The organism is Phocaeicola sp. RTP21198st1_B8_RTP21198_201120, from assembly GCF_040929485.1.
GTDB lineage: Bacteria > Bacteroidota > Bacteroidia > Bacteroidales > Bacteroidaceae > Phocaeicola > Phocaeicola dorei.
This window is the reverse complement of sequence record NZ_JBCOCI010000027.1, coordinates 1-54278: the sequence shown is the minus strand read 5'-3', so window position 1 is coordinate 54278 and position 54278 is coordinate 1. Positions and strand designations below refer to the sequence as shown.

40 protein-coding genes and 1 tRNA gene are annotated in these 54278 nt (G+C 41.8%); 25 read left to right on the top strand and 16 right to left on the bottom strand.

Going from position 1 to position 54278, the window contains the following annotated elements; translation table 11 throughout:
• Positions 1–77 precede the first annotated feature (77 nt).
• Positions 78–2432 carry a family 43 glycosylhydrolase gene (locus tag AB5935_RS11965; protein ID WP_038610886.1) on the bottom strand — a complete coding sequence of 785 codons (2355 nt, stop codon included), beginning with the start codon at positions 2430–2432 and terminating at the stop codon, positions 78–80.
• 211 nt (positions 2433–2643) lie between these two features.
• On the opposite strand from AB5935_RS11965, the gene AB5935_RS11960 reads away from it, so the two are divergent.
• Genes AB5935_RS11960 through AB5935_RS11930 form a run of 7 tightly spaced genes read left to right on the top strand, consistent with a single transcriptional unit; the run spans position 2644 to position 14000 of the window.
• Complete coding sequence (locus AB5935_RS11960) at positions 2644–5511, top strand: sugar-binding domain-containing protein (protein WP_007831522.1); 2868 nt, start codon at positions 2644–2646, stop codon at positions 5509–5511.
• A gap of 18 nt (positions 5512–5529) precedes the next feature.
• Positions 5530–6804 carry a rhamnogalacturonan acetylesterase gene (locus AB5935_RS11955; protein WP_007831521.1) on the top strand — a complete coding sequence of 425 codons (1275 nt, stop codon included), beginning with the start codon at positions 5530–5532 and terminating at the stop codon, positions 6802–6804.
• 17 nt (positions 6805–6821) lie between these two features.
• Positions 6822–8306, top strand: coding sequence for a glycoside hydrolase family 28 protein (locus tag AB5935_RS11950; RefSeq protein WP_007831520.1), 1485 nt, complete (start codon positions 6822–6824; stop codon positions 8304–8306).
• Positions 8284–8982, top strand: coding sequence for a DUF4450 domain-containing protein (locus AB5935_RS11945; RefSeq protein ID WP_007831519.1), 699 nt, complete (start codon positions 8284–8286; stop codon positions 8980–8982). The genes AB5935_RS11950 and AB5935_RS11945 overlap by 23 nt, the downstream gene beginning before the upstream one ends.
• Positions 8979–9782 (top strand): hypothetical protein, encoded by an 804-nt coding sequence (locus AB5935_RS11940; RefSeq protein WP_007831518.1) that lies wholly within the window; start codon positions 8979–8981, stop codon positions 9780–9782. The genes AB5935_RS11945 and AB5935_RS11940 overlap by 4 nt, the downstream gene beginning before the upstream one ends.
• A gap of 15 nt (positions 9783–9797) precedes the next feature.
• A complete protein-coding gene (locus AB5935_RS11935) occupies positions 9798–11225 on the top strand; it encodes a glycoside hydrolase family 28 protein (protein WP_038610889.1) in 1428 nt (475 codons plus the stop codon).
• Positions 11226–11237: 12 nt separating this feature from the next.
• Positions 11238–14000 (top strand): glycosyl hydrolase, encoded by a 2763-nt coding sequence (locus AB5935_RS11930; protein WP_038610892.1) that lies wholly within the window; start codon positions 11238–11240, stop codon positions 13998–14000.
• A gap of 954 nt (positions 14001–14954) precedes the next feature.
• On the opposite strand, the gene AB5935_RS11925 is transcribed toward AB5935_RS11930, so the two are convergent.
• Positions 14955–15941 carry an isoaspartyl peptidase/L-asparaginase family protein gene (locus tag AB5935_RS11925; protein ID WP_007839446.1) on the bottom strand — a complete coding sequence of 329 codons (987 nt, stop codon included), beginning with the start codon at positions 15939–15941 and terminating at the stop codon, positions 14955–14957.
• Positions 15942–16414: 473 nt separating this feature from the next.
• Between AB5935_RS11925 and AB5935_RS11920 the strand changes: the two genes are divergently transcribed.
• The gene (locus tag AB5935_RS11920; RefSeq protein WP_005843640.1) at positions 16415–16549 is read left to right on the top strand and encodes a hypothetical protein; all 135 of its coding nucleotides are present in this window, start codon (positions 16415–16417) and stop codon (positions 16547–16549) included.
• Between the two features lie 99 nt (positions 16550–16648).
• Here the strand turns inward: AB5935_RS11920 and AB5935_RS11915 are convergent, their stop codons facing one another.
• Both AB5935_RS11915 and AB5935_RS11910 read right to left on the bottom strand, forming a co-directional pair.
• Positions 16649–17038: an L-rhamnose mutarotase gene (locus tag AB5935_RS11915; protein WP_005843638.1), complete on the bottom strand. Its 390-nt coding sequence runs from the start codon at positions 17036–17038 to the stop codon at positions 16649–16651.
• Entirely contained in the window at positions 17038–18009 is a 972-nt protein-coding gene (locus AB5935_RS11910; RefSeq protein WP_005853709.1) for an ROK family protein, read from the bottom strand. Before AB5935_RS11910 ends, AB5935_RS11915 begins: the two co-directional genes overlap by 1 nt.
• Before the next feature lie 152 nt (positions 18010–18161).
• On the opposite strand from AB5935_RS11910, the gene AB5935_RS11905 reads away from it, so the two are divergent.
• The 5 genes from AB5935_RS11905 to AB5935_RS11885 all read left to right on the top strand — a co-directional run bounded on the left by AB5935_RS11905 (position 18162) and on the right by AB5935_RS11885 (position 23890).
• Positions 18162–18881, top strand: a complete 720-nt coding sequence (locus tag AB5935_RS11905; RefSeq protein ID WP_005843634.1) for an ABC transporter ATP-binding protein — start codon at positions 18162–18164, stop codon at positions 18879–18881.
• Between the two features lie 9 nt (positions 18882–18890).
• Positions 18891–20147, top strand: coding sequence for an ABC transporter permease (locus AB5935_RS11900; protein WP_007831494.1), 1257 nt, complete (start codon positions 18891–18893; stop codon positions 20145–20147).
• 4 nt (positions 20148–20151) lie between these two features.
• Positions 20152–21393 carry an ABC transporter permease gene (locus tag AB5935_RS11895; RefSeq protein WP_038610895.1) on the top strand — a complete coding sequence of 414 codons (1242 nt, stop codon included), beginning with the start codon at positions 20152–20154 and terminating at the stop codon, positions 21391–21393.
• Between the two features lie 73 nt (positions 21394–21466).
• A complete protein-coding gene (locus AB5935_RS11890) occupies positions 21467–22561 on the top strand; it encodes an efflux RND transporter periplasmic adaptor subunit (RefSeq protein ID WP_007839430.1) in 1095 nt (364 codons plus the stop codon).
• Between the two features lie 12 nt (positions 22562–22573).
• Positions 22574–23890 (top strand): TolC family protein, encoded by a 1317-nt coding sequence (locus AB5935_RS11885; RefSeq protein ID WP_007839428.1) that lies wholly within the window; start codon positions 22574–22576, stop codon positions 23888–23890.
• Between the two features lie 156 nt (positions 23891–24046).
• On the opposite strand, the gene AB5935_RS11880 is transcribed toward AB5935_RS11885, so the two are convergent.
• Together AB5935_RS11880 and AB5935_RS11875 are read right to left on the bottom strand one after the other, a co-directional pair.
• Positions 24047–25000, bottom strand: a complete 954-nt coding sequence (locus AB5935_RS11880) for a hypothetical protein (protein WP_038610898.1) — start codon at positions 24998–25000, stop codon at positions 24047–24049.
• A gap of 123 nt (positions 25001–25123) precedes the next feature.
• Positions 25124–25957, bottom strand: coding sequence for a S1 RNA-binding domain-containing protein (locus AB5935_RS11875; RefSeq protein WP_038610901.1), 834 nt, complete (start codon positions 25955–25957; stop codon positions 25124–25126).
• Between the two features lie 76 nt (positions 25958–26033).
• Here AB5935_RS11875 and AB5935_RS11870 point away from each other — a divergent pair, with 76 nt between their 5' ends.
• A complete protein-coding gene (locus AB5935_RS11870) occupies positions 26034–27428 on the top strand; it encodes an iron-containing alcohol dehydrogenase (RefSeq protein ID WP_007831481.1) in 1395 nt (464 codons plus the stop codon).
• A gap of 82 nt (positions 27429–27510) precedes the next feature.
• Positions 27511–28461 (top strand): FimB/Mfa2 family fimbrial subunit, encoded by a 951-nt coding sequence (locus tag AB5935_RS11865; protein WP_007845945.1) that lies wholly within the window; start codon positions 27511–27513, stop codon positions 28459–28461.
• 11 nt (positions 28462–28472) lie between these two features.
• Here the strand turns inward: AB5935_RS11865 and AB5935_RS11860 are convergent, their stop codons facing one another.
• From AB5935_RS11860 to AB5935_RS11850, 3 genes are read right to left on the bottom strand one after another with little or no spacing between them, the layout of a single operon-like run.
• Positions 28473–29132 carry an ABC transporter ATP-binding protein gene (locus tag AB5935_RS11860; RefSeq protein WP_007831477.1) on the bottom strand — a complete coding sequence of 220 codons (660 nt, stop codon included), beginning with the start codon at positions 29130–29132 and terminating at the stop codon, positions 28473–28475.
• Between the two features lie 2 nt (positions 29133–29134).
• The gene (locus AB5935_RS11855; RefSeq protein ID WP_007831475.1) at positions 29135–29857 is read right to left on the bottom strand and encodes a ThiF family adenylyltransferase; all 723 of its coding nucleotides are present in this window, start codon (positions 29855–29857) and stop codon (positions 29135–29137) included.
• On the bottom strand, positions 29844–31991 hold the full coding sequence (locus AB5935_RS11850; protein WP_007831473.1) for a cation:proton antiporter: 2148 nt from the start codon (positions 31989–31991) through the stop codon (positions 29844–29846). Before AB5935_RS11850 ends, AB5935_RS11855 begins: the two co-directional genes overlap by 14 nt.
• A gap of 165 nt (positions 31992–32156) precedes the next feature.
• Here AB5935_RS11850 and AB5935_RS11845 point away from each other — a divergent pair, with 165 nt between their 5' ends.
• Entirely contained in the window at positions 32157–33167 is a 1011-nt protein-coding gene (locus AB5935_RS11845; RefSeq protein ID WP_005853694.1) for an aspartate-semialdehyde dehydrogenase, read from the top strand.
• A 504-nt stretch (positions 33168–33671) separates the two neighbouring features.
• Here AB5935_RS11845 and AB5935_RS11840 read toward each other — a convergent pair.
• Positions 33672–34310, bottom strand: a complete 639-nt coding sequence (locus AB5935_RS11840; RefSeq protein WP_038610904.1) for an FKBP-type peptidyl-prolyl cis-trans isomerase — start codon at positions 34308–34310, stop codon at positions 33672–33674.
• 13 nt (positions 34311–34323) lie between these two features.
• Positions 34324–35865, bottom strand: coding sequence for a glycine--tRNA ligase (locus AB5935_RS11835; protein ID WP_007831467.1), 1542 nt, complete (start codon positions 35863–35865; stop codon positions 34324–34326).
• A 151-nt stretch (positions 35866–36016) separates the two neighbouring features.
• On the opposite strand from AB5935_RS11835, the gene AB5935_RS11830 reads away from it, so the two are divergent.
• From AB5935_RS11830 to AB5935_RS11815, 4 genes are all read left to right on the top strand, one after another.
• Positions 36017–38710, top strand: coding sequence for a DNA gyrase/topoisomerase IV subunit A (locus AB5935_RS11830; RefSeq protein WP_007831466.1), 2694 nt, complete (start codon positions 36017–36019; stop codon positions 38708–38710).
• A 3-nt stretch (positions 38711–38713) separates the two neighbouring features.
• Positions 38714–39559, top strand: coding sequence for a DUF3316 domain-containing protein (locus AB5935_RS11825; protein WP_007831465.1), 846 nt, complete (start codon positions 38714–38716; stop codon positions 39557–39559).
• An 8-nt stretch (positions 39560–39567) separates the two neighbouring features.
• Positions 39568–40596: a S41 family peptidase gene (locus tag AB5935_RS11820; RefSeq protein WP_007845936.1), complete on the top strand. Its 1029-nt coding sequence runs from the start codon at positions 39568–39570 to the stop codon at positions 40594–40596.
• Between the two features lie 68 nt (positions 40597–40664).
• A tRNA-Leu gene (locus AB5935_RS11815) sits at positions 40665–40746 on the top strand.
• Between the two features lie 294 nt (positions 40747–41040).
• Here AB5935_RS11815 and AB5935_RS11810 read toward each other — a convergent pair.
• From AB5935_RS11810 to AB5935_RS11795, 4 genes are all read right to left on the bottom strand, one after another.
• Positions 41041–41424 carry an L-rhamnose mutarotase gene (locus AB5935_RS11810; RefSeq protein WP_007831461.1) on the bottom strand — a complete coding sequence of 128 codons (384 nt, stop codon included), beginning with the start codon at positions 41422–41424 and terminating at the stop codon, positions 41041–41043.
• Between the two features lie 22 nt (positions 41425–41446).
• Positions 41447–43135, bottom strand: a complete 1689-nt coding sequence (locus tag AB5935_RS11805) for a RagB/SusD family nutrient uptake outer membrane protein (protein WP_007831458.1) — start codon at positions 43133–43135, stop codon at positions 41447–41449.
• A gap of 25 nt (positions 43136–43160) precedes the next feature.
• Entirely contained in the window at positions 43161–46232 is a 3072-nt protein-coding gene (locus tag AB5935_RS11800) for a SusC/RagA family TonB-linked outer membrane protein (RefSeq protein ID WP_038610907.1), read from the bottom strand.
• A gap of 90 nt (positions 46233–46322) precedes the next feature.
• Entirely contained in the window at positions 46323–47969 is a 1647-nt protein-coding gene (locus AB5935_RS11795; RefSeq protein ID WP_007845929.1) for an alpha-L-fucosidase, read from the bottom strand.
• Between the two features lie 241 nt (positions 47970–48210).
• On the opposite strand from AB5935_RS11795, the gene AB5935_RS11790 reads away from it, so the two are divergent.
• The 5 genes from AB5935_RS11790 (at position 48211) to AB5935_RS11770 (ending at position 53391) form a co-directional block, all read left to right on the top strand.
• A complete protein-coding gene (locus tag AB5935_RS11790; RefSeq protein WP_368327434.1) occupies positions 48211–49071 on the top strand; it encodes a helix-turn-helix domain-containing protein in 861 nt (286 codons plus the stop codon).
• A 117-nt stretch (positions 49072–49188) separates the two neighbouring features.
• The gene (locus AB5935_RS11785) at positions 49189–50121 is read left to right on the top strand and encodes an aldo/keto reductase (protein WP_007831447.1); all 933 of its coding nucleotides are present in this window, start codon (positions 49189–49191) and stop codon (positions 50119–50121) included.
• A 17-nt stretch (positions 50122–50138) separates the two neighbouring features.
• Positions 50139–51062, top strand: coding sequence for an L-galacto-1,5-lactonase LgaB (gene lgaB, locus AB5935_RS11780; RefSeq protein WP_032942803.1), 924 nt, complete (start codon positions 50139–50141; stop codon positions 51060–51062).
• 26 nt (positions 51063–51088) lie between these two features.
• Positions 51089–52348 (top strand): L-fucose:H+ symporter permease, encoded by a 1260-nt coding sequence (fucP, locus tag AB5935_RS11775; protein WP_007831438.1) that lies wholly within the window; start codon positions 51089–51091, stop codon positions 52346–52348.
• A 23-nt stretch (positions 52349–52371) separates the two neighbouring features.
• Entirely contained in the window at positions 52372–53391 is a 1020-nt protein-coding gene (locus tag AB5935_RS11770) for a zinc-binding alcohol dehydrogenase family protein (RefSeq protein ID WP_007853374.1), read from the top strand.
• Between the two features lie 80 nt (positions 53392–53471).
• Here the strand turns inward: AB5935_RS11770 and AB5935_RS11765 are convergent, their stop codons facing one another.
• Entirely contained in the window at positions 53472–54116 is a 645-nt protein-coding gene (locus AB5935_RS11765) for a MarC family protein (protein ID WP_007839407.1), read from the bottom strand.
• Between the last annotated feature and the right edge of the window lie 162 nt (positions 54117–54278).

Here is a 54278-nt window from a genome sequence, read left to right as displayed (position 1 = left end):
TTATCTGCAAATTCAGTAATGAGAGGACGTGTAAACGCAATAAGGACGTTCAAGGGCTTAGTTGCGGATTTGAGGATTTAATAGATTTTCCATTCCCATAATCCGGCTGCACCTTTATCTATGTGCAAACGCAAATAACGTACTTTATCTCCCACCGTTGCCACATGAGGTGAACATGCCTTCACCTCTTTTACTTCGGCACAAGGTTGCCAATTAGTGCCATCATTGGATTTTTCGAGATGCCAGGCATGACCTTCAGCAGGGTGTACAAAGGCAAATTGACACTCCGTTACTTGCATGGCTTCACCCAAATCCACCATCAGCCAAGGATGATCATCATTTGTTTCTGCCATCCAGCGTGTTCCATTAGACTGGTCGCCTGCATTTCCAGGGTGATATATATGTGTGCGTTCCACCTTGACAAGCGAAGTTTTATCAGCCAAAGGACAATTAGGCTGAGTTTCTATTTCAACCTTAGAAGTACGGGGAGAACGTACGCTGGATGCACTGAAAGAAGCTTTCAGCGCCTTATTTTCGCGCTGTTCCTGGCTGACAGCCAAGTAACCAACTCCCTTTTCATCAGGAACAAGTGTCTTTATAGTGCCATCCTCATTAAATTCCATCCGATTAGCATATACTTGGCGGGTAGTTCCTCCGTCACCGTACTCCAAATATACGAAAATATAATCGTCTGTTTCTTCATTATAAAATACATTTCCATGTCCCGGCCCCCAAACATTATTGGCAATGGATGAAAAAAGAAAAATATCATTGCCTTCGGGCTTTTCAAAGCCCGACAAAGGGGACTGCCGGCTCATCATGTAAGCATTTACATAATTCTGATTCCCTCTCAAAGTATAAATGTAATAATAAATACCTTTACGTTTAAACATAACCGGCCCTTCCGAATACCCTTGACGAGCTGTACTCATCACAATAGTATCACCGGTTAAATGCTGCCAATCGTCAGTCATACGGGCAGCCATCCGGCGGCGCCAGAATAAATAAGCAGTTCCATCATCATCCACAAAAGGTTCCCCATCTATATCCGGAGCAATACAAGATTGATCAAACCCATCCAAAGAATGAGAAGATATAGAATTACGTCCAGCAAAAAGGAAAGGACCTTCGGGACGGTCGGACTTCAGCACATAGGTACGTGCATTCTCATCCGGTTTTACAAAAGTGGTATAAAGATAATATTCACCATTCTTCTCCACTACTCTACCGGGTGCCCAATAACGAAAATATCCCGTCTTTTTCTCTCCTTTAGCATTGACATATTCATGTCCTTTATGCCAATCGAATCCCACAATATGTGACCCGTCAAAACTCCAGTTTACAAAATCTTTAGATTTCCATACCACAGGAGTACCTGCTTGTGACAACCCTTTATCAATATCAGTAGTACCATAAAGATAATAAGTATCACCAAATTTGGATAAAGAAGGATCAGCAATATTATCCGGAACAAGAGGATTAAAGTTATGGATACGAAGCAATTTATCAAGTACAGCCTTCTCTACGGTAAAAGCGGTTCCGTGACGGATTCCTTTTGGAAAAGATACACGATCAGACACATCTTCCCACGTCTTTCCATGATCACGACTGCAAACTGCTCCATATTGATGATTACGGTATTTATCAAAATAGACATAAAGAACATCATCTACAAAAAGTGGCGCAGGTCCCTCGCACCAATAATCTCCTGTAATAGAAGGAGAAACAGTAGTAGGAAATCCATCCTCTATTCGTGTTGTCCGTGTTATTCTCAAATTCTTCTCTGCCGGCAACGAGTTTTCATTCTTCACCACCATAATCAAGTCTTTCATCACCGGATCGCGTACAATAGCTGCATCAATCACACTAAAATCAGGATTAAAGAACAGTTTGGTTTCAGAAAATGTATTAAAATCCTTCGTCGTAACATAGTAAATACGATGGTTCAACCCTTTCTCACTCTCAATGACCGGCACTTCCTTGTGACGTCTGGGAATGGTCGTTGCCCAAAAAATATAATAAGTTTGCGAAGGTTCATCATAAAACAATTCAGGTGCCCAGCAATTATGTGCAGCAGGCTCATGCATCATTACCGGAATAGAACGCTGCTCACTCCAATGGATTAAATCGGGAGAAGAAGCGTAACCTATAATCCGGTCTGTCCAACTGGAAGTCCACACCATGTGAAAGGTTCCGTCCGGCGCCTGACAAATACTAGGGTCACGCATCAGACGGTTCTTCCCGACCGTGGGTATCAAGAATGATTTTCCATGATTCAGGGGAGTCCATGTCAGCCCATCCAAACTATAAGCCAAATGAAGACCGTCCCGACTGTCATTAATGAAATAAGAGAACAAATAAGCCGTATCACCGGCAAATAATCCGGAAACTGCCCCTAACAAGCAGAGCAAACTGAATAATCGTTTTTTCATGTATACAATGATTTAATTGTGAGCATACAAAGATAAAAAGAGATTTGGACTTTTTTCTGCACATACAAGGCATATCCATGTAAAATCGTACAAATATATCGCACATTACCCTTATTTTATACGAATTTCCATCTATATGTACTTCTTTCTATTTACATGCAAATGAAAAGACCTTAATTTAGCAACATCAAATTCAAAGTAAAAAGATACTATGAAAAAAACGTTATTGACAATCTGCCTAACATGGATGTGCTTCTCGTTAAGTGCACAAAAAATTATTGACTTATCCGGAAAATGGTCATTCAGTATAGACCGTCAGGATAATGGAGAAAAAGAAAAATGGTTCAGCCACACATTGAATGACTGCATCAACCTGCCCGGCTCCATGCCCGAGAAACTGAAAGGTGATGAGGTCACCGCAAAGACCCAATGGACAGGCAGTCTCTATGACAGTTCTTACTATTATAATCCATACATGGAAAAATACCGTAAAGAAGGTAATATTAAATTTCCATTCTTTCTGACTCCTGACAAACATTATGTAGGAGCTGCTTGGTATCAGAAAGAGGTGAATATACCTGCCGACTGGAAAGGTGAACGTATTTTGTTGTTTCTGGAACGTCCCCATATAGAAACAACTGTATGGGTAAACGGACAAAAGACAGGAATGCAGAATAGTCTTTGCGTTCCCCATCAATATGATATAACCCGTTATGTCCGTCCCGGAAAATGTACTATCACCATCCGAGTGGATAATCGTATCAAAGAAATCAATGTTGGACCGGATTCACACAGCATAACCGACCAAACTCAAGGAAACTGGAACGGTATTGTAGGACGCATCTGTCTGCAAACGACTCCGAAAACATATTTCGATGATATTCAAATATATCCGGAACCGGAACAAAAACTGGCACGTGTCAAAGTCGTCATCAAAGGTGCAGGCATTACAAAAATAAAATTATCAGCGGAGAGTTTCAATACGGATAAAAAGCATATAGTTCCCGCCATACAACAAGAAATCAAACTTAACAAAGGAGTAACGGAAACAGAAATGGTATTACCTATGGGGAATGATATGCTGCTATGGGATGAATTTCATCCGGCCCTGTACAAACTGAAAGCAGAAGTCACCAATGGGAAAAAAACTGAGATAAAAGAAATACAATTCGGTATGCGCCGATTTGAAATCAAAGGTAAATGGTTTTATGTAAACGGGCGTAAAACTCAGCTTCGCGGAACAGTTGAGAACTGTGACTTCCCGTTGACCGGTTACGCCCCGATGGATGTAGAAAGTTGGGAACGAGTATTCCGTATCTGTCGCAGTTATGGACTGAATCACATGCGTTTCCATTCATTCTGTCCTCCCGAAGCCGCTTTTATAGCTGCCGACCGGGTAGGATTCTATCTGCAACCCGAAGGTCCGAGCTGGCCCAATCATGGTCCTAAATTAGGTTTGGGACAACCTATTGACACCTATTTGATGAACGAAACCATCGCATTAACCAAAGAATATGGCAACTATGCCTCTTATTGCATGTTGGCATGCGGAAACGAACCTAGCGGACGCTGGGTAGAATGGGTGACCAAGTTCGTAGAATATTGGGAAAAGAAGGATCCCAGACATGTATATACCGGAGCATCGGTAGGCAACGGATGGCAATGGCAACCCCGCAACCAATATCATGTAAAGGCAGGGGCACGTGGCCTGACCTGGTCTAGAAGACAGCCATCCACCCAAGACGATTATCGTTTCCAGAATCATCTTGACACAGTGAAACAACCTTATGTATCCCATGAAACAGGTCAATGGTGTGCTTTCCCTAATTTCAATGAAATACGTAAATATACAGGTGTTAATAAAGCTAAGAACTTCGAAATTTTCAAAGACATTCTGGCTGATAACCACATGAGCGACCAAGCCCATCTATTTATGATGGCCAGCGGAAAGTTGCAAGCCCTTTGTTATAAATATGAAATAGAAAAGACACTCCGCACGCCTGATTATGCCGGTTTCCAATTATTGGCACTGAACGATTATTCGGGTCAGGGAACTGCACTAGTAGGTGTTCTTGATGTTTTCTTTGAAGAAAAAGGATATATCAACTCTGCAGAATGGAGACGTTTTTGCTCACCTACTGTTCCACTGATGCGTACAGATAAATTTGTATATAATAACAATGAGATTTTAAAGGCGGATATTGAAGTTGCTCATTTTGGTGCCAAGACATTAAAACAAGCAGAAATTGTATATACGTTAAAAGACGAATATGGCAAAGTATATGCGCAAGGCACATTGGCAACACAAGACATCCCTATCGGAAATTTAAATCACACTGGTAGCCTTGAGTTTCCGCTTACTGATATCCAAGAGGCTAAAAAGCTGAATCTGGAAATACGCATTACAGGAACAGAAGCTGTAAATGACTGGAATTTCTGGGTTTATCCCGCTCAAGTGACAATAGCCGAAGGAAAAGTATACACTACCGATACCTTGGATTCGAAAGCCTTGGAAATTCTTCAGCATGGTGGAAATGTGCTTATTACAGCTGCGGGCAAAGTGAGTTATGGTAAAGAAGTGGTTCAGCAATTCACTCCTGTATTCTGGAACACCTCCTGGTTCAAAATGCGTCCTCCTCATACCACAGGTATCTTAGTGAACCCCAAACACCCGTTATTCCGTCAGTTTCCGACAGAATATCACAGCAATCTGCAATGGTGGGAACTGCTGAATCATGCTCAAGTGATGCAATTCACCCACTTTCCACCCGCTTTCCAACCTACGGTTCAAAGCATTGACACTTGGTTCATAAGCCGCAAGATAGGTATGTTATTCGAAGCCAATGTATTAAATGGGAAAGTGCTCATGACAAGCATGGACATTACCTCCCAGCCAGAGAAACGCATTGTAGCTCGTCAGATGCATAAAGCCATTTTGGATTATATGAATTCGGACCAGTTCCGTCCGCAATTTACTGTAACACCTCAACAAATCAGTGAGTTGTTCACAAAAACAGCCGGTGACATAAAATCTTATACCAATGACTCTCCGGATGAACTAAAACCGAAAATCAATTAATAACAATCTATATCAATCATGAAACAGATAGCCCTATTAGCTCTTGGACTTTTAGCGACATTAGGAGTCGAAGCACAAACTTACAAATTCGATTTTACCACAGGTAAAAAAACTAAAGACGGTTATACCAAAATAACTCCCGCCGACAGATACTCGGAGGAAAAGGGATACGGATATGACAGACAGCCCTCTCCGGAAGGTAAAAGTACAGCCCCATTCTTTTTCTCTATTACGGTACCCGATGGCAACTACCACGTCACAGTCGTGATAGGAAACAAACGCGCTGCCGGAGAAACAACAGTGCGAGGAGAATCACGCCGCCTTTTCTTCGAAAATGTGAAGACAAAAAAAGGGGAGTTAAAACCTTGTACATTTGTGATCAACAAGCGCAACACACATATTTCGGAAAAAGAAAATGTACGCATCAAACCGCGTGAACGCCAAAAATTGAACTGGGATGACAAACTAACTTTGGAATTCAACGGGGATGCCCCCCAATTGTCCGAACTGATTATTGAGAAAGTAAATAATGTACCCACAGTATTCCTATGCGGTAACTCTACCGTAGTAGACCAGGACAATGAACCTTGGGCAAGCTGGGGACAAATGATTCCCCGCTTCTTCAATGACAGCATTTGTTTTGCCAATTATGCAGAATCCGGCGAAAGCGCCAATACTTTTATCGGTGCAGGACGACTGAAAAAGGCATTGACACAAATGAAACCCGGAGATTATATTTTTATGGAATTCGGTCATAACGACCAAAAGCAAAAAGGTCCCGGTAAAGGAGCTTATTATTCATTTATGACCAGCTTGAAAACATTCATTGATGAGGCAAGGGCACGAGGAGCTTATCCTGTACTGGTAACCCCGACACAACGCCGCAGTTTCGATGAAAACGGGAAAATCAGAGATACTCACGAAGATTATCCCGAAGCAATGCGTTGGCTAGCTGCCAAAGAAAACGTTCCTTTGATCGATCTCAACGAAATGACCCGTACCCTCTATGAAGCAATGGGAGTGGAACCTTCCAAAAAGGCATTCGTACATTATCCTGCCGGAACCTATCCGGGACAAAACAGGGTATTGGCAGATAATACTCATTTCAATCCTTACGGAGCTTATCAAATCTCCAAATGTATCATTGAAGGGATAAAGAAAGCGGGATTACCTATCTCTAACTATTTGCGCAGCGACTATTCCGGTTACAATCCTGCACATCCGGATGCTTTGGACAGTTTCAAATGGAATGACAGCCCGTTTACAGAAATTGAAAAGCCGGACGGCAATTAATTTAAAAGTAAGAACAAATGAATAACAAAACATTATTATTAACCCTATCATTTACCTTAGGTACCCTCTTTACCAATGCCCAATCCCTCTCCGGATTCCAATGGGGAGAAGGGATGGGAACTCCTGACCTTTCGTGGACTGCCCAAGTAGGAGCCAAAACCTATCCTGAGGGAAAAATATTCCAAGCAGCCGATTACGGATTGAAAAATGACAGTACCCAGTTAAGCACTGCCGCCCTGCAGAAAGCTATTGACGAATGCCACCGTTCCGGAGGAGGAACAGTGGAAGTAGCCCCAGGATACTACCGGATTGGTGCCATCTACCTGAAAAGTAATGTAAACCTCCACCTCAACCAAGGTACGACGCTGATAGCCAGCGAGGATATAGATTTATACCCCGAAATGCGCTCCCGCGTGGCAGGTATCGAAATGGTATGGCCCTCGGCAGTCATCAATATTCTGGATGCAGAAAACGCAGCTATCAGCGGAGCAGGTACGTTGGATTGTCGTGGAAAAATATTTTGGGATAAATATTGGACCATGCGGAAGGATTACGAGAAACGCAAACTGCGGTGGATCGTGGACTACGACTGCAAACGAGTAAGAGGAATGCTCATCTCGAACAGCCGCCATATAACACTAAAAGACTTTACCTTGATGCGTACCGGATTTTGGGGTTGCCAAGTGCTGTATTCCGACCAATGTACCTTGAACGGACTGAAAATCAATAATAACGTAGGGGGGCATGGTCCCAGTACGGATGGTATTGACATTGATTCCAGCACCAATATCCTGATTGAAAACTGTGAAGTAGATTGCAACGATGACAATATCTGCCTGAAAGCCGGACGGGATGCCGACGGCCTGCGTGTAAACCGTCCCACCGAAAATATCATTGTTCGTGGATGCATTGCACGTAAAGGTGCGGGACTTATTACCTGCGGCAGCGAAACTTCAGGCTGCATCCGAAATGTCTTGGGATATAACCTTCAAGCATACGGAACCTCTTCCACCCTCCGTCTGAAATCTGCCATGAACCGCGGTGGAACCGTAGAAAATATCTACATGACCCAAGTGACAGCAGACAATGTCCGCCATGTACTGGCAGCGGACCTTAACTGGAACCCCAGCTATAGTTATTCTACCTTACCGGCTGAATATGAAGGAAAAGAGATTCCCGAACATTGGAAGGTTATGCTGACTCCTGTCACACCTAAAGAAAAAGGGTATCCGCATTTCCGTAATGTATGGCTCAGCGATGTAAAAGCTACTAATGTGCAAACCTTTATCACCGCTGCAGGCTGGAATGAGGAACTGCCTTTGCAGAATTTCCATATTTCCGGCATAAAAGCCAAGGTAAATAAAGCAGGAAGCATTATCTTTACCGAAGACTTCCACTTGGAAGATGTCCGGTTACAAGTAGAAGACGGCAGCCGTGTGGAAGAAAAAAACAATAAGAACGCACAAATCAATATCAGCTATGAAAACAACATGGAATTATAGCCGGTGGCTACTTCCGTTCTTTCTCTGTATGCTGTTGTCTGTCTTTAGCAACAACGCCCAGACCCTTCCCTTCCGCTTATCCAAAGGTGCGGGAACTTTCCGTCTGGGAGTGGTTTGCGGCAATGAAAGTTGCTGGCTGGACCAATGCAGTGTCAAGAAAAAGGGACAGGCTTATACCATTAAAGATAAATTATGGAAAGAAGGTGAAATAAAGCTGATTGTATGTCCATTGACGGATAGTAATGGTTTTATCATGGAGATTTCCGGTGAGCGATTACCCGAAGAGCTCAAACTTTGCTGGGCTTTCGGTGCATGCGACGGTGCAGACGACCCTGCCGTAACAGACAACAGTATTCCGGCAGCCTCCTGCTTCCATAATGTATTCAGTATAGAAGGAAACGCTTTTACTACCTATTATGGTGAAAGCATGAAACTGAGAACGGTTCATGGGGTATCTCCCATCGGTTCCGATATTCGTCTGTCCGACGGACATAAACAAGCATCCCCGCTTGCTTTATTCAACTCCGGTAAAAAGACAGATGCCCCTGTCATCTCTGCCCTATACCCGTGGAAACCGCAAGAAAAGCTCTACTTTTGTTTCTACCAACGAGCAGATTATAATTATTTCATGCTACCCGGATTATTCGAGAAAGAACATAAAACCCGATCAAAATGAAACGATTGTATCTATACCTGTTCTTCCTTTTCCTATGCCTGTCTGCCCAGGCACAGGAATTCAAGGTGTACCAATTTCCGGCAGATAAGGTTCCTGCCATAGATGGCAATACCCACGACTGGGATTGCGTTCCGGCTGATTATAAGATAACGGAAACAGCTTTAAAGGAAGACGAGGGAAAACATGCACAGCCAGATACCACCACCTTGAAAGTCAGTGTCAAAGTAGGTTGGTGTGCAGAAACTCAGAAGTTGTATTTTCTATATGAAGCATACGATAATTATTGGCGGTTCAGTGAGAACTCCTTGAACACGGATATTTTTGAAGTAGTGGTGGATGGCGATTGTTCAGGGGGACCGTTCATCGACCGTTTTCATCCCACAGCTCCCAAAGACGTATGGCAGGCTTGGTTCAAATTTCACGGATGCCATGCCCAGAACTATCACATCTTCACCCCGGCTCACGGCAATGACTGGTGTATGTTATGGGGTCCTCAAGTATGGCTGAAACAAAAGCCATACGCTGATTATGCCTATCAGTACTCTTTCAAGGAGGGTGAACCGGGTAAGCTGACATTGGAATTTTATATCACTCCCTTTGACCATGCGGATGCCGATGGTCCCGAACTATCTTGCCCTACTTTATTAAAAGAAGGAAATGAAATCGGATTATGCTGGGCAGTGATTGACTGGGATGCCCACCCTACCTCCAAAGACGGATTCTGGAATTTATCCGATGAACATACCATGTATGGCAATGCATCTTATTTACACAAATTCAAACTAATGCCCATTCAGTAAAAGCAAAGACAGACCATGAAACAACTCATACTCTTCCTTTTATGCCTCAGCACATGGACAGCACAGGCAAAGATATACAATGTAAAAGATTACGGAGCGAAAGCCGATGGTACTACCATTGACACCCCTGCCATAAATCGAGCTATTGAGGAAGCTGCCTCTCAGGGTGGAGGAACCATTTACTTCCCCGCCGGAGAATACGCGTGCTATTCCATACGTCTGGCCAGTCATATACATTTGTACATAGAACAAGGAGCACAAATTGTAGGCGCCTTCCCATCAGCAACGGAAGGTTATGACCTGGCAGAACCGAATGAACACACCCAATTCCAGGATTTCGGGCACAGTCATTGGAAGAACTCACTTATTTGGGGAATCGGTCTGGAAGACATCACCATCAGCGGACCGGGACTGATTTATGGCAAAGGACTCACCCGTGAGGAAAGCCGCCTGCCCGGTGTAGGCAACAAAGCCATCAGCTTGAAACTCTGCAAGAACGTGACACTGAAAGACTTCTCTTTGTTGCATTGCGGTCATTTTGGTCTGCTGGCTACAGGAGTAGATAATCTCAGCATTCTGAACGTGAAAGTAGATACCAACCGGGACGGTTTTGACATAGACTGCTGCAAAAATGTCCGCATCAGTCATTGTACAGTCAACGCTCCCTGGGATGATGCTATCGTGCTTAAAGCGTCCTACGGATTAGGCTATTTCAAGGATACGGAAAATGTAACCATCTCCGATTGTTTTGTCAGCGGATACGACCGTGGCAGTGTATTGGATTGTACCTGGCAACGAGACGAACCCCAAGCACCGGATCACGGGTTTGTAACCGGACGTATCAAACTAGGAACAGAATCCAGTGGCGATTTTAAAAACATAGCCATTACCAATTGCATATTCGAACGTTGCCGAGGTCTTGCCCTGGAAACGGTAGACGGGGGAAAACTGGAAGATATCGTCATCAGCAACATCACGATGCGCGATATTGTCAACGCCCCTATCTTCCTGCGGTTAGGAGCCCGGATGCGCAGCCCGCAAGGAACGCCCGTGGGCACAATGAAACGCATCCTCATCAGCCACGTCAATGTATTTAATGCCGACTCGCGCTACTCTTCCATTATCAGCGGAATACCGGGAGCCCTTATTGAAAATGTGACACTGAGCGATATTCATATCTATCACCAAGGAGGATATACAGAAGCCGACGGACTTCTGACTCCTCCCGAACAAGAGAAAGTATATCCTGAACCGTGGATGTTCGGAACGATTCCCGCCAAAGGTTTCTACATCCGCCATGCACGCAACATCACCTTGGACAATGTAAATTTCCATTACGAGAAAGCGGACGGACGTCCCTTGTTTGTCACAGAGGATGCCAATGATATCAGATACAGGAACATCACAGTGGATGGAAAAGAATTCAATGCAGCAAACTTATAAAAAACAAATAGAATGAAGAGAAAATATTTATTGTTCAGCCTATTACTGACCGGAAGCAGCCTTTATGCACAAGAATGGCCGGCAGTACACCCCGAAACCCGTCCGGCTACCCGCTGGTGGTGGCTGGGAAGTGCTGTCGATGCAACCAATCTGACCTACAATCTGGAGGAATATGCCAAAGCCGGACTGGGAGGTGTTGAAATCACTCCTATTTATGGTGTTCAAGGCAACGATAAGAATAACCTCCCTTTCCTCAGCCCGCAATGGATGAATATGTTGCAACATACTGAAACTGAAGGAAAACGCATCGGTATTGAAGTAGATATGAACACCGGTACCGGATGGCCCTTCGGCGGTCCTCACGTGAGTATGACAGATGCTGCTACCAAAGCTATTTTTCAATCTTATCAAGTAGAGGGTGGAAAAGAAATTACGCTAGATTTGAAAGTAGAAGAAGAAAAACAACGCCCTGTAGCCACTTTAAGCCGGGTTATGGCCTATAATGCGGACAATAAGCAATGTCTTAATCTCACTTCCAAAGCGAAGAACGGACAATTACAATGGAAAGCTCCGGCAGGTCATTGGCATATTATTACCTTATATATAGGTAAAACATTCCAAAAAGTGAAACGTGCCGCTCCCGGTGGAGAAGGCTATGTGATGAACCACTTGGATAAAGGAGCCGTAAAACGTTATTTTACCAACTTTGACAAAGCTTTTAAAGAAAACGAGACCAATTTTCCACATACTTTTTTCAATGACTCTTACGAAGTATATGGTGCTGACTGGACTCCTGATTTCCTGGAACAATTCGCCCGTCGTCGTGGCTATAAACTGGAAGAACACTTCCCTGAATTTATAGCTCAGGATCGTAATGAAACCACCGCCCGCATAGTCAGTGACTATCGCGAAACAATCTCCGATTTATTGATTGAGAATTTCAGTACCCAATGGACTAACTGGGCACACGGTCATGGCAGCATCACCCGTAACCAAGCACATGGTTCCCCTGCCAATCTGATAGATACCTATGCCTCTGTGGATATTCCCGAATGCGAAGGATTCGGCCTGTCGCAATTCCATATTAAAGGATTGCGCCAAGATTCCCTGACCCGTAAGAATGACTCCGACCTTTCCATGCTGAAGTATGCTTCTTCCGCTGCCCATATCGCCGGAAAGCCCTACACGTCTTCAGAAACATTCACCTGGCTGACAGAACATTTCCGTACCTCACTTTCCCAGTGCAAACCGGATATGGATTTGATGTTCGTATCAGGTGTAAACCACATGTTTTTCCATGGAACCCCCTACAGTCCTAAAGAAGCCAAATGGCCGGGATGGAAGTTTTATGCCTCTATTGATATGTCTCCTACCAATAACATTTGGCAGGATGCTCCTGCTTTCTTTGAATATATCACCCGTTGCCAGTCTTTCCTGCAAATGGGGAAACCGGACAATGATTTTCTTGTTTATCTGCCTGTATATGATATGTGGCAGGAACAGCCGGGCCGTCTTTTGCTGTTCAGCATCCATGATATGGCAAAACGTGCTCCCAAGTTTATAGAGACCGTTCATACCATCAGCAATTGCGGCTATGACATGGATTATATCTCTGACAACTTTGTGAAAAGTACCCGTTGCGTAAATGGCAAATTACTGACCAAAGGAGGAACTTCCTATAAAGCCATCATCATTCCTGCTGTAAAATTAATGCCGTCCGAGGTACTCGACCATTTACTAAAGCTGGCACAAGCCGGAGCTACTATCATCTTTACCGAAAACTATCCGCAGGATGTACCCGGTTATGGAAAACTGGAAGCACGCCGGAAAAGCTTTGCACAATTACAAAAGCAACTTCCGGAAGTTTCTTCTTTCGATAAAACGGTGGCAACTCCTTATCAGAAAGGAATCATCATTACAGGAAACAACTATCAATCTGCCTTGGAAAAAAGCGGTGTTATTCCCGAAGAGATGAAAACGCGATATGGCTTACAATGTATCCGCCGCTCCCATGCCGATGGACATCATTATTTCATCTCCTCATTGCAGGAAAAAGGAGTGAACGACTGGATAACCTTAGCCGTTCCCGCAGAAAGTGTCATGCTGTTCAATCCGATGACGGGAGAAAAAGGGAAAGCACAAACCCGCAAGCAAGAAGGCAAAACCCAAGTACGCCTCCAGCTACATTCCGGCGAAAGTGTCATCCTGCAAACTTTCAACCATGCCCTGACAGACGTTGCCGAATGGAAATACGTTCAAGAACAACCTGTCAGCCTCAGCCTTGATCACGGCTGGAAACTTCATTTTGCCAAAAGTACTCCCCAGATAGAAGGTACATTTGATATCGATACTCCGTCTTCGTGGACTGAAATTGCTCACCCCAACGCTCCGATTACCATGGCGACGGGAGTATATACTAATATCATCACTGTTCCCCATATTCCCGCCGATGACTGGATACTGGATTTGGGTGATGTGCGGGAAAGTGCCCGTGTGCGCATCAACGGACAAGATGCCGGAACAGCATGGGCCGTACCTTTTCAGTTGAAAGTAGGCAAATGGCTGAAACCGGGAGATAACAAGATAGAAATAGAAGTGACCAATCTGCCTGCCAACCGCATTGCGGATATGGATCGTCGGGGTGAGAAATGGCGTATCTTCAATGAAATCAATGTGGTAAATCTGCAATACAAACCGGTACCTTATACTGATTGGCAGCCATTGCCATCGGGATTGAATGGTAGTGTAAGGTTGATACCGGTTACTTATAAATAAGATATCCGATAGTGGTAGCCTATTGGCGGAGTTAATCCAGACTGTATTTGAAAGACTGAATTAATTCCGCCAATGTTTTTTACCTCATGCTCAGTGAGTGCACCTGCAACCGATCAAGCCGCAGCGAGACAGCATTTTATAGCAAAGCGGCCTATTTACGGATAGTATCCAAACGTTCCTAAGCGTCTGATCATTACCAGCCTGCTGCATATTATATTCCGGTTACAGCCGCATCAGCGAACCGGCAGGATATCCAGCATCGCTTCAAACATCATGGCTGTAGGAGTAGTCAAGCCTCAATTGAATGTATATCACTCCCTACCCTATAGCATAAGCCTTTTCTTTCTTCAGGTTAAGCCTTTTTATACGGATATGTTCTATCTCCATAGCCTTTGGAGTTATCTCCATAAGCTTTGGAGTTATCTCCCAAGGTTATGGAGTTAACTCCAAAGGCTTGCGGAGATAAGACAAACAGGTAGAAAAGCCTTAACCATACGTCAGGAAAGGGTTAGGGATACGGATGAGATCCTTTAAGGACGAATCTGATGCCAAAGTCTTTTGCGGATGCCTTTTTCTTACGGATGAAAGCCCCGCTAAAATTCTACTGCTCCAAAACTTCTCCGTCAGTGAATAGTCAAGATATCATCCGTACCGGTTCCCGATAAGCATACCAACTGTCCGTATCGTTACATACAACCTATAGCTTTCAAACGGTTTTGTCTATTCCAAGGGGTAACGAAGCTAAGACAAAATGTGACAGGAATTCTCAAACTATCAGAGGAAAGGGAAGTGATAACAGATAAAAAGTGGTGGTAGCAGATGTTTTTTCATGCTACTACCACCACCTTTGAAACGCCCTGTTCATGGGTGTTTACGAAAGAGGGTGGTAGTAGTGGGTAGCAGTTTTGCAAAACTCTGTTGCAGGTGGGAGGAAAATTCAAACAGGAACTAAAATTATAAAGTTTTCATCTTCTTCCCTATGCCCACTGCTTTAGAAATTTTGCCTGTTCCTTTTTCCTTATACAAGTAGCCACGGAACATGCCTCCACTATTAAACGGCATGGCAAAATTACCTTTCTTGTCCACTGCAATCAATCCACCATTCCCCTCCTTGGTATTCAGTTCCTGATGGATAATATAATCGGCAGCCTCCCCAACAGGCTGGTGCAGCAACTTCACACGAGTAGAAAGATTATAAGCTACAACATGACGGATAAAATACTCCCCATGCCCGGTGCATGACACAGCGCAACCTTCATTATCCGCATAAGTACCTGCGCCAATCACCGGAGAATCTCCCACACGGCCCCATTGCTTCTTGAACATACCACCGGTACTTGTTCCCGCTGTCAGGTTACCTTGCTTGTCCAGTACCACACAGCCCACAGTTCCATTCTTCTTGCTCTCCTTTTTCAAATCCTCTATCCACTTCAATGTCTTAGGAGTAGCAAAATACATATTATCTACAATTTCCAGCCCTTGTGACTTTGCAAACCGGTCGGCCCCCTCACCTGCCAGCATCACATGAGGTGTTTTATTTTTTACCGCATAGGCTGCATTAATCGGATTCTTCACCGTTTTCAACCCGGCGACAGCTCCTGCTGTCAAATCCTTACCTTCCATAATAGAAGCATCCAGTTCAAAAGTACCGGTACTGGTACAAGTAGCCCCTTTACCAGCATTAAACAAGGGGTTATTCTCAAAATAGTTAACAACTGCCATTACCGCTTCAGGTCCTTCACCACCAGCATCCAATATAGCATTTCCGATACTCAAAGCTGAATCTAAAGCCGCATAATACAAGGTTGATTTCTCCTTATCGTCCTCAAGGTTTTCCATAGCACCGGCACCTCCATGAACAACAATTACGTATTCTCTCTCCTGTGCCAGCATGCGGCACAATGGTAATAAGAGTAGAATTGTGATAAATAAGTGTTTCATAATAGTAGTTTAATATCAATAGTATGGTGCGAATGTAACAAAACAATTTGTAAAAAGGAAACTTTTATGCAGAGATATAGACATAAAAAAAGGAGCAACGCCTTGCTCCAACCTTTGTTAACCTTAAATCTAATACTATGAAAAACACAATGCAAAGGTACGAACATTATTGAAATTTGCAAATTCAACAAAAAGAAAATTATGTTCTCTAACATGATTTAAGGAGATCCACCACTTGTGTTAATGAACATTTCCCTGTCAGATTATAAGTGACATTTTTACAGCTATATTTCTTAACGTATACTAAACAATAAGATAAAATACACATTAAAAGTTAAATAAAGCAGGTTAACACTATGTTTTAAAACATAAATAGGAATTTTGGTGTTATCTTTGCAGTAGTAAAAGAGAAAACAAAAGGTTTTTAGGAATAACCAGTTCTCCAAACGGGAGAACATAAAAAAGATGTAATTATGAAAAGAACAAATGACACAATCGAGATGTTGCAGTATCAGTTAAGAAGATACAAAGCAATGAGAAAAGGAGCTGCTTGCCAATCTTTGCAATACAAGCTTCAGAAATTAATGAGCCAACAGGCGAATGCCTGATGAGCTTTACCATAAAGAACACAAGTTTATAATTTTATAATATAAGAAAAGGATATGATAAAAATCATATCCTTTTCTTATTATTATCTAGAATGAAAGTTATTCATATAGATAAAACATTCTATCCATCAACTGCCATTTTTCAGCCGAAGACGCTCCCGGCTCTGCCTGTTGAAAGACAGACATATACTCTTCCCATTCTGCCTGGCGAGGCAACGTAGCCATTCTGGCCATGGCCGTATCCCAATCAAAATCGAGAGGAGTTTCCACTATCATAAACAAATTAGTCCCCAGGATATAAATTTCCATTTCCAAAATACCGACTTCACGAATAGCTGCCAATGTTTCCGGCCAAACCTTGCCTTCCGAATGGCGCTTTCTATACTCGGCTATCAAGGCCGCATCGTTTTTCAGATTCAACATCTGGCAATAACGTTTTACCGGTCCCTGATATTTCCGAACTTTATATCCTTGCTTTTTGTTTTCCATTATTCTCTTACTTCCCAACCTAATGCACTAGCTCCCAACACGGCGGCATCAGCATCCTTCAATTCAGAAATCAACAATTTAGTCTTACCTTCGTAAATTTTCAAGATATTATCATCTATAGCTTTACGAATCGGCTTCATGATATAATCACCGGATTTTGCTAATCCACCAAACAGAATAATCGCTTCCGGACTGGAGAAAGCAATGAAATCCGCCAAAGCCTCACCCAAAATACGTCCTGTATATTCAAAGATATCTTGTGCTAATTTATCCCCTCTTACAGCCGCGTCAAAAACATCTTTAGATACAATATCTTCAGCCGGGATGTCTCTTAACAAACTAGGTTCGGGACGGGCAACTAGAAATTCACGTGCCGTGCGTGCCACACCTGTAGCCGAACAATAAGTTTCCAAACAGCCCTTACGACCACAACCACACTGACGTCCGTCACGACGAACTATCACATGTCCCAATTCTCCGGCAAAACCATCGTGTCCGTAAACCAGTTGTCCATTTATTACAATACCACTACCAACACCGGTTCCAAGAGTAATCATAATAAAGTCTTTCATGCCACGAGCCGCACCATAAGTCATTTCGCCGATGGCGGCAGCATTAGCATCATTTGTCAAAGCAGTAGGAACACCTATTGCTTCTTCAAACAAAGCAGCCAAGGGAATCACCCCTTTCCAAGGAAGATTTGGAGCAAATTCAATGGTACCGTTATAGTAGTTTCCATTAGGAGCACCTACCCCCATACCTTTAATTTTTTCTACGCCACCGAACGATTCAATCAACGGACGCAACTTTGAACTGACCGCCTCTACATAATCCTCTATTTTAGAAAATGATTGTGTCTTAACTGAATCGGTAGCCAATACGTTACCACGCGAATCTACAATGCCAAAAACTGTATTAGTTCCGCCAATGTCCATACCTACTACGTAGGGTTTTTCCATGCCTGTTACCATGATATATTATTATTTAGGGTTAGTTATTTTGAGCAAATGTACACAATGCGAAAAAAGAGAGCAAATTTTTTTTCAATTATTTCATATAGCATTGCAACTTTTTGTATCTTCGGCACGTCTAACCAGACAAACACAAGTTAAATTCATCGGTAATGATACATTTAGAGAATATCAACAAAACCTATCATAACGGAGCTCCGCTACATGTTTTGAAAGGTATCAACCTCGACATAGAACGAGGTGAGTTTGTTTCTATTATGGGAGCTTCGGGTTCCGGAAAGTCCACTTTATTGAATATTTTAGGCATCTTGGACAATTACGATTCGGGAGAATATTATTTGAACGATGTATTAATCAAGAATCTGAGTGAAACCCGCTCTGCCGAATACAGAAACCGGATGATAGGATTTATCTTTCAGTCTTTCAACCTGATTTCTTTTAAAAATGCGGTAGAAAATGTAGCTCTTCCCCTCTTCTATCAAGGAGTGAGCCGAAAAAAAAGGAATCAAATGGCATTAGAATACCTTGACAAACTAGGTCTTAAAGAATGGGCGCATCATATGCCCAATGAATTGTCCGGCGGACAAAAACAACGTGTAGCCATAGCACGTGCCTTGATATCCAAACCGCAAATCATCCTCGCCGATGAACCTACCGGAGCCCTGGACAGCAAAACATCCGTGGAAGTGATGAATATTCTGAAAGAACTGCATAAAAACGAGGGACTGACAATCGTTGTCGTCACTCATGAAAGTGGAGTAGCAAACCAAACGGACAAAATCATCCATATTAAGGACGGACTGATTGAACGAATTGAAGAAAACATAGACCATAATGCCTCTCCTTTCGGCAAGAACGGATTCATGAAATAACTGACACACATGATTGATCTTATTCAAGAAATATTCGGAACAATAAAGCGCAATAAATTACGCACGTTCCTCACCGGCTTTGCCGTAGCTTGGGGTATCTTCATGTTGATCGTACTGCTGGGGGCAGGCAACGGACTAATCCATGCTTTCGAAAGCTCATCTGCAGATATGGCTATGAATTCCATCAAAGTATTTCCAGGCTGGACTTCCAAAGCATACGATGGATTAAAAGAAGGACGCCGCATTGAACTGGACAATAAAGACTATCGGATAACCGAAACCGATTTCCTCCAAAATGTCATCAGTGTAGGAGCTACCGTACGTCAGAGTAATGTGACTTTAACATACGGGCAAGACTATGTATCCACCACACTGGAAGGAGTATACCCTAATCATAAAGATGTAGAAAGAGTAAAACCTGCAGGGGGGCGATTTATCAATGACATTGATATCCGTCAACGGCGAAAAGTAATCATTCTTCATACAAAAACCGCAGAAATGCTCTTTAAAAAAGACGCAGACAAAGCTATCGGAAAATTTGTCAACGCCAATGGAGTAGTATATCAAGTAGTAGGCCTATTTACCGACAAGGGAAGTTTCCAACCTAATGCCTTCATCCCATTCACCACCTTACAACTCATATATAATAAAGGTGACAAGCTGAACAATTTGATATTTATGACACGAGGACTCGATACAGAAGAAAAAAATGAAATCTTTGAAAAGGAGTACCGCAAAGCTATCGGCATACACCACCGGTTTACAGCTGATGACAAAGGCGCTATCTGGATGTGGAACCGTTTCACTCAATTCCTGCAACAAGAAAAAGGTATGCGCATTCTGACTATAGCCATTTGGGTAATAGGCATATTCACTTTGCTGAGTGGCATCGTAGGTGTAAGTAATATCATGCTGATCACAGTAAAAGAACGGACCCGTGAATTTGGTATCCGCAAAGCGTTAGGTGCCAAACCTATATCTATCTTATGGCTAATTATAGCCGAAAGCGTAACAATTACCACCTTTTTCGGGTATATAGGAATGGTGGCAGGTATCGCTGCCACAGAATACATGAATACAGTGGCAGGAAACCAAACTGTAGACGCAGGCGTTTTCACCGAAACAGTTTTCCTCAATCCCACAGTAGATATCAGTATAGCCATACAAGCAACCATGACATTGGTGATAGCCGGTACACTGGCAGGCTTCTTTCCTGCTCGTAAGGCCGTCATGATCCGACCAATCGAAGCACTTAGAGCAGATTAAAATTATGAGAATAGATTTAGACAGGTGGGAAGAAATATTCATCACCATTACCAGAAACAAGACACGTAGCCTATTGACCGCTTTTGGTGTTTTTTGGGGCATATTCATGCTGGTGGCCCTTATGGGGGGTGGCCAAGGACTACAAGATATGATGTCGGCCAACTTTAAAGGATTCGCCACCAATTCCGTTTTTTTCGGAAGTAATAAAACCAGTGAAGCCTATAAAGGATTTAGAAAAGGACGTTATTGGGATATGGAATTTAACGATGTGGAACGTATCCGCCAAGCCGTACCGGAAGTAGAAGTTATCACTCCCAATATCAGCCGATGGGGCTCTACTGCTATTTTCGGAGACAAGAAAAGCTCCTGTGCCGTCAGAGGATTGCAGCCTGATTATGAAAAGATAGAAGCTCAAAATATTACAATGGGGCGCTTTATCAATGACGTAGACATACTGGAAAACCGGAAAGTCTGTACCATAGGAAAACGTGTATACGACGAACTGTTTCCCCAAGGAGGAAACCCATGCGGACAATATTTGCGTGTGGATGGTATTTATTATCAGATTGTAGGTGTTAGCTTATCAACCAGTAACATGAATATCAATGCCGGAACAGAGGATAGTGTAACTCTTCCATTTACTACCATGCAAAAAGCATACAACTTTGGAAAGCGCATTGATTTAGTCTGTATTACCGTAAAACCGGGAGTAACTGTTACCAGTATAGCCGACAAAATAGAACAAGTAATCAAGAAAGCGCACTATATCCACCCGGACGACAAACAAGCGGTGATCATGGTCAATGCAGAAGCAATGTTCAGCATGATTGACAATCTGTTCACAGGCATCAAAATTTTGGCATGGATGGTAGGTTTGGGAACATTACTGGCAGGAGCTATCGGAGTAAGCAATATTATGATGGTTACCGTGAAAGAACGTACAACCGAAATCGGCATCCGCCGAGCCATTGGCGCACGCCCTAAAGATATTCTAAACCAAATTCTTTCTGAAAGCATGGTATTGACAACTTTGGCAGGGTTAATGGGGATTAGTTTCGGAGTCTTGATCTTACAAGGATTAGAAGTAGGAACGGCAGCTTCGGGTACAGAGGCTCATTTTCAAATCAGCTTCTGGATGGCCGTCGGGGCTTGCATTTTATTGATGGTCTTAGGTATGCTGGCCGGATTAGCACCGGCCTATCGCGCTATGGCCATCAAACCAATTGAGGCTATAAGAGACGAATAAAACCATCCGACGTAACGGATAAAGTTTCCATGCAAGAACCAACAAGAATAAAAAAATAATAAAACAAACAGATATGAAAAAGTATGTAAAAATTGCACTATTAGTCATCGTTGCACTGATATTCATCGGAACATTTGTATTTCTCTATCAAAAATCACAACCCAAAGCCAGCGTGTATACTATATTAAACGCAGAAATCACCGATCTGAAAAAGACCACTGTAGCTACTGGAAAAATAGAACCACGTGACGAGATTCTGATTAAGCCACAGATTTCAGGTATCATTGACGAGGTATATAAGGAAGCCGGACAAAAAATAAAGAAAGGAGAAGTGATTGCCAAAGTAAAGGTGATCCCCGAACTGGGACAACTAAACTCAGCAGAAAGCCGTGTAAGGCTGGCAGAAATCAATGCCAGACAAGGGGAAACGGACTTTGCCCGCATGAAAAAACTGTTCGAAAGCAAACTTATCAGCAGTGAAGAATACGAAAAGAGTGAAGTAGCTGTAAAACAAGCACGTGAAGAATTACAAACAGCCAAAGACAATCTGGAAATAGTCAAAGAAGGTATCACTAAAAACAAAGCTTCATTCAGTAGTACCCTTATCCGATCTACTATTGACGGATTGATTTTAGATGTGCCCGTAAAAGCCGGTAACTCCGTCATAATGAGCAACACATTCAATGACGGAACCACTATCGCCACCGTAGCTAACATGAATGATCTGATTTTCCGCGGCAATATTGATGAAACGGAAGTAGGACGCATACACGAAGGCATGCCGGTAAAAATAACTTTAGGAGCCTTACAAAACATGGAATTTGATGCACAACTAGAATATATATCCCCCAAAGGTGTAGAAGAAAATGGTGCTAACCAATTTGAGATCAAAGCAGCCATCACAGTCCCCGACAGTATTACCATCCGTTCCGGATATAGCGCAAATGCGGAAATCGTTCTGGCACGTGCCAGCAAGGTACTGGCAGTACCCGAAAGTACTGTTGAGTTTAAAAACGACTCTACTTTTGTATATGTATTGACTGATAGTGTACCTTCACAAAAATTCAGCCGTCGTGCCGTTATTACAGGTATGAGTGACGGTATCCAGATTGAAATAAAGAACGGTCTGAATGTCAATGAAAAAGTACGCGGAGCAGAAAAGAAATAACAGAATATCATTATGAAGAAACAAATCATTATAGCCTTGGCCACCCTGACTGCATTACCGGCCGTTTCCCAAGAAAAATGGGATTTACGTAAATGCATTGATTATGCTATAGAACACAACCTGAGCATCAAGCAACAGGAAGCAGCAAGAGATCAAAATGCAGTGGATTTGAATACTGCTAAATACAGCCGTCTGCCTAATCTGAACGGTAATGTGGGACAGTCATTTAACTTCGGCCGTGCCTTACAGGCAGACAATACGTATGGCGACCGTAATACCAAAAATACCAACTTCTCACTCAGTACCAGCATCCCTTTATTTACAGGATTGCGAATACCGAACAACATCGCTCTCAGCAAACTAAACCTGAAAGCAGCTATAGAGGACTTGAACAAGGCCAAAGAAGATATCAGCATTTCTGTCACCTCTGCCTATCTACAAATTCTTTTTAATGAAGAATTAGCAAAAGTAGCTCACAACCAAGTAGAGTTAAGCCGGGAACAGCTGGAATTGAAAGAAGCTTATTTCAAAAATGGGAAAGCATCTGAAGCCGAAGTCTACGAAGCCCGCACACGTGTCGCCCAAGACGAAATGTCAGCAGTACAGGCTGACAATAACTATCAGTTAGCTTTGTTAGAACTGAGCCAACTGTTGGAACTTCCGACTCCTGACGGATTTGGAGTAGTATCTCCCCGTGTAGAGGATAATTTCACTCTGCTTTCACTTCCCGAAGATATCTATGCACAAGCTGTTCTGAACAAACCAAGTATTAAAGCAGCCCAATTTCGTCTGGAAGGTGCAGCCAAAAGTATCCGTATTGCCCAAAGTTCCTGGTATCCGCAATTAAACTTCGGTGCAGGTATAGGAACAAACTACTATAATATTTCAGGAGTAGAAAATGCTTCATTCAGCAGTCAGTGGCATCAAAATTTTAATAAATACCTGCAATTCTCACTCAGCATTCCGTTATTCAACCGTTTTGACACACGAAATAAAGTAAAGAACGCACGCATCCAGCGCACTGCTTTATCATGGAAGTTGGAAGAAAGCAAAAAGGCTCTTTTCAAAGAAATACAGCAAGCATACTATAATGCAGTAGCTGCCGAAAGCAAATATAAAAGCAGTAATACAGCTACGGATGCTTCTGAGGCTTCCTTCCGTCTGATGAGCGAAAAATATGCCAATGGTAAAGCCAACGCTACTGAATACAATGAGGCTCGTACCAATTGGATGAAAGCCGTTTCGGATATGCTTCAAGCAAAATATGATTATCTGTTCCGTACCAAAATTCTGGATTTCTACAAAGGAGTTCCTCTTACTTTAGAATAATTTCTTAAGATTCACCACAGATTTTCACAGTCCATTCATAATCAAATTCTGCGTTGACCTGTGGTGAATCATCATAAAAATGATCTTTACAATCCGGACAATTCATTGTATCTCCAACTCTTATTTACGTCAATTTTCGTCGTTTTTCAAATCATACTATACCGTACGCATACGCACTACAGTTCTCTCCTTAGAATTACTTTTATTGCTTCCTCCTGAACGTTCCGAATCTTTCTCTTTCTTACCATTTCCTCTTCTCACATCCCTGCCGGATGGAGTAATACGCCTATTTTCATGACGGTCCTTATCAACCTGTGAGTTCTGTCCACGTCGTGAAGGGCGCCCATCATGCTTGTTATTATGATCCTTCTTCGGTCTGTCCGGCCTTGCCTGTGGAACAGACGGACGATGATGATCACCCGACGGCCTGTCAGGACGGATTTGAGGTCTTTTTGGACTAACCTGAGGAGGAGTGGCTGGGCGATGATGATCCTTTTGAGGAGGACGAACAACTATATTAAAATCACGACGACGGTGCATATCATACGTCATTCTATCATGGCGGATACGATAATGTCCGTCGTACACATCATGGCGATAATGGTCACGATAATGGATCTTATAATAACTGACATTATTGAAATGAGTACGATAATGCCCTCCGCAATAACTAGCATAGTGATGCGGTTTGCCATAGTAGAAAAAATTCACATTATTATATACCAGATAGATACGGAACTGCCATTTGTTCTCATGCGCATAAATGGGACGGTAGAAATGCTCAGCCCTCATAAAACGACGATATTGCGCACTGGAAAGTATCCAACGAAGATCATCATTACGCACATCCAAAAAATCATAATAACGTTCCAACGCATAATCATAGCCTCTTACCACATCATCCATCAGATAACGGACATTATTGATAAAATCATAATTCACCTCATATACATCATTGTATTGCTGCGGAGTGAGTTTCAGTTCGTATGCCATACGGTCGGTAAGAAAACGAGTGTTCTGTCTCATTTTGCTGATACTCATGGCCCCCATTGCGGGAATAGTTATACCTAGCATACAAATCACTATCAGTAATGTAGTCCATCTTTTCATAGCTGTTACGTTTTTAGTTTGTTAGTTCTATGGCACAAAAATAGGGGAAATCACTTTCCCCCACAATTGATTTTCCCCATAAATTCATAGGGCTTTTCCTATATCTGGTAGGGAAAAGCTCCACTAAGTAAGGCGTATCCCCTCAGCTTCTAAAACAACCAGACGTTTTTTATATAAATCCCCCACCGCTTTTTTGAAAGTTTTTTTACTGACACCAAAAGCATCATAGATATCCTCTGCAGCACTTTTATCATTCAATGGAGTGAAACCTTCATGATCTTTAATATATTGTAATAACACTTCTGAAAAATCATCCACCTTCTTTGCGCCTAACTTTTGCAGAACCAAATCTATCTTGCCATCCTCACGCACCTGCTTTACATAAGCCTTCAGCCGCATACCGGCTTCTAAAAGTTGGAAAATCTCATTATCGTAAAGCAAACCACTGAACTTATTTTCCACAATAGCTTTAAATCCCAAATCTGTTTTCTGCCATATCAGGATATCCACTTCCTGCCCCAGCCGATAATCGGGATGTTCTTTAGAAAGATAATGCTCCACTTTAGCAGATGCCATAATGCGGTAACTATCTTCGTCTATATGTGCGTGTATTATATACTTTCTCCCTTTCTGCATTTTCATCTTTTGTTCACGGAAAGGTACAAAAAGGTCTTTCATTAATCCCCAATTCAAAAACGCACCAAACTCATTAACCCATGCCACTTCCAAACAGGCAAACTCGTCCACCTGCACCAATGGCTGTAAAGTGGTAGCTATCAACCTTTCCTCATTGTCGAGGTAAAGAAAGACATTCAGCACATCGCCAGGCTTACAGCCTTCGGGCACATAACGCGTAGGCAATAAAATCTCTCCGTCATCGCCTCCATCTAAATAGACACCAAAGTCTACTTCTTTTACAACCTCCAGCTGGTTGTATTTTCCCAGTTTTACGTTCATTAGCTAAATTTTTTCTCAAAGATAAATAAAAAGCACTATCTTTACTCGCTATTAACAAAGAAAACCCCAATTAGTTATGGATAATTTTATCTTTTACAATCCTACACGCCTCATCTTTGGCAAAGGCATGATTGCCCAATTGTCCCAACAGATACCGGCCAACAAGAGAATCATGATCACTTTCGGAGGTGGCAGTGTAAAAACAAATGGAGTCTATGAACAAGTAATCCAAGCCCTTGAAGGACGTGATTACACGGAGTTTTGGGGAATAGAATCAAATCCTGATATATCTACCCTGAAAAAAGCTATAGAATCAGGCAAAGAAAAAAACATCGACTTCCTGCTGGCAGTAGGTGGCGGCTCAGTTATAGACGGTACCAAGTTGATTTCCGCTGGTATTCCCTACGACGGAGATGCCTGGGAACTAGTTAAAAAAGGCAGTGCACAAAATACTATTCCTTTAGGAACTGTGCTAACTATTCCCGCCACAGGTTCAGAAATGAATAACGGAGCTGTAATTTCATGCCGTGAAACTCATGAAAAATATCCATTTTTCTCCTCTCATCCTGTATTTTCTATCCTAGATCCGACAGTAACTTTCTCATTGCCCGACTATCAGATAGCTTGCGGACTGGCAGACACTTTTGTACACGTCATGGAACAATACATGACCAAAACAAACGAATCTTATCTAATGGACCGCTGGAGCGAAAGCATCCTTCGTACATTGGTACAAATCGCTCCGCAAATCAAAGAAAACAAACAGGATTATCACTTGATGAGTGAATTTATGATGTCCGCCACTATGGCTTTGAACGGTTTCATTGCTATGGGAGTATCCGAAGACTGGGCCACCCACATGATAGGGCATGAGCTGACTGCATTACATGGCATGACACACGGCCAGACACTGGCTATCGTATTTCCCGGAACTCTACGGACACTCGCCGACAAAAAGCGTGACAAAATACTACAATATGGCGAACGTATCTGGGGGGTTACTTCAGGAGTTCCCAGTGTACGAGTATCGCTAACCATAGAAAAGACTGAAGAATTCTTTAGAAATTTAGGACTTAAGACCCGTTTGGATGAAGCAGGAATAGGCGATGATACCATCGAAGAAATAGTACGCCGGTTCAATGAGAGAGGCGCAGCATACGGAGAGGACGGTGATGTAACTGGAGAAGTGGCACGCCGGATTCTGCAAAACTGTAAATCGAAAAAAGAAACAACTGATACAGGAGGAACGAGTATGAAAACAGTTATTCTTACTTCTTTCAAAAGTGATGTCCGAGCACACATGTTACAGGATCTTCTAAAAAATGAAGGTATAGAATCCATGTTGCAGGGAGAGTATACAGCCCAAGTTTTGGCTTATATTCCGGGAATGGAAATAAAGGTTCTAGTCTTCGAAAAAGATTATGCCCAGGCATTTGAAATCCTGAAAGCCAGTTTTCCCGAGAAAGTATAAGCATAACTTTCTTCTACACCATTCAAACTTTCTCATCCATATCTTGTTATAGGGAGTATTCAAACCTAAACTAAAGATGTACATGAGAAAGTTTTTATTTTTACCTTTACTGGCACTGCTAGCTTCGTGCGGTAAAGATGAGGATTATGACAGAAGCAATCCCAAACCTGAAGAGATGGTGACTCCCGCCTTATATGCCACCATTCAACAAAATACGACCGATCTTTATAACGGTCCTTTGGAAGTATTACCTTGCCGGCCTGATGGCAGTATTTATGTAGGAAATTACACATCAACCGGAAATCAGACCCCTGTCCCCGCATATTATTCCATAGAAAACGGAATAGGAAAATCTAAAAATTCCCCTCTAAGACTGCCCGCAGGCACCTATAATATCATTTATTGGGGATATCCCACCTTTTTCAATACTACAGACGCCGCACTGAGCGACCCTACCCTAATTTTAGGAGAAAAATTACTCGACACTTCATTAGGATTACGAAAAGTCCCCGTAGATACTGTTTACTATCCTGTACACGATTTAGTATTCGGCACACAAGAGATCAATATCGGTCAAGATGACCTTCAAGCGCATCTCATTCGTGCTACCGCCGCATTAGGAGTAATCACTACCGAAACAAACGGTAACGCTTTCAGCGAAAGCATAGACTCTATGTGGATTTATATCAGCAATATCTATAGTAATCTGAATTATTTCTCCGCCCAACCGGAAGGAACTGTCAAAACCATACGTTTCGGGTTGATCCCTAACGCAGATCGAAAAGAATTCAGCAATAAATTTGTATCTGTATTCCCATCCCAGCCAAATCCAATGATCCAAGTCTTCGTGCAAATGAAAAACGGAGATTTAAAGCATTACCAACAAAAGCTAACCACACAACTTAGTGCCGGAACAAAAACAACAGTCAACCTGAGTATGGACGGTGTACTACTGGAAGAAGGAGGGACCGGAGGATTCCAAGTAGACCAATGGAAAGAGCAGAATGACAGCATCCATATACCATTAAACTGATCTCTGCTCTATTAAATTTTCAAAGAAATCCTGCCATCTACCATGTGAATAGTACGGTCCGTCAAACGAGCCAAATTTTCATCATGAGTAACAATAACAAAAGTTTGGCCTAATTTATCACGCAAATCAAAGAACAACTGATGAAGTTCCTCTTTATTGCGGGTATCCAGACTGCCCGACGGCTCATCCGCAAGGATAACCGCCGGGTTGTTTATTAATGCACGCGCTACCGCCACCCGTTGCTTCTCCCCTCCCGACAATTCAGCCGGTTTGTGCGAAGCACGTTCGGACAACCCCAAAAAAGCTAGCGTTTCTTTGGCTTTCCGCATAGCTTCGGAAGAAGATGTACCTGCTATCAACGCAGGAATCATCACATTCTCTAAAGCCGTGAACTCGGGAAGTAACTGGTGGAACTGAAACACAAAGCCAATCTGCCGGTTACGAAAAGCCGACAACTCTTTTTCCTTCAAACAACTCACTTCTGTACCATTCAGTAAAATAGTACCCGTATCCGCCTTATCTAACGTTCCTATGATCTGCAATAATGTAGTTTTCCCCGCACCACTGGGACCTACAATACTTACCACCTCTCCTTTTTCTATCATCAAGTCAATACCTTTCAGTACCTGCAATGTCCCGAAACTCTTCGTTATTCCCTGTAATTCTATCATAATCAAATTCTTCTTATCACATACTCCGCCAGATAACAGCCAAAGACTGCCGGCATATAACTCACGGTTCCGGCAGTAGATTTCTTATTTTTCTCATCATCTACCAATATCACCGCATCCTGATCGGCCTGCTCTGTACTAAATACAACCGGAAGTTTTCGCTTCATCCCCATTTTCTGCAAACGCTTCCGCACGGCTTTGCTTAATCCGCAATGGTAAGTATCCCATAAATCGGCAAAACGAACCTGAGTAATATCCCATTTAGCACCGGCCCCCATACTACTCACAATGGGCAGACGACGTTGAAGCACATTATATATAAGGTAACATTTAGGAGCTACCGTATCAATGGCATCCACCACAAAATCAAATTTTGCACTGTCCAGCAATTCCGGAATACGCTCATCTTTCAGATACTCCACCAATACAGTCAATTCCAAATCAGGATTAATATCACGGAAACGTTCCGCCAAAATTTCCGCTTTGGGACGTCCCATAGTAGAGTAAAGGGCCGAAAGCTGACGATTAATATTACTGGGCTGCACAATGTCTGCATCCACAATTGTCATACGGCCTACTCCTGCACGACAAATCATCTCGGCAGCATACGCTCCAACTCCACCCAAACCTACCACCAGCACATGAGCGTGACGCAGGCGTTTCATCTTATCTTTTCCTAGCAACAACTCCGTACGTTGCTGCCACTCTATATTAATTTCGTTCATCACCTTTCTTAAACCATTTGTAGAACCATTTTCCTACATTATCATATACTCGTGTTTCCGATTGTCCGCGAGGGTCAGAAAAAGAAACAATCTCTTGCGGATCGTCCCCTAACTGATCCGGATACACAATCAACAAACTGTTATTGGCAAAGTACTTGCTGATTTGTGACGGCAGACGTTCAAAAGAAGTCTGATAAGAGATGGAACCTTTACGCGAAGATACAACCACAAACAGATGGTCATAATTCACCTGTCCGGTCAATAAAAGCAGATCATCCCACTCTTCCAATAAAGAAAACTCCGTAAAAGTATTCGCCTCCTGTTTTTCTGTCAGGGCACGCAAATGCTTCAATGTATCTTCTGTAGCAAAGAAATGCACGCGGCATCCCAATTGTTTACCCATACGGCAGAGCTGTGTCATCCATTTCAAGAAACCTTTTTCATATTCCGCCTTATCGGGAACCGCCACCACAATCCGGCGCAACGTATTGACAGGCATCAATAATTTAGCGATCATAATCTGGCGGTTCGTACCCTTCAACAAGTTTTCCGTCATTGTACCAAAGAAAGAATCCATCAAATTCGTCTTACGATGCAAACCTATTACAATATCCGTTACCGCATATTCTTTCTGCGTATGAATAATACCTTGCGCAATATTCAAATCATAACGCAACACAGTCTTTACAGACGCATCGGCAGCAGCAGCAATCATCGCCGTACGCTCCAAGTTGCGCTTGCCTATCAGTTCCTTGGTTTCTGAAGTATTATTATCATTGATCACACTCAGTGCCACCAATGACTCTTTTTGTTTAGGATGCCTCATCATCAAAGCCATGCCTACCAACCCTTCTATGGTTTCAGGATTAGCTACCGGAATCAAGATGCGTTCCTGTTCCTTACCTTCGCTGCCCTCCATCAGATTTTCCTGAGTCACCATTTTGCGTGCGGCACGTTCTGTCACAACAGAACTTATAATACAAGTGAACAAAATCATGACCACCGTACCATTCAAAACATCATCATTCAACAACCGCTCTCCATTTTCCATAATAATACCATGACCTATCAACACAGCGGCCAAGGTCGCAGCAGCCTGTGCATTACTTAATCCGAATATCAAGCTGCCCTCCACCTTCTTCATTCCATATATCTTCTGGGTTATCCATGCAGCCAGCCACTTACTGAATGTCGCCACTACGGTCATTACAACCGCCACTTTCAGCGCTTCACCTTCCGTAAAAAGGCAACGTACATCAATAATCATCCCCACCCCAATCAAGAAATAGGGAATAAACAGCGCATTACCCACAAACTCCAGCCGGTTCATCAAAGGAGAGACATGAGGAACAAAACGATTTAATACCAACCCGGCAAGGAAAGCTCCCAAAATACCTTCCATCCCCACCAATTCCATCAAGCCTCCGCCCAAGAACACCATAGCCAGCACGAATATAAATTGCATCACCGCATCCTCATACGTACGGAAAAACCATCGGCTGATGCGAGGCATTAAAAATATGATAAGTCCGAACAGCAAAACTACCTTGGCAACCAACAGCACCCAAAACAGTCCGCCTACGTCCTCACCTTTATACATACCACCAATAACAGCCAGCACCATCAAAGCTAGCACCACAGTCACCGCCGTACCACCAATAGTGATACTGACCGTCCGTTGCCGCGACAAGCCATACCGGCTGATAATAGGATAAGCAATCAAGGTGTGACTGGCATACATACTGGCCAGCAACACAGAAGTCAAAAATCCATAGTCCAGCATACTCATGCTGCTCCATATGCCCAGCCCCATCGGGATGAGGAAAGTAAACATACCAAAGATCAATCCTTTTGTCCTGTTTTTCTTGAAATCGTCCATATCCATCTCAAGACCGGCCAAAAACATAATGTAGTAAAGTCCGACCTTTCCAAACAATTCAAAACTGCTGTCACGTTCCAGAATGTTAAAGCCATACTTGCCTACCACTACCCCGGCAAGTATCATACCGATGATATGCGGAATGCGTAAACGCCCCAAAATCATAGGGGCAAACAGGATGATAATAAGTACCAGGAAGAATATCCAGGTAGGATCTGTGACCGGAAAATGTATGTTAAGGTCGAATAATTCCATCTTTTTTTGAGTTTTATACCATTATATCGACAAAATTACGAAAAAACTTTCTTTTTTACTGATTTATATTCTAAAATGTTCTAATTTTGCACGCAGAACATACTTACATGCTGAGAGATAGTTCTAAAGTATTACTAAATTTTATCTTATAAAACAAAAAACAAAATGAAAGTAGCAATTGTTGGTGCGAGCGGAGCTGTAGGACAAGAGTTCCTGCGTGTGCTCGATGAAAGGAACTTCCCGTTGGATGAGTTAGTGTTATTCGGTTCTTCACGCAGTGCAGGACGAAAATACACATTCCGCGGTAAACAGATTGAAGTGAAACTCCTTCAGCACAACGATGACTTTAAAGGTGTAGATATCGCTTTCACATCAGCCGGCGCAGGTACCACAAAAGAGTTTTGTGAAACCATTACCAAACATGGTGCCGTACTGATTGACAACTCCAGCGCTTACCGTATGGACGCCGATGTGCCTTTGGTAGTACCCGAAGTGAATCCGGAAGATGCTTTGAATCGTCCCCGTAACGTGATAGCTAATCCCAACTGTACAACTATTCAGATGGTAGTTGCACTGAAAGCCATCGAAAATCTTTCACACATAAAACGTGTGCATGTGGCTACTTATCAAGCTGCCAGCGGTGCAGGTGCAGCGGCTATGGATGAATTGTATGAACAATATCGTCAGGTATTGGCTAATGAACCCGTGACTGTAGAGAAATTCGCTTATCAGTTGGCATTCAACTTGATTCCCCAAATTGATGTATTTACCGACAATGGATATACCAAAGAAGAAATGAAGATGTTCAACGAAACACGCAAAATTATGCACTCCGACATTCAGGTTAGCGCCATGTGTGTACGTGTTCCCGCCCTCCGTTCTCACTCGGAAAGTATCTGGGTAGAAACTGAACGCCCCATTTCTCCCGAAGAAGCCCGTGAAGCCTTTGCCAAAGGTGAAGGCCTGGTATTGATGGATAATCCCGAAAAGAAAGAATATCCGATGCCTTTGTTCCTGGCAGGTAAAGATCCGGTTTACGTGGGCCGCATCCGCAAAGATCTGGCAAACGAAAACGGACTGACTTTCTGGATCGTAGGCGATCAGATTAAGAAAGGTGCGGCATTGAACGCTGTTCAGATTGCCGAATACTTGATCAAAGTAGGAAACGTGAAATAATTTGTGAAATAATTTTTTTTATAATCTTTATCTTTGCGCCAATCATTGATTTAATGAATTGACCAAGATAAAGATTATATCGTTTATTACAGTTATTCGTCCGTCAAACTATCCCCACAACATTATGCTGAAAGAAAAAACACCTCGGATACCCAAAGGACGAAGTTTTTTTATTCTGTCCCCGATAAAATAAAACAATCTCCTTGTTCCCGTCAAGACTTCTTTTTGATATAATAAGCCTTTTATCCCCCGACCTTTAAACCATTCCTTACAGATAATGGAACGTAGCAAGCGGGCATATAAAGCACTTAACCATATGAAGAAAAACAGTTAGTCATACCCCAAAAAACATTTCAGCAAACAAAAAAATGGTTTGTCCCACAAATAAGAAAACAAGATCGTCAAATAAAACCCGATTCATTCAACTGCCATAGCTCAAATCATCCATAAAAAAAGAGTATCACAATAACTGCAATACTCCTTTTAATCTTTTATGATAGCTGTTTATTCAGCAACTAATACATCATCAACACTTCTTTTCGTACCTTTCAACGGGGATATGCCAACCAAATTTACATTAAATATCAATGTGGAATATCCGGGAATATCACTATATCCATCCTTTCCATATCCCAATTGATAAGGAATATAAAGTTCCCATTGATCTCCTACTTTCATACCTCCATATCCTTTCATCAAGGCAGTGCTCCATCCGGCAATCACCCCACCTGCAACAAATGTCTTTGGAGTAGCTGTTTCCGGATCAAGTTCTCCTTGATAACTTTGGTCAAAGACTGTTCCATTAATAAACTGACCACGATAATTCACCGCTACCGTATCCGTGGCAATCGGACTTGTAGTACCATCACCAATCTTAACAATCTTGCAGTAAACATTATCATTCACCTTTCCTGTCTCATTCAATCCCAAAGGAGGAAGTTTATACGATCTGATAATTTTCCATTGTCCTACCTCATTGCCTTGATTAGCTTCCGCCACTGTAGCGATGGAGTCAATATATCTCTGATTACGTTCCTCCCAGTTTGCATACGGGTCTTCTGTTCCATCTGATTCACTACATGAAACAATGGACAGAGAAGCAACAAACAGCAGACTAATCAGCCAAAGAATACTTTTATTCATAAATTCCTGTTTATTATTGCAAAGTCTTCAGCAGACTTGTTATACTTACTTTATCGGCAATGATATTGTTCAGTTCCGAAATAGCCACACGCTCCTGCTGCATGGTATCACGATTACGCAATGTTACGCAATTGTCCTCCAAAGTCTGGTGGTCTACAGTGATACAATATGGAGTACCGATGGCATCCTGACGACGGTAACGCTTGCCGATGCTGTCTTTCTCATCATACTGGCAGTGGAAATGGAACTTCAAGTCATTCATAATCTCACGCGCCTTCTCGGGCAGGCCGTCTTTCTTCACCAACGGCATCACGGCCAGTTTCACCGGAGCCAGAGCAGCAGGCAATTTCAGCACGACACGAGTTTCACCACTTTCCAATGTTTCTTCTGTATAAGCAGCACTCATAATGCTAAGGAACATACGGTCCACACCGATAGATGTTTCAATAACATACGGAGTATAGCTTTCGTTCAATTCCGGATCGAAATACTTGATACTCTTGCCACTGAACTTCTCGTGCTGGCTCAAGTCAAAGTTCGTACGGCTGTGAATACCTTCCACTTCCTTGAATCCAAACGGCATCAGGAATTCGATGTCTGTAGCTGCGTTGGCATAATGTGCCAGTTTGTCGTGGTCATGGAAACGGTAATGATCATCACCGAAACCTAATGCTTTATGCCATTTCAAACGAATTTCTTTCCATTTGGGGAACCACTCCAGCTCAGTACCAGGTTTTACGAAGAATTGCATCTCCATCTGTTCAAACTCACGCATACGGAAAATGAATTGGCGGGCTACAATCTCGTTACGGAAAGCTTTACCAATCTGAGCGATACCGAAAGGAATCTTCATACGGCCGGTTTTCTGTACATTCAGGTAATTGACAAAAATACCCTGCGCTGTTTCCGGACGAAGATAAATCTTCATGGCACCATCGGCAGTAGAACCCATTTCGGTGGAGAACATCAAATTGAACTGACGTACTTCAGTCCAGTTCTTGGTTCCCGAAATAGGACAAACAATCTCTTCATCAATGATAATCTGACGAAGCTCATCCAAATCATTGTCGTTCAAAGCTTTTGAGAATCGTTCATGTAAAGCGTCACGCTTGGCCTGATGCTCCAGAACACGACCGTTGGTGCTACGAAACTGAGCCTCATCAAAAGCATCCCCGAATCTCTTGGCAGCCTTGGCCACTTCTTTGTTTATCTTCTCGTCATATTTGGCAAGCTGGTCTTCAATCAGCACATCGGCACGATAACGTTTTTTAGAATCGCGGTTGTCAATCAGAGGATCATTGAACGCGTCCACATGTCCGGAAGCCTTCCAAATAGTAGGATGCATAAAAATAGCAGAATCAATTCCTACGATGTTCTCGTGCAGCAGCACCATACTCTGCCACCAATATTGCTTGATATTATTCTTCAACTCCACTCCCATCTGACCGTAATCGTATACAGCGCCTAGTCCGTCATATATATCACTGGACGGAAATACAAAACCATACTCTTTACAGTGCGATACTAATTTCTTAAAAACATCTTCTTGTGCCATTTTCTTATCTGTTTATTCTTACACTTTTGTTGTTTTTTCCTGTTTTCAACCTTTAATAAGGGCGAAATAATATGCAAAGTAAATGATTTTTTTCAATAAAAGTCGTATTTTTGCGTGCATATCATCAGAACATTAAGGAATTTAAATATATATGAGCGACGATTTTATTGATAAAGAGGAACAAAACGAAGAAAATATCCCCACACCGGAGAACGGACACTCGGACTATAAACCTACCGATACCAAAAACACAGGGGTGAAGCACCAGCTGAGTGGAATGTATCAGAACTGGTTTTTGGACTATGCCTCTTACGTAATATTGGAACGTGCCGTACCGCACATCAATGACGGTTTGAAACCTGTCCAAAGACGTATCCTCCACTCTATGAAAAGATTGGATGACGGCCGATATAACAAAGTAGCAAATATTGTAGGACATACCATGCAGTTTCATCCGCACGGCGATGCTTCCATAGGCGACGCGTTGGTACAGCTAGGCCAAAAGGATCTGTTGATAGACTGTCAGGGAAACTGGGGTAACATACTGACAGGAGATGGTGCCGCTGCCCCCCGTTATATCGAAGCACGTCTATCCAAATTTGCATTGGACGTGGTTTTCAATCCCAAAACCACCGAATGGCAAGCGTCATACGACGGACGAAACAAAGAGCCGATCACCCTACCTGTCAAATTCCCGCTCTTGCTCGCTCAGGGAGTAGAAGGTATTGCTGTGGGCCTTTCTTCCAAAATCCTACCACACAATTTTAACGAACTGTGTGATGCCTCCATTGCCTATTTGCGTGGTGAGGAATTCAAACTCTATCCCGATTTCCAGACAGGAGGCTCTATTGATGTATCCCGCTACAACGATGGAGAACGCGGCGGAATGGTGAAGGTACGTGCTAAAATCAATAAAATAGACAACAAAACATTGTCCATAGCCGAAGTGCCTTTCGGAAAGACTGTCCCGGGGGTATGCGACTCTATTGTCAAAGCCAGTGAAAAGGGAAAAATCAAGATTCGGAAAGTAGAAGATCTTACTTCTGAAAAAGTGGAAATCCTAGTGCACCTTGCTCCGGGAGTATCCTCGGACAAAACCTTGGATGCGCTCTATGCATTTACTGATTGTGAAGTAAGCATATCCCCCAATTGTTGCGTTATTGATGAAAAGAAGCCCCACTTCCTTACTGTCAGTGCCGTCCTTAAAAAAGCCACAGACAACACGTTGTCCCTGCTTCGTCAAGAGTTGGAAATACACAAAGGAGAATTGCTTGAAAACCTTCATTTCGCATCATTGGAAAAAATCTTTATCGAAGAACGGATTTATAAGGAAGTAAAGTTCGAGCAATCCGAAAATACAGACGCCGCCTGCGAGTTCATTGATGAACGGCTGACTCCTTTCTATTCGCAATTTATCCGTGAAGTGACCAAAGAGGATATTCTGAAGTTATTGGATATCAAGATGGCCCGAATTCTGAAGTTCAACAAGGATAAAGCAGATGAAAACATAGCCCGTATCAAGGAACAGATTGAAGAAATAAACAATCATCTGGCACATATCGTAGAATATACCATTGACTGGTATCAGATGTTGAAAGATAAATATGGCAAACAATACCCCCGCCGTACAGAGTTGCGTAACTTCGATACCATTGAGGCGGCGAAGGTAGTGGAAGCTAACGAAAAACTCTATATCAACCGCGAAGAAGGCTTTATCGGCACCACCTTGAAAAAAGATGAATTTATAGCCAACTGTTCAGACATAGACGATGTGATTATCTTCTATAAAGACGGCAAATATAAAGTAGTTCGCGTAACAGACAAAATGTTTGTCGGCAAGAATGTTCTCTATGTCAATATCTTCAAGAAAAACGACAAACGTACCATATACAATGTGGTTTATCGTGATGGAAAAGAAGGGTTTCACTATATCAAACGGTTCAACATTACCTCCATCACCCGTGACCGTGAATATGATGTAACGCAAGGTACACCCGGCTCACGTATTGTTTACTTTACAGCCAATCCTAATGGAGAAGCAGAGGTTATCAAGATTACCTTAAAACCGAATCCACGTATCAAAAAAATCATATATGAAAAAGATTTCAGTGACATCAATATCAAGGGACGCCAGTCCATGGGCAATATCCTGTCTAAATACGAAGTACATAAAATAGCCTTAAAACAACGTGGCGGCTCTACTTTGGGTGGAAGAAAAGTATGGTTTGACCGGGATGTGCTCCGCTTGAACTATGACGGACGCGGTGAATATCTGGGAGAATTCCAAAGTGACGAATTGATTTTAATAGTCCATGAAAATGGAGAATTCTATACTAGTAACTTCGATTTGAATAATCATTATGATCCGGGAATCCGCATCATTGAGAAGTTCGACGCCAACAAGGTATGGTCTGCCGCTTTATTTGATGCCGATCAGGGATATCCTTATCTGAAACGATTCACTTTTGAATCCACTTCACGCCGTCTCAATTATTTGGGCGAGAACAAGGAAAGCCGTTCTATATTGCTTACTTGTGTGGTTTATCCACGCATACAAGTCATATTCGGAGGACATGATAGTTTCCGTGATCCATTGGAAATAGATGTGGACGAATTCATCGGAATTAAGAGCTTCAAAGCGAAAGGAAAACGAATCAGTACTTACAACATTGAACAAATAAACGAGCTGGAGCCTTTACGTTTTCCCGAACCTCCCAAAGAAGAGGACGGTGCGGAAGAGGGGACTGATAAAAATGAAGAAGCTGCTGAAATTGAAGATCCGGATCATGGTAAGAGTGAAACAGATATCATTGATGAAATTACCGGCCAGATGAAACTGTTTTAAGAAATGAAAAAAATTCTCCTATTATTACTGTCCCTGTTTCTTGGTCTGCCTTCACAGGCTCAGGAAGACAGCTTACGAGCAAACCGCTACGTTATGAGGGCTACTCTTTACGGTGTCGGTTTTACAAATATATTGGACACCTATCTTTCACCGATGGAATATACCGGACCCGAAATTCGTATCCTGCGTGAAAGTATGCGCATGACCAAACTGATGAATGGCAACGTATCTGTTCAAAGTCTGTTCCAAGCCAATCTGTCCCTGACTGAGAATAAAGCAGAAACAAGTAACGAAATGTCAGGTATGGTCAATTGGAATTATGCACTGCATTACCAGTTCCGGCTGACAGAAAACTTGAAGATACTGGCGGGTCCCATGCTGGACTTGAACGGCGGATTCATCTATAACATGCGAAATTCTAATAATCCTGCCCAAGCCAAAGCATATGTCAATCTGGCGGCATCGGGTATGGTCATCTATCGGTTCCATATCGGTAACTATCCGCTGATAGCCCGTTATCAAGCCAATTTGCCTGTCATGGGGGTTATGTTTTCCCCGGAATACGGACAATCTTATTATGAGATATTCAGTTTAAAGAATGGCGGCAAGAATGTGCTGTTCACTTCCCTGCATAACCAACCTTCCTTGCGGCAATTGGTTACATTGGATTTTCCTATCCGGTCAGTCAATATGCGTTTCGGATACCTATGTGATATCCAGCAGGCGAAAGTCAATAATCTGAAAAGTCATATATGGTCACACGCCTTTATGATAGGTTTCGTGAAAAACTTCTATTTATTAAAAGGTAAGAACAAAGTGGCGATGCCCAGCCGGGTCAGCCCTTATTAATATAGAGAATGAAAAGAAATAGTTATTTTTTTATCAGTCTGTTATTGTCTGTTGTATTATTTACTTCGTGCATCACGGAGGACGAATACGACAACTCCCCCGAAGGCAACTTCGAAGCGTTATGGCAGACTATCGACCGCCAGTATTGTTTCCTTGACTATAAAAAGCAGGAATACGGATTGGACTGGAATGAAATATATAGCCAGTACAAACAGAGAATATCAAAAGGCATGAATAATGAACAGTTATTCGAAGTTCTGGCAGATATGCTGAACGAGTTGCGTGACGGACACGTAAATCTGTCTTCCAAACTGGAGTACTCCCAATATCGTGAATGGTTTGACAGCTATCCGGCCAATTTCAGCGACAGCATCCAACGTGTCTATCTAGGTAAGGACTATGCCCAATCCTCAGGCATGAAGTATCAGGTATTCGAGGATAACATAGCCTATATTTATTGTGGCAGTTTCCAATCAGGTATCGGCGAAGGAAATCTGGACGAGATTCTAAACAAGCTGGCTATTTGCGATGGATTGATTATTGATGTGCGAAACAATTCCGGTGGTAACCTTACCACAGCCGAGAAATTAGCCGCACGTTTCACGAATGAAAAAGTGTTGGTAGGCTATATGTCCCATAAAACCGGACCGGGACACAATGATTTCTCAACTCCTAAAGCTGTTTGGCTGGAACCGTCACTAGATCGCGTACGCTGGCAAAAACAAGCGGTAGTGCTGACTAACCGCCGCTCTTTCAGCGCCACCAATGATTTTGTGAACAGAATGAAAATACTACCCAAAGTAACCATCATCGGTGACAAAACAGGTGGCGGTTCTGGTCTGCCCTTCTCTTCTGAACTGCCCAATGGCTGGTCTGTCCGCTTCTCGGCCAGTCCAATGTACGATGCGAATATGCAACATCTGGAATTTGGTATAGATCCGGACATCAAAGTCAATATGACCTCAGAGGATATGCAACGCAATGTGGATACAATTATTGAGACTGCACGTGAATATTTACATAACCACAAAGAATAATTTCCTAAAAATCTTTGGTACTTAAGAAATATTCCTTATCTTTGCACCCGCTTACCGAAAGCAATGTCGCGCGTGTGGCGTAATTGGTAGCCGCGCCAGACTTAGGATCTGGTGTCGTGAGACGTGTAGGTTCGAGTCCTATCACGCGCACAACATTCCATATAGAAACAGACAAAAACCCTCGAAATTATCTAATTTCGAGGGTTTTTGTCTATACCTGAAGAAACGAAGGCTCAAAAATTTCAGTATTGATAACACTACCAATCACCCACTTTTATCAACTTATTGGCTTTCCGATGATAAGCAATGGGTATTGATAAAACAAGCATTTCTTTTTCTATCCCACGCCGTTGTACAATCTTTTAATCACTAAATTATTCAATATGCCTTCTATTATATTTTGAGGAAAAAGAGAATACTTCATCAGTTCCCTCTCTTTTCAAATTATTCATATAGATAGAACATACGCTCCATCATACTCCATTTTTCTTTAGCAAGTTCCCCTTTCCTACACTGTTGGAATATCGATACAAAGTCTTCCCATTCTTGCTGTCGAGGTAAAGTCGCGAGTTTAGCCATAGCAGATTCCCAATCAAAATCAATAGGAGTTTCGACAATCATGAACAATCGATTACCGCATATATATATTTCCATTTCTAAAATACCAACTGAACGGATCCCCTCTCTGATCTCCTGCCATGACTTCGCCTTACTATGACACTCCCGATACTTCGCTATCATCTCCGGATCATCCTTCAAATCCATTGTCTGGCAATATCTTTTTACCGGGTAGTCATATCTTTTCATTTCATATCCATTTTCTTTCATCTTATCTTAAACTTATGCCTGCTTAATTATACCCTTCATTCTGTTTCAGATTTTTATTCACATTCAAATCATTTTGAGGAATAGGAAAATATCGGTTATGTGCAGACCATGTACGTTTTTCAAACTGATAATACATATCTTCATCTACAGGAGAAGCCGTAACACCACTTCCTCTATAATTACGAGCTTGCGGATCATCCGACAATTTTACTCCGGTAAAAGTATGATTAAGTTCTTTCTCGGCAATGCCCCAACGTAACACGTCATAATATCGAAGCCCCTCGAATGCCAGTTCCACACGTCTTTCTTTACGAACCGCTTCACGAACAAGTTCCTGTGTTGCTACGTCTGTCTTTTTTATTCCAACTAATTTCACACGATCACGTATATCATTAATAGTCAGATCTAATAAGTTCTGGTCTACTGCATTCGGCTGCGATTCATTTACCGCTTCCAAATAGCTTAATAAGACCTCAGCATAACGCATTATAGGAGTATAAGTGGGAGTAGAACCTAAATTATTAGTTATAGACGGATCACAACCTTTCTTCGGACAATATCCATTAAATAAGGCAAACTTATTATAGCTATCTGCAGTATTAGCCCCCTTAAAGCAATCATAAATTATATCATTATACTTAGTTCCCTCATAACTTCCCAAAGGAGGTAAAAAAATAGAAGCATACAAACGCAAATCCCGATTAACATAAGGATCATTCTCATCATAAACCTCAGAAGTCTTAATATCCTTGCCGTCTGCACAAAAATATTCTTTCACTAATTCGTTATATGGTGAGAACTGATGCCACCCTCCATAAGCAGCTTCAGGATATAAATATTGATAACGTGAATTAGTATATAGATCCTTTATCCCCATAATACAAAATATTATCTCAGGGCTATATTCACCTCCTATTTGAAAAAGTTTCTCATAGCTGTCCTCTCCATTACGACGATCCAATTCATATATTCCCGAATCAATCACACTACGTAAAACAGTAGCAGCATCTACCCATCTCTCTTGCGCTAAGTAAAGACGACTTAAAAGTACCTTAGCTGCCCCCCTAGTAAACCGGCCATATTCCTCTGAGGAATATTGGACAGGCAACAAGTCTATAGCAGTCTTCAAGTCCTTCTCCACTTGCGAATAGACTTCAGCCTGAGGTGTTTGAGAAATAGAATTCGCTTCGTCCACCGACAGAGTTTTCAAAGGCATAGGAACATCCTTATAATAAAATGCCAAATTTAAAAAGAAATAAGCTCGTAAACACTTCACTTCGGCAGACCACTGTTCTTTTTTAGATTCTTCCATCGGACAATCCGTAATATTCTCTAGAAAAGTGTTGTACTTAGCTATTTGCGTATATGCATTTCCCCAATACCAACGTAAATTGCCATTAGTAGCCACCGTATTGGAACTAGCCATTAAAGTTGAAAAATTTTCCTTTTCTGTTCCATTTCCACCTGCAAAATCCAAATAAAGCAACCCTTGTGGCGTAGCAAAATCATCATGCGACCAACCAGTCTGGAAACGATAACATCCTGTCAATGCCAACATGGCATCCCCTTCACCAGTCCAAAAACTACCATCAGAAATTGCTGAAGGTGGCTCCTTATCTAATAAATCCGAGCAACCAGTTGTTACTAGTGATATAGCCAAAGCACATAAACAAGCCTTTGTCATTCCTAATGTATTATATATATTTTTCATAATGATTCTTAATTGAATGATTTACTTAGAACTTGAAATTAAATCCGAATGAATAAATACTATTGACCGGATAATAAGAGGGAGAATCCCCTGTTCCTATCTCATTTTCCGGATCCCAACCTTTATAGAAACTATTGAAAGAAAACAGATTTTGTCCGCTTACATAAACACGCACATTTTCCAAACCTATTTTTTTAGTCCATGCTTTGGGGAATGTATATCCTATTTGTATATTCTTTACTCGTAAGAAACTAGCATTACGGACCCAATAATCAGAAGTTTGAAGATTAGTGTCGTTCATATTCAAAGTTTCCAATCGAGGGTATTCAGCCCATTTATCAGGATTTTCTTCCTTCCAACAAGATTCAGCCTGCCATCTCTGTATCTGTCCACCGTTGTAGAATGCATAAGCCATATAAGATCCTATCAAACGCTTATGACCTCCTAACCCTTGTAACAAAGCTGAAAAATCAAAACCTTTATAAGAAGTGGAAAGATTCAAACCATAATAAAACTTCGGGGTAGTACTTCCCAATACGGTACGATCATATTGCGCATCTACCTTACCATCGGGAACCCCGTCGGGACCACTAATATCTTTGTATTTCACATAACCAGGTTTCAGTCCTGACTTACTTACCAATTGTTCGGTAGCCGCATCTACTTCCGCCTGGTCTACAAACAGTCCATCAGTTTCATACCCATATATAATACCTATCGGTTGCCCTACAATTCTGTTATTATTAATTTCTTCGGTAGCTCCGTTCGCCAATTTCTCAACTGCATTTCTTACCCATGTAAAATTAGGAGAAATACTGAACCGGAAATCACGTCCTATTTGTCCGTTATAAGTCAGATTTACTTCAATTCCTTCGTTCGAAACAGCTCCAACATTAGATTGTCCGACTTCACGTCCCATAATACTAGACACCTCAACAGGTGCTAAAATGTCCGAAGTATATTTATAAAAATAATCCAATGTTCCACTAAAACGTCCATTCAATAAACTAAAATCTAAACCAATATCCGTTATAGCCGTCTTTTCCCAAGTAATTTCCGGATTATTATAGGTTTTCATGTAAGCCCCAGACTGAAGAGTTGCCGGATTTCCAAAAGGATAATCATGTCCAAGTTCATAAATCTGTTGGTAAGGATAAACACCTATATTTTGATTACCAAGTACACCATAGGAAGCACGCAATTTCAAATTATCAACTACAGCTGAAACTGCCGCATTCTTCCAAAAGTCCTCCTCAGAGATTCTCCACCCTGCAGAAACTGACGGGAAAAGTCCCCAACGATGACCGTCCGCAAAACGTGACGATCCATCATAGCGCAAATTAACCTCTAATAAATAACGATCTTTCCATGCATAATTTATACGCCCGAAAAAAGAAAGCAACGCATATTCTTCCAATGAACTATCATTAGTAGCTGTTGATTTATCTCCAGAACCTAATTCATACAAATAATTATTAGGAAACGTATTTCTATAACCTTCCAAACCTTTATTATTAGATTGTTCCACAGAAGTACCCGCCAATAACTTAAAGGTATGATTTTTAATTTGTTTTTCATAAGTAGCTAATGCTTCAAAAGTAGTATACGTATTATTTGCAGTCCATACATTTAAAGTAGCGGGTCCCACTGTCTTACTCTCATCAAAATAAGTATCAGCCCGGTAGGCTTTATCATATTTAGTCCAGTAATTCATCCCTACTTTGCCTATAAAAGAAAGTCCGTCTACAGGAGTATTCCATGTCAATTGTCCGGAAGCACTTATATTTCTACTCACATTCTGCACAAAAGATTCACTCGCCAACCACGCTTCCGGACTATAATTATCCTGATATCCAAAACTTCCATCCGACTTTTGCCCGGCATAAATAGGTCCCTGACGAACAGCATATCCTATCATTCCATCAATACTTTGTGGTTCGCCATTAGGAGCATTATATTTATTATTATAAGCATTAATATTCAAATTAAGCATCAGCCCTTTGGCGATTTCACTTTTCATAGTAAACAGTGCAGTCATTCTTTCATTAGACGTTTTTGCCGTCATTCCTTCCTGATTTCTATAACCTACTGATAAATTATAACTCGTCGTAGCATTTCCTCCTTGTATGCTAAGATTATGTTGGTGTTGAAAACCAGAACCGGATTCCAACAGCCATTTTAAGTGATTTACATTCGGATAATTATCCGGATCAGATCCATCTCTATACTTTTGAATCTGTTCAGGTAAATAAGCTTCCTGCTTACCCATATTCCGCATAGCCATATTATAATATTCCGCATATTCCCATGATGGTAAAAAATCAGGCAATTCCGTAGGCTGTTGCCAACCAAAAGAATTACTATATGTAATAGTCGTTTTACCTTGTGCACCCTTCTTTGTTTCAATCAAGATAACCCCATTAGCAGCACGATTACCATAAATAGAAGCAGAAGCTGCATCTTTCAAAAAAGAAATGCTCTGAATATCATTAGGATCTACATCATCAATGTTACCTGATAAACCATCAATCAAGACCAATGGATCTGTTCCAGCTTTTGAAAATGTACCAGTTCCACGAATTTTAACAGTTGCTCCTTGTCCGGGACGACCTGAAGTTTGCAATACACTTAAACCTGGAGCCAAACCTGCCAGTGCTTGAGCAGTACTCATAACAGGTTTACTAGCCAAGTCTTCAGCTGAAACAGCAGCTACGGCTCCCGTTAAATTCACCTTTTTCTGTGTTCCATATCCAATCACAACTACTTCTTCCAACTTTTTTGTATCTTCTTCCATTATAATACGAAGTAACTTGTCACTTTCCACCTTTACTTCTTGCGAAATATAACCTACATAACTTATCTGGAGCATGTTTCCCATTTCAGCAGACAGAGAAAATTTGCCATCCAAATCAGTAACAGTTCCATTGGAAGTACCTTTAACCAAGATACTGACCCCAATTAACGGCTCACCGGAAAAATCAGTAACCAAACCATTGACATTACTCTGTGTCTGTGCCCAAGTAGTATAGCTCAGGCAACACATCAACAAGACCGCCAAGAATCTTATTGACTGCATACATTCTAATCTGTTTTTCATTATTCTATTGATTATTGGGTTAATTTTCAAGACATAACAAGGGCTTACCGACCTAAAAAAGCCGATAAATAAACCTACTTTATGCTATATTCACTTCTTTATCTTAAATACGGGAGCAATCTTATTCAACTGTACATCAGGCATATCAATAACAACTCCTTGCGCTGTACGAGTAAAAAATACCTTTCCATAACCTAACAACTCAATTTTAGTAATTTTATCAGGGTACAACTCACTTCCCGTTGCCAGCGATTGAATGACAACTTGCTTTTCTTCCGGCCATGCAAGGACTGTAGCATAGAGATATTTCTTGGTTTGAGTAAAACGGATTTCAGATGCAGTGGCTTTAGTGTAAGCACCTTCATTGAAACCTTGAGCATTAATCTTGATATCAGCATTGGCTATCGGACCTTCTCCGAAGACTTTCCACGGACGTGTATCATAAATAGCCTCTTTATTCATACTCATCCAGTCACCAAATTCATTTAAAATGGCTTCTTCCTTTTCATCAAAAGTTCCGTCAGCCCGAAGAGGAACACTAAGCAACAAATTCCCGTTCTTACTGATCACATCCACTAATAGTTTCACTACATCGGAAGCACTCTTATACCAACCGTTCTCCGCCAATCTGGTATCATAATGCCAACCGCCTAAACAAGAACAAGTCTGCCATGGCTCTTCATAAATACTATTGGGAGATCCCCTTTCCACATCCCATACCAAAGCTTTACGTTGCTCATCGGTAAGAATTTTACCAAACATAACAGCACTGAAATCCCCCTTACGAGCAACCATGTTGTGATTATAAAAATGTGCGGCAATCTTCAAACCCGCATCACTGATAGGATAAAACGGTACACCAGTCACATCAAAATAAATCAAATCAGGATTATAACGGTTTATTGCATCAATTGTACGATCATAAAAGTTTGTCACATATTCTTGAGTAGGAATACAAACACCATTTCCCCATGCCCATTGACGGTGAATCATACCGTCAGCCCAACTTCCAGCGCTTAACGGGTGATTCTGTGCATAAAGCTTTTGAGGATCGTAGCCTTCCCACCACTTACCCTTACCATCTTCTTTAGTCAAACATCCATCATAGGGTACACCTGCCTTCTCGCCATGACGGTCGTATCGTTGAGCCGGTTCATACCAGCTCCACGCATGATCCGCATGAAAACTGATACCAAATGGAAGACCGTTTTTCTTTGCAGCTTCAGCCCAGCCCGCCAATATATCCTTCTTAGGACCTATATTCACGGAATTCCATTCCTGATATTGGCTATCCCATAAATCATAATTATCATGGTGATTACCTAAAGCGAAGAAATACTGGGCACCAATCTTCTTATAAAAGGAAACCAATTTGTCCGGATCCCATTTCTCGGCTTTAAACAAAGGCAATATATCCTTGAAGCCCACTTCAGAGGGATGGCCATAATGTTCCACATGGTGCTTATACTCGCGCGAACCTTCCAAATAGAGAGAACGCGCCATCCAGTCGCCGGACCCTTCCACACATTGCGGTCCCCAATGTGCCCAAATACCAAATTTGGCATTTCTAAACCATTCAGGAACTTTATAGTTCTGCAATGATTCCCAAGTAGGTTCGAACTCTCCTTCCTGCATTTTTTCATTTTTCTCTGAAACAGGTACCTGGTAAGTCTGAGCCTCCAAAACTCCCGCCCAAAGCAACAAAGCCGAAGCCAAAAGAAAATGTTTTGCTTTCATAGTATAATTGCTTTATATATTTTTCAATTATCAATAGTGCAAATATACAGAGTTGAAACCAATTTATATTATCCAAATGCGCCATTATGTAGGATAATATCGACTTTTACCTGAAATAATTCAAAAACGAATACCAAAACAGGTGATTTGATATGAAAATATCGATTTCCCATTGGATTATATATATACTTTTGCTTACTTTGTACGAAACTGAATCTTTCATTCTAATACCTTAAGGAATATGACACAATCAATCGACCAATTACATTTACTTATATTAAATGTAGGACTAGCCATTCACAATGCAGACTGGAACTGGAAAAACGTAAGCAGCCCTTTTACCAGACTCTATTATATAATGGAAGGAACTGCCCAAATAATATTTCCCGACGGAATACAGGAACTAAAACCACATCATCTATATCTGGTGCCATCATTCACTACCCATAGTTATCAGTGCAATTCTCATTTCACTCATTATTATCTCCATATATATGAAGACCATCAATCAGAATCCGGCATTCTGGAAGATTGGAATTTCCCGATAGAAATACCTGCGGACAACCTGGAATTACCACTTATTAAAAGGTTATGTGAAATAAATCCTACCATGCAGCTTCCTCAATCCGACCCGACAAGCTATGACAACAACCCCACATTAATCAGAAACATCATTAAAAATAAACAGCGTACCTTCTGTGACAAAGTCGAATCCAGAGGTATAGTATATCAACTTATTGCCCGCTTTTTAAAAGACGCCAAATCTAAAGTGGAAGTCAACGATAACCGTATCCAAAAAGTCTTGTCCCACATCCGAAAAAATATCTATAAAACAGTAGATATAGACTCATTGGCAGCAATCTCATGCCTCTCAAAAGATCATTTTATCCGTCTTTTCAAAAAAGAAGTCGGTAGCACACCACTGCAATATATTAATCAGAAAAAAATAGAGAAAGCCCAATTAATTCTGATTACAGAGGATATTCCTGTAAAAAACATAGCTTATCTCCTTGCTTATGAAGACCATTCTTATTTCAACCGCTTATTCAAAAAAATCACAGGCGTTACTCCTCAGCAATATAGAGAACTATATAAAAAGTAACCGTCTTATTATTTTTACGCAAAGGTTTACGTACTTTTTTCAACCTCTTCCACCACATACCTAAAGGTTATTCCTCTATTTTTGATTCCGGAAATAAATCTAAAAATAAATAGAACTATGAATTACAATGAAATCGGGAAAACCGGTATGCGGGTTTCCAATCTTAGTTTCGGCGCATCTTCATTAGGAGGAGTTTTTCATGATATCCGCGAAGCAGAGGGTATCAAAGCTGTTTACACAGCAGTAGAGAATGGAATGAATTTTATTGATGTATCTCCCTACTACGGGCACTACAAGGCCGAAACCGTATTAGGCAAAGCATTGAAAGAAATCCCACGTGACAAATATTATCTCTCTACCAAAGTGGGACGCTATGGAAAAGATGGAATCAACACATGGGATTATTCCGGAAAACGTGCAACGGAAAGCGTTTATGAAAGCTTGGAAAGACTCCACATTGAATATATCGATCTGATTAATGTACACGATGTAGAGTTTTCAGACATGAATCAGGTAGTCAACGAAACATTACCTGCACTGGTAGAACTTAAAAAGAAAGGTATTGTGGGACATGTAGGTATCACAGATTTGCAATTAGAAAACTTAAAATGGGTCATTGATCACTCGGAACCAGGAACAGTAGAAAGCGTACTTAACTTCTGCCATTATTGTCTGAATGACGAGAAACTGACTGATTATCTGGATTATTTTGAATCAAAGAATATCGGCATCATCAATGCCTCCCCCCTTTCAATGGGCTTGCTCTCCCAACGTGGGGTTCCTGCATGGCATCCGGCCCCCCAATCACTGGTAGAAGCCTGTCGGAAAGCTGTTCAACATTGCCTGTCCAAAAATTATCCTATAGAGAAACTGGCTATTCAATATTCTGTCAGCAATCCACGTATCGCCACCACTTTGTTCAGTTCGGCCAATCCAGATAATGTATTGAAAAATATAACATACGCTGAAGAACCCATCGATTGGAACCTTGTAAAGGAAGTACAAGAAATTATCGGAAAACAAATGCGTGTCAGTTGGGCTAATTCATAATACAAAGGAGAATAATGATGGATTTTAACATAATAGATGCACATTCCCATCTTTGGTTACGGCAAAATACGGAAGTCAACGGATTGCCTATCCGTACTTTAACCAACGGACGTTCGTTATTTATGGGAGAAGAACGTCAGATGGTTCCGCCCTTTATGATTGACGGGCGGAATAGTGCCGAGGTTTTTCTCTCGAACATGGACTATGCACAAGTATCGGCTGCCGTAGTCACTCAGGAATTTATTGATGGCATCCAAAATGAATACCTCGCAAAAGTGGCCCATAAATACCCGGACCGTTTCTTTGTATGCGGTATGTGCGAATTTCGTAAACCCGGTTATCTGCAACAGGCCAAGGAATTAATAAGTTCTGGTTTCAAAGCAATAAAAATCCCAGCACACCGCCTTTTTCTAAAAGAAGGAAGAGTCATGCTGAACTGTGACGAAATGATGGAAATGTTCCATTACATGGAAGATAAAAACATTATCCTTTCCATTGATCTAGCCGATGGAAACACGCAAGTGCAGGAGATGAAAGAAATTATCCAGGAATGTCCGCAACTAAAAATCGCTATCGGACATTTCGGTATGGTTACAACTCCTCATTGGCAGGAACAAATAAAACTGGCCCGGCATACCCATGTCATGATAGAGTCAGGAGGCATTACCTGGTTGTTCAACAGTGAATTCTACCCGTTTGCAGGAGCGGTGAAGGCTATCAAAGAAGCAGCAGATTTGGTCGGTATGGACAAACTGATGTGGGGATCGGATTACCCGCGGACCATTACGGCCATTACTTACAAGATGTCTTACGATTTCATCCTTAAAACGACTGAAATGACACAAGAAGAGAAAGCACTTTTTTTAGGTAAAAACGCCGAAAGATTTTATGGTTTCAAAAATCTCATATCTCTTCCTTACATTAAAAACATGTCAGAATAATCAACTGACACTTATTAATCCATACCATGAAAAATAAGACCTATTATGTACCATTGATGCTCATATTCTGCCTGTTTTTCCTATGGGCTATCAGCAGCAATCTACTACCTACTATGATAAGACAGCTGATGAAAACCTGTGAGTTAAACGCTTTCGAAGCATCATTCACAGAAACAGCCTACTGGCTTGCCTATTTCATCTGTCCCATTCCCATCGCTATGTTCATGAAAAAATACAGCTACAAATCGGGAATTATTTTCGGGTTATTACTGGCAGCATGTGGTGGGTTACTGTTCTTCCCCGCTGCTATGCTGAAAGAATATTGGGCATATCTATGTATATTCTTCATCATTGCCACTGGAATGTGTTTTTTAGAAACAGCAGCCAATCCTTATGTAACCGCTTTGGGAGATCCAGAAAGTGCGCCCCGTCGATTGAATCTAGCACAATCATTCAATGGGCTGGGAGCTTTTATAGCCGCCATGTTTCTCAGCAAACTGATTCTGAGTGGCAACCACTATACCCGCAACACCCTGCCCGCTTCTTTTCCCGGTGGCTGGGAAGGTTACATTCAAACAGAAACAGACGCCATGAAACTTCCTTATCTGCTGCTAGCTATGTTACTCATTGTTATTGCCATCATCTTTATCTTCTCCAAATTACCTAAAATCAAAGAAGGAAATACGATGGAAGGAGTAGAATATAAAGGAGAAAAATTAATTGATTTCGGAGTCTTAAAACGTTCTCACCTTCGTTGGGGAGTCATTGCACAATTCTTCTACAATGGTGGTCAGACAGCCATTAACAGTTTATTTCTAGTCTACTGTTGTACCTATGCAGAACTACCTGAAAATACAGCCACCACCTTTTTCGGTCTTTATATGCTGGCTTTTTTGGCAGGAAGATGGACAGGCACACTACTCATGGTAAAATTCCGTCCACAAGACATGCTCTTGGTATATGCGCTGATTAATGTCTTGTTATGTATTGTTGTGGTTTGTTTTGGTGGTTGGACAGGTCTTTATGCCATGCTGGGCATTTCTTTTTTCATGTCTATCATGTATCCCACTCAGTTCTCGCTTGCTTTGACTGATTTAGGCAGCAACACAAAAAGCGGCTCGGCATTTCTAGTTATGGCCATCGTTGGAAATGCTTGCTTGCCCCAACTCACTGCTTATGTGATGCATCTGAACGAACACATTTATTATATAGCTTATGCTATTCCTATGATTTGTTTCCTGTTTTGTGCCTACTATGGTTGGAAAGGATACAAAGTAATTGATTAAAAACTTATAAAAATAAACAGAAGATGAAAGCAATTCAAATTACTGCTCCTTCCGAGATGAAGGTAGTAGACATTGAGAAACCCGCTCTTAAACCGGGAGAAGTTCTTGTAAAAATTAAATATGTAGGCTTTTGCGGCTCGGACCTGAATACATTTTTAGGACGTAATCCAATGGTAAAACTACCTGTCATTCCGGGACACGAAGTAGGAGCTATTATTGAAGCCATAGGCAAGGATGTACCAGAATCATTAAAACCGGGTATGAGCGTCACAGTCAATCCTTATACCAATTGCGGAAAATGTGCTTCATGCCGTAACGGCAGAGTAAATGCCTGCGAACATAACGAAACCCTGGGAGTACAGCGTAATGGTGCCATGTGTGAATATATCGCACTGCCTTGGAACAAAATAATCCCGGCAAGCCATATTTCTCCTCGTGATTGTGCACTAATCGAACCAATGAGTGTAGGTTTCCATGCAGTTTCACGAGCGCAAGTTACAGACATCGATACAGTTATGATTATTGGCTGCGGAATGATCGGTATGGGTGCTATTGTACGTTCAACTCTTCGTGGAGCTACCGTTATTGCCGTAGATTTGGACGATGAAAAATTGGAACTAGCCAAACGGGTAGGCGCTCACCACACCATCAACTCCATGACAGAGAATGTACACGAACGCTTGACAAAGATTACAGAAGGATTTGGTCCTGATGTGGTCATCGAAGCTGTCGGCAGCCCTGCAACCTATGTCATGGCAGTCAATGAAGTTGGATTTACCGGAAGGGTCGTATGCATAGGTTATGCAAAATCAGAGGTGTCTTTTCAGACTAAATATTTTGTACAGAAAGAGCTTGATATCCGAGGTTCTCGTAATGCACTACCCGCAGATTTCAGGGCAGTTATCCGCTATATGGAGCAAGGTACTTGTCCAAAGGATGAATTAATCAGCAAAGTAGCCAAACCCGAAACCGCACTACAAGCTATGGAAGAGTGGGCGAAAGCCCCCGGAAAAGTATTCCGTATATTAGTTGAATTTGACTAATAACCAGCACCCAGATACAAAGAATGTGCTCAAAGTGAATTAAATAATCATATTCTACTTTCAGCACATTCTTTCGTTGGTTAAACCCTACTTGATTGGATAATATCAATTAATATCGGACGAAGTCCGCTAACGAAACATTCCACAGCTATTACCATCAAAATAAGTCCCATCAAACGCATCATTACATTATTTCCAGTTTCGCCAAGAATAGAAACCAACCGAGTAGACGCCCGCAATATAAGATAAGTGATAAAATAAATCAAACCAATCATCCCAATCAATACCCCCTTCATAGTCCAAGTATTGGCATCATCCATTAACATTATTCCGTTAGCTATAGCACCGGGACCGCAAAGCATAGGAATAGATAATGGGGTAATTGAAATATCATTGGCATACGTTTTAATTTCTTCGTCTTTCAACTTAGTATTAGTAAAACGTGCCTGTAACATATCATATCCAATCTTCAAAATAATAAAACCGGCAGCAATACGAAAGCCATTGGTCGATATTCCAAAAAATTTGAATAAAAATTGCCCGGAGAAAGTAAAAGCCAGAAGTGTAATAAAGGAAATGATAGTAGCGCGTTTCACAATATGACGCCGTTCTTCATCATCCATTCCTTTAGTCATAGTCAAAAATACAGGCATGGTTCCCAACGGGTTGGTTAATGTGAAAAAAGAGGTAAAGCATAGTAATGCAAATGGTAATAATGTATCCATTGACGTATTATTTTTAGGTTATGGGCAAAAGTAATCCATAATTGGGAGATGAGCAATAGTAGAGGTCATATTTCACACGTGGATGCAAAAAAAAAGCCTCCGGAACTTCTTCAAGTCCGGAGGCTTCAATCAAAAACGGCAGCTACCTACTCTCCCACTGTG

Coding starts and splice junctions, on each gene's coding strand:
- AB5935_RS11785 (WP_007831447.1), top strand. CDS start 49,189: ATGAATTACAATGAAATCGGGAAAACCGGTATGCGGGTTTCCAATCTT.
- AB5935_RS11960 (WP_007831522.1), top strand. CDS start 2,644: ATGAAAAAAACGTTATTGACAATCTGCCTAACATGGATGTGCTTCTCG.
- AB5935_RS11825 (WP_007831465.1), top strand. CDS start 38,714: ATGAAAAAAATTCTCCTATTATTACTGTCCCTGTTTCTTGGTCTGCCT.
- AB5935_RS11895 (WP_038610895.1), top strand. CDS start 20,152: ATGAGAATAGATTTAGACAGGTGGGAAGAAATATTCATCACCATTACC.
- AB5935_RS11805 (WP_007831458.1), bottom strand. CDS start 43,135: ATGAAAAATATATATAATACATTAGGAATGACAAAGGCTTGTTTATGT.
- fucP (WP_007831438.1), top strand. CDS start 51,089: ATGAAAAATAAGACCTATTATGTACCATTGATGCTCATATTCTGCCTG.
- AB5935_RS11860 (WP_007831477.1), bottom strand. CDS start 29,132: ATGATAGAATTACAGGGAATAACGAAGAGTTTCGGGACATTGCAGGTA.
- AB5935_RS11875 (WP_038610901.1), bottom strand. CDS start 25,957: ATGAACGTAAAACTGGGAAAATACAACCAGCTGGAGGTTGTAAAAGAA.
- AB5935_RS11870 (WP_007831481.1), top strand. CDS start 26,034: ATGGATAATTTTATCTTTTACAATCCTACACGCCTCATCTTTGGCAAA.
- AB5935_RS11925 (WP_007839446.1), bottom strand. CDS start 15,941: ATGAAACACTTATTTATCACAATTCTACTCTTATTACCATTGTGCCGC.
- AB5935_RS11900 (WP_007831494.1), top strand. CDS start 18,891: ATGATTGATCTTATTCAAGAAATATTCGGAACAATAAAGCGCAATAAA.
- AB5935_RS11790 (WP_368327434.1), top strand. CDS start 48,211: ATGACACAATCAATCGACCAATTACATTTACTTATATTAAATGTAGGA.
- AB5935_RS11840 (WP_038610904.1), bottom strand. CDS start 34,310: ATGAATAAAAGTATTCTTTGGCTGATTAGTCTGCTGTTTGTTGCTTCT.
- AB5935_RS11810 (WP_007831461.1), bottom strand. CDS start 41,424: ATGAAAGAAAATGGATATGAAATGAAAAGATATGACTACCCGGTAAAA.
- AB5935_RS11915 (WP_005843638.1), bottom strand. CDS start 17,038: ATGGAAAACAAAAAGCAAGGATATAAAGTTCGGAAATATCAGGGACCG.
- AB5935_RS11770 (WP_007853374.1), top strand. CDS start 52,372: ATGAAAGCAATTCAAATTACTGCTCCTTCCGAGATGAAGGTAGTAGAC.
- AB5935_RS11795 (WP_007845929.1), bottom strand. CDS start 47,969: ATGAAAGCAAAACATTTTCTTTTGGCTTCGGCTTTGTTGCTTTGGGCG.
- AB5935_RS11880 (WP_038610898.1), bottom strand. CDS start 25,000: ATGAAAAGATGGACTACATTACTGATAGTGATTTGTATGCTAGGTATA.
- AB5935_RS11835 (WP_007831467.1), bottom strand. CDS start 35,865: ATGGCACAAGAAGATGTTTTTAAGAAATTAGTATCGCACTGTAAAGAG.
- AB5935_RS11850 (WP_007831473.1), bottom strand. CDS start 31,991: ATGGAATTATTCGACCTTAACATACATTTTCCGGTCACAGATCCTACC.
- AB5935_RS11890 (WP_007839430.1), top strand. CDS start 21,467: ATGAAAAAGTATGTAAAAATTGCACTATTAGTCATCGTTGCACTGATA.
- AB5935_RS11965 (WP_038610886.1), bottom strand. CDS start 2,432: ATGAAAAAACGATTATTCAGTTTGCTCTGCTTGTTAGGGGCAGTTTCC.
- AB5935_RS11950 (WP_007831520.1), top strand. CDS start 6,822: ATGAATAACAAAACATTATTATTAACCCTATCATTTACCTTAGGTACC.
- AB5935_RS11855 (WP_007831475.1), bottom strand. CDS start 29,857: ATGAACGAAATTAATATAGAGTGGCAGCAACGTACGGAGTTGTTGCTA.
- AB5935_RS11845 (WP_005853694.1), top strand. CDS start 32,157: ATGAAAGTAGCAATTGTTGGTGCGAGCGGAGCTGTAGGACAAGAGTTC.
- AB5935_RS11920 (WP_005843640.1), top strand. CDS start 16,415: ATGAAAAGAACAAATGACACAATCGAGATGTTGCAGTATCAGTTAAGA.
- AB5935_RS11940 (WP_007831518.1), top strand. CDS start 8,979: ATGAAACGATTGTATCTATACCTGTTCTTCCTTTTCCTATGCCTGTCT.
- AB5935_RS11885 (WP_007839428.1), top strand. CDS start 22,574: ATGAAGAAACAAATCATTATAGCCTTGGCCACCCTGACTGCATTACCG.
- AB5935_RS11830 (WP_007831466.1), top strand. CDS start 36,017: ATGAGCGACGATTTTATTGATAAAGAGGAACAAAACGAAGAAAATATC.
- AB5935_RS11910 (WP_005853709.1), bottom strand. CDS start 18,009: ATGGTAACAGGCATGGAAAAACCCTACGTAGTAGGTATGGACATTGGC.
- AB5935_RS11865 (WP_007845945.1), top strand. CDS start 27,511: ATGAGAAAGTTTTTATTTTTACCTTTACTGGCACTGCTAGCTTCGTGC.
- AB5935_RS11905 (WP_005843634.1), top strand. CDS start 18,162: ATGATACATTTAGAGAATATCAACAAAACCTATCATAACGGAGCTCCG.
- AB5935_RS11955 (WP_007831521.1), top strand. CDS start 5,530: ATGAAACAGATAGCCCTATTAGCTCTTGGACTTTTAGCGACATTAGGA.
- lgaB (WP_032942803.1), top strand. CDS start 50,139: ATGGATTTTAACATAATAGATGCACATTCCCATCTTTGGTTACGGCAA.
- AB5935_RS11765 (WP_007839407.1), bottom strand. CDS start 54,116: ATGGATACATTATTACCATTTGCATTACTATGCTTTACCTCTTTTTTC.
- AB5935_RS11935 (WP_038610889.1), top strand. CDS start 9,798: ATGAAACAACTCATACTCTTCCTTTTATGCCTCAGCACATGGACAGCA.
- AB5935_RS11945 (WP_007831519.1), top strand. CDS start 8,284: ATGAAAACAACATGGAATTATAGCCGGTGGCTACTTCCGTTCTTTCTC.
- AB5935_RS11930 (WP_038610892.1), top strand. CDS start 11,238: ATGAAGAGAAAATATTTATTGTTCAGCCTATTACTGACCGGAAGCAGC.
- AB5935_RS11800 (WP_038610907.1), bottom strand. CDS start 46,232: ATGAAAAACAGATTAGAATGTATGCAGTCAATAAGATTCTTGGCGGTC.
- AB5935_RS11820 (WP_007845936.1), top strand. CDS start 39,568: ATGAAAAGAAATAGTTATTTTTTTATCAGTCTGTTATTGTCTGTTGTA.